This is a genomic window from Bradyrhizobium sp. CFUWI, assembly GCF_056429085.1.
This window is the reverse complement of sequence record NZ_JBWJZE010000010.1, coordinates 1-54076: the sequence shown is the minus strand read 5'-3', so window position 1 is coordinate 54076 and position 54076 is coordinate 1. Positions and strand designations below refer to the sequence as shown.

Here is a 54076-nt window from a genome sequence, read left to right as displayed (position 1 = left end):
AGGGTCGAGGAATGCTAACCGTTGTTGTCGTCCACAAGCTCGGCGACATGCAACCCGGACCAGGTTTTTTCGAACTAGCAAAATTACTCGGGAGAGATACTACGAACGTCGAGAAGTGCTGGGTGGCAGAACTCCATCGGGTCCATGCGGCATGGTCGCTGCCGAAGAAATGACACCCCAAGCCGGACGAAAACTTGCAAGCGATCAAAGAGCGACTTGCACCGTTCGGTGTGAGAAACGGCGACATTGAGATCACATACGTAGATGCGTGCACACCCCCAATCTGGGAATCGAGTAGCGTAGCCCGGATGAGCGCAGCGACATCCGGGGTTCTTTCTCGTCCCGCATATCGCTTCGCTCATGCGGGCTACGCTGCGAATGACTGACGTGCCAGCTCACCGCCTCCCCGACCAACTCCGCCCCAACCTCCGCCTCGTCTTCGTCGGCACCGCCGCCTCGACGCGCTCGGCGGAGCTCGGGCACTACTACGCCCATCCCGGCAACCGCTTCTGGCGCGCGATCCATGAGGCCGGGATCACGCCGCGGCGCTATCAGCCAAGCGAGTTCGCTAGCCTGATCGAACTCGGGATCGGCTTCACCGATCTCTGCAAGACCGGCGCGGGGATGGATCACCAGATCGCGGCGGAGACGATCGACGTGCCGGGCTTCAAGGCGAAGATGGAAGCATATCGGCCGCGGACGATTGCGTTCACGAGCAAGAAGGCGGCGAGCTTGTTTTACGGCCGGCCGTCAGCTGCGATTACGCTGGGGCGGCAGGCGCGCGATGAAAGCCTGCCGGAGATCTTCGTGCTGCCATCGCCGTCAGGTGCAGCCTCGGGGAGCTGGACGATCGAGCCGTGGCGCGAGCTGGCGGCGTGGATGCTGCGTAGGGTGGATTAGCCGCAGGCGTAATCCACCGCCTCCGGCACCGCGGACGCCGATTGGTGCGTTACGCCTTTCGCTGATCCGTCGCGCGCGACTGCACTCGTGAACGGCCAACTCACCCTACGCGTTGTCGCGCGATCAAGGTACCTTGATCTGCTTCTTCGATGTGGCGCCGATCACCTCAATGCCGACGGTGCCGCGCAGATGGGAAATGTCCAAGCTGACGTGATAAGGGGCTTGAGCCGGCAGTCCTATGCCGCTTTGACATCCAATGACCTCGATTCCCCAATATTCGGGTTTCCGGATATAGATCAGCGGCACCAACTCGACCTTCATTGTCAGCCATGGCTTCACACCGCTGACGACCAGGAAGAACGTATTGGACACGATGCCGGGGACCACTTCGGCGTTGTCAAAAGAAATGAGCCTGCAAGTGCTCGATTGAGGTAGCGCTTCCAGCTCCTTGAGATCACTCTCTTTCATGAAAAGCTCCTGCTGAAATTGATGACCGTGAATGTCATCGGTACACAGGCTAGTACAATCTTTGATTGTATACAAGAAGCAGCGCTCTCGCCCGTAGATGGGTCAGCGAGCGTAACCCACTGGCTATCTCCGCCGACATGCGGCGAGGTTTATTCACGCTTCAAGCCTTTATGCGCAGAAAGAGCTGGCTGTGAACGGCTCGCCCGGCCAACCGAAGAAATAAGATGTCGGGATGGATGATGGTCGTTCGTCCTACGAATGCAACGCGCGATCATCCGGAGTCTCCCAATGCCTACCATCACCGCCTTCGAAAACTCCCCCGACCGCGGCCGCGGGCAGGCCCGCGACATGCGCGTGCGCTGGGCGTTCGAGGAGGTCGGCCAGCCCTACGACGTTCGCCTCCTCTCCTTCGCCGCGCTGAAGCAGCCGGCGCATCTGGCGCTGCATCCGTTCGGGCAGATCCCGACCTATGAGGATGGTGATCTCGCCTTGTTCGAGTCCGGCGCGATCGTGTTGCACATCGCCGAACGCCACGACGGCCTGCTGCCGCAAGACGCCAATGCGCGCGTCCGCGCGATCGCGTGGATGTTCGCCGCGCTGAGCACGGTGGAGCCGCCGATCGTCGAGCTCACCATGGCGATGCTGTTCGAGCGCGACAAGAGCTGGTACGCGGAGCGCTTGCCCATGCTGCAGGATCGTGTCCGTGTCAGGCTAGGTGAACTGTCCCGCCGTCTCGGCGACGCCGACTGGCTCGACGGCGCCTTCAGCGCCGGCGACCTCATGATGGTGACGGTGCTGCGGCGGCTGAACAATTCGGGCTTGCTGGACGAGTATCCCAAGATCGCCGCCTATGTCGCGCGCGGCGAGGCGCGACCGGCGTTCCGGCGGGCGTTCGATGCGCAATTGGCGGTGTTCGTCGCGGCGTCGCGTTCGTAGCCCGGATGAGCGCATGCGATATCCGGGACTGAGAGTTGACCCGCATGTCGCTGTCGCTCATGCGGGCTACGATCTGGCGAGATGGTGGGCACGGCGCTTTGCGCCTTTGCCCACCCTACGGCAGCTCGCCCTACCGCATCGTGATCGCGAGCCCGCTGAGATCGGCGTTCGCCATCAGGCCGACCTGATGCCCGGTCAGCTCCAGCACCGCGCCCTTCTGGTTGGTCAGCACGATGGCGCGGGCGCCGGCGCCGAGGGCAAGGCCGGCACCGGCGGCACCGTAGACCCCGGCGACGTCGGAGGGGCGGTTGATGTTGCTGACGCGGCCGCGCAGCACGGTCTTGGAGCCGCCGAACACGAGGCCGTAGTCGAGCCCGCCGGTGGAGAGCCCATAATTGCGGCCGCGGAAGTTGAGGACGCCGCTCCCGCCGGAGCCGCCGATGATCCAGCCCGCCTTGTAGATCGTCAGCGTCACGAAACCGCTGTCGGCCTGCGCCGCGGTCGAGAGTCCGGCCAGGGCGGGGATGGCGACCAGCGCGGCGCGGAAGGTGGATGCGAGCTTCATGGATGTCTCCGGGGGCTGTCTCTTAGGGGGAATCGAATCAGACGAAGGGAATGTACAGGAGGGATCGGGGCGGCAACATGATGGAAAGGCGCACGCTCGGCCCTCATTCTCCGTCATTGCGAGGAGCCCTTGCGACGAAGCAATCCAGAGTGCCTCGGCGGAGAGATTCTGGATTGCTTCGCTGCGCTCGCAATGACGGGGAGGCAGATGCGGTCCCCTCGCCACACGCGGGCCAGACGCAGGAAGCCGCGCTGCCGCTGACGATGACAGGCATGAGGCCACCATGTTCCTGTTTCGCCCGAGCAAGCAACCAAGCATTTCGCCGATTCCGCACCCGGAATATCCAATGATTTCCATCTCATCCCTACTGTGCATGGGGTTGTTTTCGCATTTTTTGTTTTGAGAGGCCCCCGCCTGCCGCTACGCTTCTGGCGTCAACGACGTCCGAGGTGATCCCATGCCGATCCAGCATTTCGCGCCCCCGCCGCACGTCAAGGCGCCGCCGCTGTCCTTTGCGACGCGCGTCGGCGATCTCCTGTTCATCTCGGGCATTCCCGGCTTCGATGCCCATGGCGCGCTGCCGGACGGTTTCGAGGCGCAGTTCGCCAATGTCGTCGTCAACATCAAGCGCGTGCTGGACGAGGCCGGCGCCACCTTCCGCGACCTCGCCAAGGTCAACGTGCTCTTGACCCGCGGCTCCGACGTCGCCGCCATGAACGCGCTCTATGCCGGCGCCTTCGGCCCGCCGCCCTACCCGGCGCGCACCACCTGCGTGGTGCAGGCGCTGCCCGATCCAAAGATGCTGATCGAGATCGAGGCGGTGGCCTCGCTGGCGAAGGGCTAGTCCGAACGGCGGACGGCCGGCTGACATATCCGTGATCGACCGCCGCCCGGCTTGCCAGCCGCACTGTTTTGCCGCACCAGTTTTGCTCTCACCTTCCCCGTCAGGAGATATTTCATGCGCCGCGTTCTCGCCCTCTGTGCCGTCGCCGGCATCGCCACCTCCGTGTTCGCCGTGCCCGCCTCCGCCAAGGTGGGCTATTTCGTGATCCGCTGGGACAACACCGGCATCTGCCAGGTCTGGAACGAGGACCTGCAGGTCAAGCCGCTCCAATGGGGCGTGTCGACCTACAAGGTCGTCAGCAAGCCGCTCCCGACCTTCCAGCAGGCGTCCGACCTCCAGATCAAGTTGCGCGGCGAGCGCCGCTGCACGCTCTAGGCTCGCCCCCCACAGACGCGGATCTCAAGGGCGGATCGCGCGGGCGGTCCGCCCTTTATCTTTTGCGGGACCGCGCATTTCCGTCCCCTATCGGCCACCTCCCGCGCGCGTTCGTTGAACCTGATCGGCAGGCGGAACTACTCACATCTTGTCCGGGACGCATCCACCAAGAGCGTCCGGCACCCGCCCTCCCCGTCATTGCCGGGAGGCGCATCACATCATTCATTTGAGGAGCTGATCATGCGTCGTATTTCCGTGCTGTGCGCTGCCGCCGGCCTCGCCGTCACCGCCTTCGTCGCGGCGAGCCCCGCCGAGGCCAGCTATCACCTGATCCGCTGGCAGGACACCGGCTTCTGCCAGATCTGGGACGAGAGCATCCCGACCACGCCGTGGCCGGCCGGCTATCATCGCGCCAGTGCAAGCGTGCCGACCTTCATCGACGCGCTCGCGGTGAAGGACGCCGCGCTCAAGAGCGGCAGCTGCACCTGGTAAGAATTCGATCGGCGGACGAAGAGCCGGGCAAGGACGCGGGCATGCGTCCTTGCCCGGTATTTTGCTGTAGCCCGGATGAGCGAAGCGACATCCGGGACTCGGCCTATCCACCCGCTCTGCGCTAAGCGCGTTCACCGAACGCACCCCCACTCTCGCCGACCTCTCCGGCCCAATCCTCCGCCAGCATCCCGCTCCTGACATAGCGGTGAAAGGACGAATGTGGCCAATCACGAACGCGCCGAACGTAGCCATGTTTGACCGGATTGAAGTGCGCGTAATCGATATGACGAGCGAAGTCGGCCTCGTCACGAATCGTGTGTTCCCAGTAGCGTCGTTGCCACAGTGCCAGTTCTCCATTGGAATGGCGGGCAATCTCGACGCCCTCGCGAAGCAGAGCACTGCTGAAATGTCCCTTGATCCTCCGCCAACGTCCCGCAAAATCAGCATCGTCAGACGGGAGTGTCATAACGACGTGCAGATGATCCGGAAGGATCACGATCGCATCAATCTCGAACGGGCGTTGCCTCCGAGTGGCTCGAAAGGCGTTGCGCAAGGCATCGACGTTTTCGATAAGGAGATTCGATCGACGGTCGAAAAGGGTGACGGTGAAAAAGTAGGTGCCGCCGGGAAGAAAATTTCTACGGTACAGAACCATGGGCAAGACCTGTCCCGGATGTCGCTTCGCTCATCCGGGCTACAGGATAGCACATGAGGCCTCACGCGTCCTTGTGCGCGGCGGGATGGATCAGGAGATCGCGCGCGGCGGCGAGGTCGATGAAGGCTTGCGCGCTGCCGCCCTGGTCGGGATGCATGCCCTTGGCCGCGCGGCGATAGGCCTGGTTGATGTCCTCGCAGGTGAGCTGCACCGCGAGCGGCAGGCCGAGCACCTTGCGGGCGCGGTCCTCCCTGGACATCTGCTTCGGCATGGCGTTGCGGCGGCCGAAGCGCGGCGCGGTCAGATCATGGACGACCTCGAGCACCACGCCGAGACGGCGCTGCGCCGCCAGCGTGACGCCGTGATCGTCGTTGTCGACCGCCTGGCGCAGCACCGGAAGCGCCTGCTCCGCCGCCTGACGCAGCGTGGCGTCGACGCTCGACCGCGCGATCTCGGCCACGAGCCGGCCCGCCTCGGCGAAGTCGGCGGATGGCGCCGACCGCAGCCGTTCGAGGGCGAGTTTCCAGGAGTCGAGCCGTTCCATCATGCGCGCAACGTTTAGCAACCAAGATCAGTATGCCAAGGCTGCCGTTTCCGACCCCTTAATTTCGAGTTAGCGTTTCGTGAAACTTCGAAACGAAATCGGGAGGAAAATGCCATGGCATTGCTTGCAAACCACATCGCCGTCGTCACGGGCGCCGGTTCCGGCATCGGCCGCGCGATCGCCGCCGGCTATGCGCGCGAGGGCGCGCAGGTGGTGCTGCTCGACGTCAACGCCGAGACCGTCGCGGAGGCCGCGCAGGAGATCCGAAAATCGGGCGGCAAGGCCGAGAGCTTTGCACTCGACGTCACCAGGCGCGAGGATTGCTTCGCGCTGGCCAAGCAGGTCGAGGGCAAGGTCGGGCAGGTCTCGATCCTCGTCAACAATGCCGGCATCACCCGCCGCAACGCCTTCACCGCCGAGACCGAGACGGTGGCGAAGGACTGGAACGACATCATCGCGCTCAACCTCAACGGCGTCTTCAACATGACGCAGGCGTTCCTCGCCCCCTTGCGTGCCAGCAAGGGCCGCATCGTCAATATCGGCTCGATCCAGTCCTTCGTGCATCTGCGCACGCCGAGCTCGGCGGCCTACACCACCTCGAAGCACGGCGTGCTCGGCTTCACCAAGGCGCTCGCGGTCGAGCTCGGCAAGGAAGGCGTGCGCGTCAACGCGATCGGGCCGGGCTTCATCGAGACCAACATCAACGCCAAGGTGCGCGCCACCAATCCGGCGCTGGTGCAGGCCTTCGTCGACCACACCCCGCTGGCGCGCACCGGCAAGCCCGAGGATATCGTCGGACCCGCGCTCTTCCTCGCCTCGGACCTGTCGGCCTTTGTCACTGGAACGATCGTGATGGTGGACGGCGGTTACCGCACGGTGTGACGGAGAACGCTTTCACCACATACACGGTGTCATCACCCGCGAAGGCGGGTGATCCAGTATTCCAGAGACGCCAAACATCCCACGAGGGGCCGCGGCGTACTGGATCGTCCGCTTCCGCGGACGATGACACCGGACTTGTCGCGCGAGATAGGTCCGCATCGCGATGCATCCTGCGCCAATCGCGGCGGCTTCGCGGCATTCCTGGGGTCAATTGGTGGGCGCGCTCCCGATTAACCCTTCATTAACCAAACAGGACCACCGTGAAATTACGGCTTGGGGGTCGTTTGTTCTCGATCCGCTTTCAACGATGGAAGCGGGCGTTGATCGGGGAGTATGTCGATGACCACTGTTCACGTCGCTGCGTCCGGGCCGGGCGCCCAATTTCTTGCCCCAAACCAGATCGTTCCACTTCTGATCGGCGCCACCGTCGACGAGGTCGAGCGCGAGCTCGTGCTGCAGACGCTGGCACGCTGCGACGGCAACCGCACCCGCGCCTCGCGCGTGCTCGGCCTGTCGGTGCGCACGCTGCGCAACAAGATCAAGCTCTACGCCGCCTCCGGCATCGACGTGCCCGCGTATCAGGATTAGCGCGCGAGCACGCGCCGCTGGATCAGTCTGCCGGCGATCACCGCGAGCGCGATCGCCGCGACCGAGCCGGCGATCAATTCGATCGCACGGAGGAAGAAGGCGGTCATGACGGCCCATGACGGTTGCGGCTCGTCGGCGAATGCGACCGGCGCGATGTCGGGCACAAGCAGGTGAGCGAGGCCGATCGCTGCCACCAGGACGGCGGCGAACAGGCAAAAGACTTTCCACGCTGCGCGCATCGGTCGCTCCTCGCAATGGGTGTGGCCGCGTGCGATCGATGGCACGAGGCGTCGCGCCGCAGATTGATGTTGGTCAAGCTTGGCACGACGCGCAGGCGGAATTGCTGCTGTCGTCAAACGACGCTAAGTAGCTTGCTTCCGGTCAAGGGAGCAGCGGCGTGGCAGACGATCAGGGACGACGGCAGGGACCTCAAGGGCCGCGCGGACGACCGGGCGAGCCGGGACGGCCGGGACCGCAGGGTCACCCGGGCCGGCGCGGCCCCGACGGCGCGCGCGGCAAGCCGGGTCCGCAGGGCAAGCCGGGACCGATCGGAAAGGCGGGACCGCAGGGCAAGCCCGGTCCGCAAGGCAAACAGGGTGAAGCCGGGCCGCGCGGGGCGGTCGGCGCGCAAGGTCCCGTCGGACCGCAGGGGCCCGCGGGGTCCCAAGGCCCGCGCGGCGAGCCGGGACCAGCCGGTCAATTGCCTTCGATCGAGCAGGTGCTGCCATGGCTCGAACAGCTGTTCGACGCCTGGGACGAGCGCCGCCGCCAACGCGAGCGCGAAGCCGCCGAGCGCGAAGCGCTGGAGGCCGCCGTGCACGAGCCCGATGAGGCCATCGTCGACGACGAGAGCGACGATGGCGATGGCGATGGCGATGGGCACAAGAAAAAGAAGAAAAAGAAACACAAGAACTAGCCGAGCGCTCATGCCCCGGACGCCGCGCTGCGGAGCGGCACTTCGCACCGCGTCCGGGACACGAGCCAATCAGGACGCGCCGGACGCGTCGTCCTTGCCCGGCAGCAAGCCCATGCGCTCGAACTGCCAGCGCATGGCGCGATACCAGAGATAGCCGACCGCCGCGCCGCACAGGGCGAGGATGATCACGTTGGCGCTCGAGAACGAGCCGCCCCACCACATCATCCACGCTGTCCATAGCAGCGTGAAAACGATGGCACCTGCTTTCAGAGGAAGAAGGGGGCGGCTCATGATCGTGCTCCGGGCTGTCAAAACCCCGGCCGACATCATTGCAACGTCAGGCGCTCCATACCGTGAGCCAGATCACGGAACGCGCGGCCGGCGCCCCTCAAGCGCGATGAGATTTGGATGAATCGTCATCGCGCTTTAGGTTGTTGTTTCCGGAAGACCGCTGCGCACTTTCCCGGATCATGCCCTAACCGAAGCGCAGCCGCGAGCGCTCCCTGGCCCTCTCCGCCTCGACCTCGCGGTCGCGCGCCGGCGCATGGGTGTGCAGCGAGCTCAGCAGTTTCCGCGCGGCCTCCGAGACCTCCGCCACCGCACGATCGAACGCCGCCTCGTTGGCCTGCGACGGCTTGTTGAAGCCGGACAATTTTCGCACGAATTGCAGCGCGCTGGCGTGGATCTCGTCCTCCGTCGCCGGCGGCTCGAAGTTGAACAGCGTCTTGATGTTGCGGCACATGCAGGCCTCTCTCCGGATGTTTCCATGAAGACGATCGGCGGAGCCGAAATCCTACATCCTTCCCGGCATTTCTGCTAAGTTCCGTCGCAACGCGGCCGCTGATGACGAGCCGCAACGGGGAGAGAGACATGAAGGTGCTTTGCGCGGCGCTATCGATCGTCCTGTTGTCCTTTTCGATATCGGCGACGGCCGCCGACCATCCCGCCCCCAGGCAGGGCGACTGGATCGCCAAGGATTTCAAGTTCCACACCGGCGAAGTCATGCCTGAGCTGAAGCTGCATTACACCACCGTCGGCGAGCCCTCAGGCCAGCCGGTGCTGGTGCTGCATGGCACGGGCGGCTCGGGCACCGGCATGCTGGGACCTTCCTTTGGCGGTGAGCTGTTCGGCCCTGGGCAACCGCTCGACGCCGCCAAGTATTACATCATCCTTCCCGACTGCATCGGCCATGGCAAATCGTCGAAGCCGTCCGACGGCATGAAGACGAGCTTTCCGAAATACAATTACGACGACATGGTCGAGGCGCAGTACCGCCTGGTGACGGAGGGCCTCGGCGTCAAGCATTTGCGGCTCGTCATCGGCAATTCGATGGGCGGCATGCACACCTGGCTGTGGGGCGAAAAATATCCGAAGGCGATGGACGCGCTGATTCCGATGGCCTCGCAGCCGACCGAGATGGCCTCGCGCAACTGGATGATGCGGCGGATCATGCTCGACACCATCCGCAACGATCCCGACTACAATGGCGGCAACTACACCAGCCAGCCGCGCATGATGAAGTACGCCGTCACTGCCTACGGCATCGCCAGCATCGGCGGCACGCTGGCCTATCAAGCGCAGGCGCCGACTGCGGCCAAGGCGGACAAGATGGTCGACGACCGGCTGGCGACGCCGATCACGGCGGATGCCAACGACTTCGTCTACCAGTGGGAGTCCTCACGCGACTACAATGCCGGCGAGAAGCTGGAGGCGATCGAAGCGTCGCTGCTCTTGATCAATTCCGCCGACGACGAGCGCAATCCGCCCGAGACCGGCATCACCGACGCGGCCATGAAGCGGGTCAAGAACGGCAAGCTGTACCTGATCCCCGCCAGCACCGAGACACGCGGCCACGGCACCACCGGCAATGCCAAATTCTACGCCGAGCAGGTCAGGCAATTGCTGCAGACCGCGCCGCAGCGGACGATGTAATACGAACAGCAAGACGGCATGTCGAATTCTCGCTTTCGCAAGGCTGCACTCGCATTTCCCGGCGTCATCGAGGGCGCACATCACGGCCATGCCGACTTCCGTATCGGCAAGCGCGTGTTCGCGACGCTGGGTTATCCCGATGACACATGGGGCATGGTGAAGCTCACGCCGGACCAGCAGACCATGCTCGTCGACGCCGAACCGGAGCTGTTTCGTCCGGTCCCCGGCGCCTGGGGCAAGAGCGGCAGCACGAATGTAAAACTGGCAAAGATCGATCCGGTGACATTGCGGAGCGCGCTCGAGATGGCCTGGCGCAACGTTGCACCGAAATCTCTGCTCGCGTCGATCGAGACGCGATCGCGAAGCTGATACCGCATCGCATCATGTGCGGCGCCCAGGGGCCGCATATTATTTGAGCATGCAATGCGCTGACGGCTCGGGCTTAATCGCGTCAACGATACGAATCGGAACGCGACGGAGGATCGCATGCGCAGGCTCGCATTGTGCGTTTGGCTGGCCGCGATGACGGCGCTGACGAGCGCTGCGTTCGCGTTCGACAACGGGCAATACGACCACGTCCCGCCCGACATCCGTGCCTGGTTCAAGAGCGTGATCGCGCCGAACGGTGTGCCCTGCTGCGACATCTCCGACGGCCATCGCACCGACTACGATGTCCGTGGCGGCGCCTATTGGGTGCCGATCGAAGGGCAATGGATGGAGGTGCCCGGACGCGCGGTGATCCGCGATCAGGGCAATCCCGTCGGTCAGGCCGTTGTGTGGTACGTCCACCACCGCGGCGCCATCATCATCAGCTGCTTCGTGCCGGCGGATGCCGTGTAACGGTCTTGATCGATTCCATTGGCTGGCGGCGGCCCGATCGGATAAGTTGCCGCCAATCCGTGCGGAGGTACGCCATTGACCGATCTTTGCGCCGAAGACCTCGCCGCCATCTATGCCAAGCCGAGCCCGCGCGTGATCGCGAAAGCGCGTCCGGCGATCGACGCGCATGCGAAGAAGTTCATCGAGATGTCGCCGTTCTGCGTGCTCGCGACATCCGGAGCGGACGGCAGCGTCGATGCCTCGCCGCGCGGCGGCGGCGTCGGCTTCGTCCACGTCGCAGGTCCGAGCCAGCTGTTGATGCCCGACCGCTCCGGCAACAACCGGATCGACAGTTTCCGCAACGTCGTCGAAGGCTCGGGCTTCGTGCAGCTGCTGTTCTTCGTCCCCGGCATCGACGAGACGCTGCGCGTCGGCGGACGCGGCACGCTGTCGGCCGATCCGGATCTGCTCGCCTCGATGATCGAGTTCGGCAAGCCGCCGCGCGCGGTGCTGAACGTTGCCGTCAGCGAGGTCTATTTCCACTGCGGCAAGGCGCTGATGCGCTCGAAGCTATGGTCGTCGGACAAGGTGGAGCGCTCGGTGATGCCGAGCATCGTCACGGTCATTCACGACCAGACCGGCCTCGGCGAACCGGCGAGCCAGGAGACCGTGGAAGAACTCTACAAGACGCAGTTGTAGTTGGGCGTGGTTCCGCAAACGAACCGTCATGCCCGGGCTTGTCCCGGGCATCCACGTCTGCGTCGCGCGGCAACACGTGGATGGCCGGGTCAAGCCCGGCCATGACGAATGGATGGGCCGGAGCCAGGGCCTAATGCCCCTCGCCCTCGAGCCCGCCGACGTGCTTCTGGGTATAGAGTTCGAGGCCGATGCGGCCGATCAGGTCGAGCTGGGTTTCGAGGAAGTCGATGTGGTGCTCCTCGTCGCTCATCAGCTTCTCGAACAGGTCGCGCGTGACGTAGTCCTTGGCGCCGTGGCAGTAGGTCGCCGCTTCCTGGTAGAGCGCCCGGGCGCTCATCTCGGCGGCGAGGTCGCACTCGATGATCTCCTTGACGTTCTGGCCGATGCGCAGGGGATCGAGCACCTGCATGTTCGGGAACCCGTCGAGGAACAGAATGCGCGCGGTGAGCTTGTCGGCATGCTCCATCTCCTCGATGGACTCCTTGCGCCAGACCTTGGCCATGTCGAGGAGGCCCCAATTGTCGAGGAAGCGGTAGTGCAGCCAGTACTGGTTGATCGCAGTCAGTTCGTGACGCAGCGCCTTATTGAGATAGTCGATAACTTTTGCGTCGCCCTGCATGATTCACTCCAGCTCTTGCATTCCAAATCGGCCCCAAACCGAATTTAGAACGTTTCTAAGTCAGTTTGCGGATAAGGGCAACTGGCTACCGAGACGCAGCCGGGGAAAAGCTCTGCCGATCCGGCGGGAAGAGGTCAGCAGGCCGCGAGGGCGAACTGGGCGGGCTCGGCCGTCTCGTCATTGGCGGCCATCGTGTGGCTGTGCGGGCAGCCCGTACAACAGGACTGGGCGCAGGGGCCAAGGGCTTCGTCGATGATGGTCTTGATCGTCCGCGCACAGCGGCCGCATTCGGCGCTACAGCCGAGGCACCCATAGACCTGCTTGGCATGGCGCACGGCGTCGTCGGACTCGGCGACAGCGGCGCGGATGTCGTCATCGCTCAGCACGTTACAGGAACAAACGATCATGGAAGCGATAGGCCCTTCGGTGATGCGTCATCATCGATATTTAACGGGCCGGCCGGATGCAAAAGGAAAAACCGGTATTTCAAGCTATTCCAAACTGGCCCACGAACAGCCTAGATCGGCTTCAAAACCCGGCGTTGCGCTGAATCAAGATTAGAGCGGATCTAGTCGCCGCCGCCCCCACCACCGTCGCCACCACCTCCACAATCCCCGCCTCCGCCGCCGCTATCGCTGCTGGAACAAGTGCCGCTATCGGTCGAACTCCCCGAACTGTCGCCGGAAAACCAGCTTCCCAGCGCGAACCCGTCATTCGTCCCGCTGTAGGAGGTGTCGCTGCTGCTCCCGCCGTCGCCACCAGCCCCGGCGCGCGAGCGTCGGCGGCGGTTCTGGAGGTGGGTCAACCAGCCATAACCGATCGCAGAAACGATCCCGGCAACGATCAATGCATTTGCCATCGCGTTGCCCATCATCGCCTCCCTGGCAGAGCCCCGGTTCCTATGAATTGGTAGCGCCCGGCAAAGGGGCCGTTCATTGATCATTCGGACGAAGTATGGAACTCTGCCCAGAGCGGTTCCAGCGTGTTTGTACGAAAGGTCAATCCATGAAGAAATTCCTCGTGGCGGTCGCGGCCGTCGCCACCCTGGCCGTCGCGGCCGGAACTCCGGCCCAGGCCCAGCGCGGTGTCGCCGCAGGCGTAGCTGCGGGGATCATCGGTGGCGCCATCGTCGGCGGCGCGCTGGCCTCTCCGTATTACTACGGACCCGGCCCGGGCTATTACGAACCCGGCTATTACCCGCCGCGCTATTATGCGCCGGCTCCCGGCTATGTCGCCGACGGCTATTATGGCGGCGGCTGCGTCTGGCAGAAGCAGCGTTTCTGGGACGGCTATGGCTGGCGCGTTCGCCGCGTCAGGGTCTGTGGCTGAGCCGCCTCGAACCGGCTCACTGCGACGGCTTTCAGCTGCACCGGTTCACTACGGATGCGCCGTTCATCTCGGGGCCTGAAAAACACCGCTTTTTCTCGTCACAGCTCCGTGCGCGTTTACCGTGGATTGACCATTTGCGCGCTTCCTAGCCCGACGGCCAATTCCATCAGAGTGTGCGTGAACCTTTGAAACCCGGGCGCCTCTAACCAGAGGAACCCATCTCCCAGGAGAGCCCTGAGCATGAAGAAGACTCTAGTTGCCGCCCTCACGGTTGCGACGGTCGCCGGATCGCTGGTGACCGCCACCCCGCCCGCCAAGGCCGGTGACAACATTGGCGCCGGCATCGCGGCCGGCCTGATCGGCGGCGCGATCGTCGGCGGCGCCATCGCGTCGAGCCGCCCGGCCTATGGTGGTCCCGTTTACGTGGCCGAGCCCGGCCCGCCGCCCCCGCCCTGCTACTGGCAGCGCCAGCGCTATTGGGACGGCTATGGCTGGGTCGTTCGCCCGGTTCGCGTCTGCTACTGATCTGATCGCACGGCGCTCGCAAGCGCCGCGATCGAAGCCCGGCCGACACCATCGGCCGGGTTTTTTCTTTTGGTCCTGCGCTATCGCCCTGCCTGGATCGAGCGCAGCACCTCTTCGCTCGGCCAGCAATCAACCTTGAGGCCGGCCGACTTCTGATAGGCGCCCAGCGCCGCGCGCGTCTGCATTCCGGCCTTGCCGTCGATCTTGTCCTTGTAGAGCCCGATCCGCGTCAGCCCGCGCTGCATCGTCTCGACATCCTTGGTGCGCAATTGCTTGGAGGCCGACCAGGGCGTTGCGAACGGCTGCGGGTTCGTCATGCGATCGCTGAGATGGCCGACGAACAGCACATAGAGGTCGGAGAAATTGTATTCCTTGATGACGAAGTAGTTCTTCGTGGTCAGGAATGACGGGCCGTAGATGCCCTCGGGCTGCAGCAGCGAGGCCGGCTGTGCCTGCTCCGCCGCGCTCAGGCGCTGGCCACGCACCGGCACGAAGCCTTCGCGCAGCCACTGGCCGATCGGCTTCGTCACCTCGGGCACACCAGCGGTGCAATCGACCTTCGCGGGCGCCTGCACTTCGTAGGCCCAGCGCACGCCGCTCTGCCAGCCCTTGTTGACGAGCTGCTGGGCGGCCGAGGCCAGCGCATCCGGCACCGAGTGCCAGATGTCTTTGCGGCCGTCGCCGTCGAAATCGACGCCGTGCTTGTAATATTCGGACGGCAGGAACTGCGTCAGCCCGGTGGCACCCGCCCAGGACGAGCGCATGTCCTTGCGCGTCACCACGCCCTCGCCGAGGATCTTCAGCGCAAGGATGAACTCGGTGCGGTATTGATCCTTGCGCCGCCCGACATAGGCCTGCGTCGCCAGCACGCGGACCAGATCGTACGGCAGCGTGTAGCGGCCATAATCGGTCTCGCGGCCCCAGATCGCGAGCATGACGGTGGCGGGCACCCCGGAGCTTTTCTCGATCTCGGTCAGCGCGGGCCGATATTTTTGCAGCAGCCGCTGCCCCTCGCCGGCGAGCCGCGCGATCGACGCTTCCCTGACGTAGTCGGCCGGCACCTGCACGAACTCGGCCTGCGACGGCGCGCCGGTCGCAGGCCGGCCCGGCAGAAGCAGGTCGGGCAGCTTGTAATCAGGCTCGAGCCCGCGCGTCTCTCGCTCGAACGTCGCGCGCGAGACGCCTTCGGCCTGCGCCTCCGGCCAGAGCGAGGCGATGAACTGGGTGAAGGCGGCATCAGTGGCGCGGGCGGACGACCAGCCGCAGGTGACCGCGATCACCGCAGCGATGAGCGCCCGCCGCATCATGCCGCCATCACCGCGTCAGCTTCTTGTACTTCACGCGGTGCGGGATGATGCTGTCCTGGCCGAGCCGGCGCATCTTGTCCTTCTCGTAGTCCTGGAAGTTGCCTTCGAACCATTCGACATGGCTCTCGCCTTCGAAGGCCAGGATGTGGGTCGCGATGCGGTCGAGGAACCAGCGATCGTGGCTGATGATGACGGCGCAGCCGGCAAAATCCTCCAGCGCCTCCTCGAGCGCGCGCAGCGTGTCGACGTCGAGGTCGTTGGTCGGCTCGTCGAGCAGCAGCACGTTGGCGCCGGACTTCAGCATCTTGGCCAGATGCACGCGGTTGCGTTCACCGCCGGAGAGCGCACCGACCTTCTTCTGCTGGTCCGCACCCTTGAAGTTGAACGACGAGCAGTAGCCGCGCGAATTCACTTCCTTCTTGCCGAGCAGGATCAGCTCGTTGCCGCCGGAGATTTCCTCCCACACGGTCTTCTTGCCGTCGAGCGCATCGCGCGACTGATCGACATAGCCGAGATGCACGGTCTCGCCGACCGTGATCGTGCCTGCGTCCGGCTTCTCCTGGCCCGTGATCATCTTGAACAACGTGGTCTTGCCGGCACCGTTGGGGCCGATGACGCCGACGATGCCGCCGGGCGGCAGCTTGAAAGTGAGATTGTCGATCAGGAGGCGATCACCGAAGCCTTTGCTGAGCCCCTCGAAATCGACCACGTTGGCGCCGAGCCGCTCGGCAACGGGAATGATGATCTGCGCGGTCTGGGTCTGCTTCTCGCTTGCCTGCTTGAGCAGCTCCTCATAGCGCTGGTAGCGCGCCTTGGACTTGGCCTGGCGCGCTTTCGGCGAGGACGCGACCCATTCCTGCTCGCGGGCGAGCGTCTTCTGGTGCGCGGCGTCCTCGCGTCCCTCCTGCTCCAGACGCTTCTGCTTCTGCACCAGCCAGGACGAGTAATTGCCCTCATAGGGGATGCCGCGGCCGCGGTCGAGCTCGAGGATCCAGCCCGTGACGTTGTCGAGGAAGTAGCGGTCGTGGGTCACGATCAGGATCGCGCCGGGATAGTTGCGCAGGTGCCCTTCCAGCCACGACACCGACTCGGCGTCGAGATGGTTGGTGGGCTCGTCCAGCAACAGCAGTTCGGGCTGGTCGAGCAGCAGCCGGCACAGCGCGACGCGGCGGCGCTCACCGCCCGAGAGCTTGGTGACGTCGGCATCATCGGGCGGACAGCGCAGCGCGTCCATGGCCTGGTCGACTTTGCTGTCGAGATCCCAGAGGCCCTGGGCCTCGATCTCGTCCTGCAGCTTCGTCATCTCGTCGGCGGTCTCGTCGGAATAGTTGACCGCGAGCTCGTTGTAGCGATCGAGGATCGCCTTCTGCTTGGCGACGCCCCGCATGACGTTCTCGCGCACCGAGAGTGCAGGGTCGAGCTGCGGCTCCTGCTCGAGATAGCCGACGCGGGCGCCCTCGGCGACCCAGGCCTCGCCGGTGTATTCCTTGTCGAGCCCGGCCATGATCTTGAGCAGGGTCGACTTGCCCGAGCCGTTGACGCCGAGCACGCCGATCTTGGCGTCCGGGTAGAACGACAGATGGATGTTATCGAGCACCTTCCGGGTCGGGTAGCTCTTGGTCAGGCCCTGCATGAAATAGATGAACTGGCGCGCCATCGGTCCCGAAAACCTTCGATTTGAGGAAATTTGCTTCGCCAGCGATGTAGCGATCCCGTCCCGAAAGGGCAACGTTTTCCGTCCGTTCACCACGGATGAATACGGTCCGGACACCATCTCGCCCTGATCCGGACAATTGAAACTATCTTTTAATGAATTAGGCAAAAGCTCGGTTTCGCGCGGAAACAGCGCCACCCGCCAGAATGAACGGGAGCACAGCGAGGCCGCATCATGGCTCTGATCGAGACCCATTCTCTTCCTGTTCCGGCAGAAGCCGGCCACGTCTCCGACTTCGCCTCGGAGATCAAGGGATTCTGGAAGCGCTTCTTCGCCACCGCCTTCAATCCCTACCGGCCCGAACTGCACTACATGCGCGGCCCCGGCCCCGCCTGGCGCGCCAAGCACGGCATGGATGCGCCGTTCCGGCTGAAGCCCCGCGATCTCTAAAGCGCCCGCTCTGCTGTCGGATTTTTGAAGACGCAGGCGGCTTGCGCGCTGGTGCGATTGCGCGCAACCATGGCCCGGTTCCGACGACGGCGCTGGCCCGGCGCCCTCACCTCTCGCCATGGATGAACGCTGATGAGCCGGCTGCGCTGTGCAATTCTCGACGACTATTTCAACCTCGCGCTCGACGTTGCCGACTGGCAGAAACTGTCCGACCGCGTCGACGTCACCGTGTTCAGCCATCCCTTCGCTTCCGAACGGGCCGCGGCCAGCGCGCTGGCCGACTTCGAGATCATCTGCGCGATGCGCGAGCGCACGGCGTTTCCCAGGACCCTGTTCGAGAGCTTGCCGAAGCTGAAGCTGCTCTTGACGTCAGGCATGCGCAATGCCGCGATCGACCTGGAGACCGCCAAGGCGCGCGGCATCGTCATCGGCGGCACGCAATATTCCCGCGATCCCACCGCGCCGCTGACCATGGGCCTGATCCTGGAGCTGACCCGAGGCATCGGCCGCGAGAATGCGCGCATGCATGCCGGCGAGCCCTGGCAGACCTTTGCCGGCGTCGAGGTCGAGGGCATGACGCTCGGAATCGTCGGGCTCGGCAAGCTCGGCAGCAAGATGGCCGGGATCGCCAAGGCGTTCGGCATGAACGTGATCGCCTGGAGCCCGAACCTGACGCCGGAGAAATGCGCAGGCGCCGGCGTCGGCTACGCCACCAAGGAGGAGCTGTTCGCCAAGGCCGATATCGTCACCATCCATGTCGTGCTGAGCGAGCGCTCGCGTGGTCTCGTCAGCCGCGAGGACCTCGCCCGGATGAAGCCGACGGCGTTCCTCGTCAACACTGCCCGCGGGCCGATCGTGGACGAGCAGGCGCTGCTCGAGGCGTTGCAGCAGCGCAGGATCGCAGGCGCCGGTCTGGACGTGTTCTCGGTCGAGCCGCTGCCGGTCGAGCATCCCTTCCGCAAGCTCGACAACCTCGTGCTGACGCCGCATCTCGGCTACGCCACCAAGGACGGCCTGCGCATCCATTACGGCCAGATGGTCGAGGCGATCGATGCCTTCACTGAGGGCGGCGAGTTGCCGCGCAGGCTGGCCTGAAACGACAATGGGCGTGCCAAGGCACGCCCATTGCAGTTTGCACTCTATCTCGCAGCGCTTAGCGCACGGTCACCGGCGCGGGCAGCGGCGGGACCACCGTCGGCTGCGTGCCCGGGACAGGCCCGGCCTGGGCGGCCATCGGAGCCGGACCGGCAGCAGCACCGGACGCTGGCGCGGCGGACGCAGTCGCCGTCCCCGGCGGCGGGCCGCCCGGCATCACGACCACGCGGGTGCCGACCTTGACCCGATCGAACAGGTCGGAAACGTCCTCGTTCAGCATGCCGATACAGCCCGACGAGACGAACTTGCCGATGGTCGAGGGCTGGTTGGTGCCGTGGATGCGGTAGACGGTCGAGCCGAGATACATCGCGCGCGCCCCTAACGGATTGCCCGGGCCGCCCGCCATGAAGCGCGGCAGATAGGGCTGGCGTTCGATCATCTCGGTCGGCGGATGCCAATCCGGCCATTCGGCCTTGCGGGTGATCTTCTGCACGCCGGTCCAGGTGAAGCCGTCGCGGCCGACGCGCACCCCGTAGCGGATCGCGCGGCCATTGCCGAGCACATAGTAGAGATAGGTGTTCGGCGTATCGACCACGAGCGTGCCGGCCGGCTCCTTGGTCTGGAACGAGACCTCCTGGCGGCGCAGGTTCGGCGGCAGCTGCACCGGCGCAGCATCGGGCTGCTCCTCGGGCGGCAGCGCGGCCAACGTGATCGGCCTTCCGTCGGCGCCGACGGGCGGCTGCCCGGCCTGGACCGTTCCGGTGGCGGCGGGACCGCCGACAGCCTCCGGCGGACGCAGGCCATCATTGACAGGAGCCTGCTGGCCCGGGCGATCGGCGTAGATCACCTGCGGCGGACCGGCGGGGCGGCCGTAGCGGGGATCATCGGGCGACATCACGGGGCCCTGCGGCGGCGCAGCCGAATAGACCGGCGCGCCAGCGGGGCGGCCATAGCGCGGATCGTCCGGCGACATCACCGGGCCCTGGGGCGGGGCTGCCGAATAGACCGGGGGCGCGCCGAGCGGGCGGCCATAGCGCGGATCGTCGGCCGGGCCGGGCGGCGGCAACGATGCATGCGGCATCGCGTCGTCGTCATCGTCGAGCGCGTCGAAATTGGGCGTGCGGTCGCCGGGCCGATACTCGGCCGGGGCGCCGTAGCCCGGCACCTGCTGGACCGGATAGCTCTGAGCCTGCGCGAGCGAGGTTCCCGCCGCAGCGACTGTTGCGGCAGCGCATATCGTCAGAAAATGTTTGATCATCATCGCTCTTGTATAGTCCCCAAGCCCGACCGGCCCGTTAACGGCCAGATGACGGAAGATAGCGGCACATTCAAGACATATCAGGCTTATTTGAGCCGGATTTGCCGTTTTGTGATCCGCAAGACTACCGTTGCCCCGTTGCATCACGGGGCGAAAATCGCATCGCGCCCCGGCTTGCCTGACAGATCGGCTCCGAATTTAGCGGAACGGCTCGAAATCGTTGCGGTATGTTCGAATCAGCCTGATTCGCCGCCGATTTGAGCTCCTGCTCCCCGCGCGGCGAACACGGCAAACAGTACCGTCACCGCGTTCAGATGGCTCATGGGCCCTGGCACCCCACGCCGCCGGGGCGGAAATTCGCACCCCTTCGATGCTTCCCGGCTTTCGCTTCCTGTTTGCCGCGATCCTGCTGTCAACCTCCATCCTGGTGTTCGGCCTGGGCGCCGCCGCGCTGCTACGCGCGAGCCACGAGCAGTATGTCAGCAACCCGTCCTGGCGGAACGGCCCGCAGGAGCAGATGTTCGCGCAAGCTTCCGAGCCTGCCCAGCCGGTGCTCGCGGTCCTCCGCGCCGAGCCGGAGGTCACGGCCGAACCCGAGCCGTCGATCCGCGACCAGGTGCCGACCATTGGACTGCCCGCCACCGATCCGGAGCAGGTCGCCGCGCTGACCGAGGCTGACGTCCTGACGCAGGCCGCTGCGCCTCCGGCGGAAGCGGCGGCTGTCGAGCCGGCCAAGTCCGAGACCACGGCGGACGCCACTGCGCCAGCCCCGGCCGACACGCTCACCCCAGCCGACGCGACGGCCTCGATTCCCGACGCCAAGCCGGACGTTACGCCTGCCGCTGTCGCGACCGCCAGCGAGCCGGCACCGGTCGATCCCAGTGCCGCCCTCGCCTCCTCGGCGCCCGACGTCGCTTCAAGCAAGCTGGCCGCGCTGAACGATCCGGCGACGACGGCCGTGAAGGACGCGCCGGCGAAGGCCAAGGTCGATAGCAAGCCCGAGAGCAAGGCCGACGACAAGGCGACCAAGCGCAAGGCGAAGGCGAAGAAGCCGCACCGCGTGGTGCGGCGCCCGCCGCCTCAGCAATTGCAGCAGCAGCTCGATCCGTTCGGTCAGCAGCAACCGGCCTTCGCGACGACGACCGCGCGCACGCGCTGAGGCGCCTTCCTTGCGGCCCTGCAATCGTTTCGAACATCGTCATGCCCGGGCTTGTCCCGGGCATCCACGTTCTTTGTGCCGCGCCTCAAGACGTGGATGGCCGGGTCAAGCCCGGCCATGACGATGTGGAAATAGCGAGGCTACGCCGGACCGGTCGCGATGGCCGGGCCGCCCTCCTGGCCCCATTCCGACCAGGAGCCGTCATAGAGCGCGGTGTCGGTGATCCCCAGGCGGTAGAGCGCAAGCGTCAGCACGCCGGCGGAGACGCCGGAGCCGCAGCTCGTGACGATCGGCGCATCGAGCTTGACGCCGGCGCCCGTGAAGGCGGCGCGCAGCTCCTCGAGCGGCTTCATCGTGCCGGTCGCGGCGTCGAACAGCAGATTATACGGCACGTTGCGGGCGCCCGGGATGTGGCCGGAGCGGATGCCCGGACGCGGCTCGGGCGCGCGGCCCTCGAAACGGTCGGCGGCGCGCGCGTCGATCACCTGCTCGGCACGGCTTTCGACATTGGCGATGAGCTGCTGCATGCTGCGCACGCGCTTCGGGTCGAAGCTCGCCTTGAACGTCGCCGGCTTCGGCTTCACCTCGCCGCTCTCCACAGGGCGCCCCTCGGCGCGCCATTTCTTCAGGCCGCCATTGAGGATGCGCACGTTGTCGTGGCCGAACGCCAGGAACATCCACCACGCGCGCGGCGCGGCGACCCAGCCGCCGGCATCGTAGAGCACGACGGTGTCGCTATTGCCGATGCCGAGATTGCCGACGTCGCGGCCGAACTGCTCGGCGCTCGGATACATGTGCGGCAGCGGGTTGGAATGGTCCGACACCGCATCGACGTCGAAGAACACAGCGCCCGGCAGGTGCGCGGCGAGATAATCGTCCTTTGGCAGCGGCAGCACGCCGGGCAGCTTGAAGCTGGCGTCGAGGATCTTGACGTTGGCCTCGCCGATATGGGCGGCGAGCCATTCGGTGGAGACGAGGGGGTCGGTGGCGGTCATTCGCTATTTCCTTGTCATTCCGGGGCGTGCGCAGCACGAACCCGGAATCCATCGTGCGGCAGTGTCGGTCGATGAATGGATTCCGGGCTCGCCCTTCGGGCGCCCCGGAATGACGGTGAGAGAGAGGCCCTCACCCCTTCTTCTTCGGCTCCCACTTCTCCGTCGGGCCGCCGGCATCGCGCCAGGCGGCGTAGCCGCCGGCGATGTGGGCGACGGGCTTGAGGCCCATGTCCTGCGCGGTCTTGGCGGCGAGCGCGGAGCGCAGGCCGCCGGCGCAGTGGAAGACGAACTTCTTGTCCTCCTGGAAGATCGGCTTGGCGTAGGGGCTCTGCGGATCGATCCAGAATTCGAGCATGCCGCGGGTGCAGGCGAAGGCGCCGGGAATGCGGCCGTCGCGCTCGATCTCGCGGGGGTCGCGGATGTCGACGATGACGACGTCGCCGTTCTTCGATATCTCGATGGCGTCCTTGGCGGTGAGCGTCTCGATCTCGGCATTGGCCTCGTCGATCAGCGCCTTGATGCCGCGGGTGATGTTTTGGGGCATGTGGTTCTCCCTTCTCGTTGTCATTCCGGGGCGATGCGCAGCATCGAGCCCGGAATCCATTCATCTACACGGACTGTGGCCCGATGGATTCCGGGCTCGCGACTTCGTCGCGCCCCGGAATGACGACGGGAGACATCAGTGCGTCAATTCCTTCATCGCAGCTTCCAGCCCCTCGATCGTGATCGGATACATCCGGCCCGCGAAGATGCGCTTAATGATGGTAGTGGATTCCGAATAGTCCCAGTGCTTCTGCTGCACAGGGTTCAGCCACACCGCATGCGGATAGGTGCGGATGATTCGGTCGAGCCAGACCGAGCCGGGCTCCTCGTTGACGTGCTCGACCGAGCCGCCGGGCACCATGATCTCGTAAGGCGACATCGAGGCGTCGCCGACGAACACGATCTTGTAGTCGTGCGGGTATTTGTGCAGCACGTCCCAGGTCGGCGTGCGGTCGGTGAAGCGGCGCTTGTTCTGCTTCCACACGCCTTCATAGAGGCAATTGTGGAAGTAGAAATATTCCATGTGCTTGAACTCGCTCTTCGCCGCCGAGAACAGCTCCTCGACCTGCTCGATATGCATGTCCATGGAGCCGCCGATGTCGAAGAACACCAGGAGCTTCACCGCATTGCGCCGCTCGGGGCGCATGTGGACGTCGAGATAGCCGTGATTGGCGGTCTCGCGGATCGTGGTGTCGAGATCGAGCTCGTCCGGCGCGCCGGTGCGCGCGAATTTGCGCAGCCGGCGCAGCGCCACCTTGATGTTGCGGATGCCGAGCTCGACATTGCCGTCGAGGTCTTTGAACTCGCGCTTGTCCCACACCTTCACGGCGCGGTTGTTGCGGTTCTTCTCCTGGCCGATGCGCACGCCTTCGGGATTGTAGCCGTGGGCGCCGAACGGCGAGGTGCCGGCGGTGCCGATCCACTTCGAGCCGCCCTGGTGCCGGCCCTTCTGCTCCTCTAGCCGCTTCTTCAGGGTCTCCATGAGCTTGTCCCAGCCCATGGCCTCGATCTGCTTCTTCTCTTCTTCCGTCAGGTATTTCTCGGCGAGCTTCTTCAGCCATTCCTCGGGGATCTCCGCCTTCTCCATGGCATCCAGGAGATTCTCGAGCCCCTTGAACACCGTGCCGAAGACGCGGTCGAACTTGTCGAGATTGCGCTCGTCCTTCACCAGCGAGGCGCGCGACAGGTAATAGAAGTTCTCGACCGTGTAGTCCGCAAGGTCGGCGTCGAGCGCCTCCATCAGCGTGAGGTATTCGCGCAGCGTCACAGGGACCTGCGCGTCGCGCAGAGAGGTGAAGAATTGCAGGAACATGAGTGACAGATTGCCCGTCGGGGGGCGAACGTCAAGGGGCGCTCCACCTCTCCCCGCTGGGGAGAGGTGAGCCGCGCCGATGGATCGAGCGATTCAGCGTGGACCCGGATGCTTTTTGCTCTAGAATTGGCGTCCTCACGGGGTTGTTTTGGGGACGTATGCAATGGGAATTCTCGCAGCGCTCATTATCGGCGCGATCGCAGGCTGGCTCGCGGGCAAGATTGTCCACGGGGCGGGATTTGGGCTGGTCGGCAACATCGTCGTCGGCATCATCGGCGCGCTGGTTGCGAGCTGGGTGCTGCCCCAGCTCCACATCCAGCTCGCCTCCGGCACGGTCGGCGCCATCGTGGACGCCACCATCGGCGCGGTGATTGTGCTCGTCATCCTTTCGCTGATAAAACGGGTCTGAAAGCCTGACCGAACCAGGAACGGCCGCCATGTGCGGCCGTTCGCTTGTCGTGACCAAGGCAACGAATTGGCATTGCCTCACGACGACGACCAACAAGGACGCGCGATGAAATTTACCGGCACCAAGGACTATGTTGCGACCGACGATCTCAAGGTGGCCGTCAACGCCTCGATCGTGCTGGAGCGCCCGCTGCTCATCAAGGGCGAGCCCGGCACCGGCAAGACGGTGCTGGCGGAGGAAGTGGCGAAGGCGCTGAACGCGCCGCTGCTGACCTGGCACATCAAGTCCACCACCAAGGCGCAGCAGGGCCTCTACGAATACGACGCGGTGTCGCGCCTGCGCGACAGCCAGCTGGGCGATGCGCGCGTCTCCGACATCAGGAACTACATCAAGCGCGGCAAGCTGTGGGAGGCCTTCACCGCCGAGCAGCGCCCGGTGCTCCTGATCGACGAGATCGACAAGGCCGACATCGAATTCCCCAACGACCTCTTGCTCGAGCTCGACCGCATGGAATTCCATGTCTACGAGACCGGCGAGACGATCAAGGCCAAGCAGCGCCCGATCATGATGATCACCTCCAACAACGAGAAGGAACTGCCGGACGCCTTCCTGCGCCGCTGCTTCTTCCACTACATCAAGTTCCCCGACGCCGACACGATGGGCCGCATCGTCGACGTCCACTTCCCCGGCATCAAGAAGCGCCTCGTCGAGGAAGCGCTGCGCATCTTCTTCGAGGTACGCGAGGTGCCCGGCCTGAAGAAGAAGCCGTCGACCTCGGAGCTGCTGGACTGGCTCAAGCTGCTGCTCAACGAGGACATGAGCGTCGAGCAGCTGCGCGAGCGCGACCCGCGCAAGCTGATCCCGCCGCTGCACGGCGCGCTGCTCAAGAACGAGCAGGACGTGCATCTGTTCGAGCGGCTGGCGTTTTTGAGCCGACGGGAAGTGTAGGCGGGCGTTCGCGTTCCGCCGCTAGTCCCGTCATCCTGAGGTGCGAGCGGCGCGATGCAGAGCATCGCGCCGGGAGCCTCGAAGGATGAACGGCCAAGATGCCACAGGGGCCGTCGCCCTTCGAGGCTCGCCGAAGAGGCGAGCGCCTCAGGGTGACGGGGAGAGACAAGCGCTCGCGGCCTCCACACTCGCATCCTGGTCGCAGACACGCCTTCGCAGCCTCGCGGCGCATTTCGCCCGAGCTTTGCTCTCATTCCTCGCCCCAAAAGAAAGAGGGCGCAGGGAAGGCCGGGTGCTGACAACGCACCCGCGGTCTGCTGCGCAAGACGCACACGCAAGACAAACCGCACAGCAGCATACAGGTGGTGCCAATCACTCGGCCTTCCCTGCGCGATGGTCGGACGGCTTATGCCGTGCTCTCCCGGGAGCCGAACTTTCCTTCTGGCCTCCCTCGCCGCTCGAATTGACGATGCCGTCCACCCGGTTGGGCTCGCGCGCATCTTCGATACGGCTTGACCGTAGCAACGACGGCCAGGACCACACGGTTTTGCCGTACGCGCACAGCGCCGTTCGTCTGCACGCGGCCGCGGACTCACAGGGACTACCCGCCCTGCCCGCTACTATCTCGTGCCGACGCTGCCGCGTCCACCGCAACCCGGCCCGCGTTTCGAACGACTCGCGAACCGCCCCTCTTCCTCGGGCCGGGCTGTTTCGGGTTATGCCGCAATTCCGAATTTCGGTAAAGTGGAATATTTTCGCGCGGAGGGGTTGACTGCCGAGCGACACAGCAAGCTTGTAGGGTGGGCAAAGGCGCTTGCGCCGTGCCCACCACCTCTACAATATCGCAACAGCTCGTAGGATGGGCAGAGCGCAGCGAAACCCATCATCTTACCACGCTCGCCAAGGCGCGATGGGTTTCGCTGCGCTCTACCCATCCTACGGCTGCATCAATTGCGCTCTCCGAATTGGGCATCGTCGTCGCATTGCGACAGATCGCCAGCCCAATCTGGCGGGTAAATACCGAGCTCCACGTGGCGATGGAAGGATGACGGCGCCCAATCGCGGACGCGATTGACCAGTCCGTGCTTGACGGGATTGATGTGCACGTAATCGATATGCCGGGCGTAATCTTCCTCGTTGCGGATTGTGTGTTCCCAGTAGCGGCGCTGCCAGATGCCGCGCTCGCCTTTGGCGGCCCGGCTCGGCGATACTGGTTCGACGTCGTCGAGACTGCGAGAAAAGGCGGATTTGATCTGCCTCCATCGCATTGCGAAATCCGCATCGCCGTTCGGCATCGTCCAAACCGTGTGAAGGTGCTCGGGCAGCACCACGATCGCATCGATTGTGAAGGGGTGACGCCGGCGGGTTTGGCGAAAGGCGGCGCGCAGCAGATCGACATGCGCGGTCAGCAATGAGAGATTTCGATCCGCCAGGTTGACGGTGAAGAAGTAACTTCCGCCGGGGACGAAGTTGCGCCGATAGGAGGTCATGCCGCACCGTAGCACAACTCAAGATCGAGTTCATGCGGCTTGTAGGATGGGTAGAGCGCAGCGAAACCCATCATCGTTCAGCACTCGCCGAAGCACGATGGGTTTCGCTGCGCTCTACCCATCCTACGAGATGTCACGCCACCGCCGTGTCCGGAATCCTTGCGGCTTCCATCGGTGCCTTGCCGCGGATCAGATCCGAGGCGCGGTCGGCGATCATCATGGTCGATGCGTTTAAGTTCGCCGAGATCATGCGCGGCATCACAGAGGCATCAATGACGCGCAGGCCCTCGAGACCATGGACGCGGAGCTGGTCGTCGACCACCGCCCAGGTCGAGTCCGCCGGGCCCATGCGGCAGGTGCAGCCGGGGTGGAAGGTGGTGGTGCCGCGCTCGGTGGCGGCGTGCAGGAATTCGTCGTCGGTGTTGACGTTGGGGCCGGGGAAATCCTCGTAGGCGTAATAGGGGGAGAGCGGCGCGGATTTCAGCAGGCGCCGTGCCAGCTTCATGCCGCCGACGATGACGCGGCGGTCGAGCTCGGCGTCGAGATAGTTGGTCTGGATGATCGGCGGCGCGAACGGATCGTTCGAGCGGATGCGGACATAGCCGCGGCTCTCCGGACGCTGCTGCCAGGACGCCACGGTCATGCCGGGCTCGTCCTCGAGCTGGCCCTGCACGCCTTCCTTGTAGGACGCCGGCGTGAAGGTGAGCTGGAGATCGGAGCTCTCCGCGCTCTCGCCGGAGTGCCAGAAGCAATAGACCATGGTCGGCGACAGCGAGAGCAGGCCGCGGCGCGCGGTGGCCCATTTCAGCGCCTCGATCCACAGCGAGAAGCCGCGGCGAAGCTCGTTGATGGTCTTGATGTCTTTTACGCGCGCCACCGTGCGCGGCGCGTAGTGATCCTGAAGGCCTTCGCCGACGGGAAGCGCGTGACGCACGGCGATGCCGTGCTGCTGCAGCAGATCGGGCGAGCCGATGCCGGAGAGCTGCAGGAGCTGCGGCGAATTATAGGTGCCGCCGGACAGGATCACCTCCTTGTTGGCGCGCACCTCCACCGGTGTGCCGCCGCGGCCGCCCTTCATGTAGCGCACGCCGACGGCGCGCTTGCCTTCGAAGATGATCTCGGTTGCGTGCGCATGGGTGCGCACATGCACGTTCGGCCGCTTCATCGCCGGCTTCAGGAACGCGGTCGAGCCGGAGACGCGCAGGCCCCTCTCGATGGTGCGCTGGCAGTAGGAGACGCCTTCCTGGGTCTTGCCGTTGTAATCGGGGTTGCGGGGAATGCCGAGCGAGACCGCGCCTTCCATGAAGGCTTCGCAGAGCGGATCGCGCCAGTCCATGGTGGTGACGGTGAGGCTACCCTCGCGGCCACGATAGGTGTCCTCGCCTTCGCCGACGCGCTTCTCCAGCCGGCGGAAGTAAGGCAGCACGTCGGCATAGCCCCAGCCGCGATTGCCCATCTGCGCCCAGGTGTCGAAATCCATGCGCTGGCCGCGATTGTAGATGTGGCCGTTGATCGAGGACGAGCCGCCGAGCGTCTTGCCGCGCGGCGCATAGATGCTGCGCCCGCCGGTCCAGGGCCCCGGCTCCTGCTGGTAGGCCCAGTTGATGCTCTTCATGTGGAAAGTCTTGATGAACCCCGCCGGCAGATGGATGTAGGGATGCCAGTCGGAAGGCCCGGCCTCGAGCACGCAGACGCTGACGTTCGGGTCTTCGCTGAGCCGGCTGGTGAGCACGCAACCGGCGGAGCCCGCGCCGATGATCACATAATCAAATCTATCCATGGTGGCGTCCTTAGCGCGCGATGATTGCCGAATGGATGGTGCCGGCCACGAGCTCGCTCCAACCTCGCCCGCTTGCGGGGGAGGTCGGCGCGTAGCGCCGGGTGGGGGCTCTCTCCACGCGGAGAGTCCCACCGCGGAGGCACCCCCTCCCCAACCCTCCCCCGCAAGCGGGAGAGGGAGCGCAGTGCGACCGCGGATGCACCGAACCAATCACGCTCATGACTAGCGCGGCTTGTCGTTGAGTTGAAATTCCAGATGCGCCTGCACCGTCGGCCATTCGGCGGCGGTGATGCTGTAGACCACGGTATCGCGCAGCGTCCCGTTCGGCGCGATCTGGTGACTGCGCAAAATGCCGTCCTGCTTGGCGCCGAGACGCTCGATGGCGCGGCGGCTCTGATGGTTGAAGAAATGCGTACGGAACTCGACCGCGATGCAGCTCAGCGCCTCGAAGGCGTGCCGGAGCAAGAGCAGCTTGCACTGCGTGTTGAGCGGGCCGCGCTGTGCGCTCTTGCCATACCAGGTCGAGCCGATCTCGACGCGGCGGTTGGCGGCATCGATGTTCATGTACGTTGTCATGCCGACGATGTTGCCGGCGGCATCGAACACGGTGAAGGGCAGCATCGAGCCCGCGGACTGGAGCCCCAGGCGGCGGTCGATCTCCTTGCCCATGTTCTCCGGCAGCGGGATCGCGGTGTACCAGAGCTTCGAAAGCTCGCCGTCCTTGACGGCCTCGACCAGCCCCGCGCGATGATCATGCGACAGCGGCTCGAGACGGGCGTGCTGTCCGCGCAGGGTGACGGGATCGGGCCAGGGCATTTGTATAGGTCCTCATGGTTGTCATTCCGGGGCGGTCCGCAGGACCGAACCCGGAATCTCGAGATCCCGGGTTCGGCTCTTCGAGCCGCCCCGGGATGACGATGGCGTACTACGCCATCGTCACTTATTCAAAAAATTCAACGGCAATCCGCCGCGCGGCCAGTCCATGGCGACCAACTCGCCCTTGCCTGACAGCGTGATGTAGGCGGTCTTCAGCTCGGGGCCGCCGAAGGCGATGTTGGTGGTGACGCGGTCGCCGGTCGGGACCTGCTCCACCAGCGTGCCGTCGGGCGCGATCACCGAAATGCAGCCGGAAACGAGCGTGGCGACGCAGACATTGCCGCCAGCCTCCACCGCGAGCGAGTCGAACATCTGGTAGCCGCCGAGGCCGCAGATCGGCTTGCCCCGCTCGCCGCGATAGATCGGATCGCGCGGCTTCAGCGTGCCGGGCGCGGAGAGCTCGTAGGCCCAGAGCCGGCCGGTCGGCGTCTCCGCGATGTAGACGGTATTCTCATCCGGCGACAGACCGATGCCGTTCGCCGGCAGGATGCCGTGCACGATCTCGACGAGCTCGGTCATGCCGGGCTTGAGATAATACATGCCGCCGACGTCCATCTCGCGCGCGCGGCGCTTGCCGAGATCGGAGAACCACAGGCCGCCCTGCTTGTCGAACACCAGATCATTCGGCCCGCGCAGATCGTGCGCGCCGCATCTGGTCACCACGGTCTCGACCTTGCCGGATTGCAGATCGACGCGCTGGATCGAGCCGCCGAGATAATCGTCCGGCTGCGGGCCCGGCATGATCATGTTGCGGGTCGGGATCCAGGAGAAGCCGCCATTGTTGCAGATGTAGATCTTGCCGTCGGGGCCGAGCGCGGCGCCGTTCGGGCCGCCGGGAATCTTCGCGACGATCTCCTTGCGGCCGTCGGGATGGACGCGGGTCAGGCGCTGGCCGCGGATTTCCACCAGCACCACCGAGCCGTCCGGCATCACGACCGGCCCTTCGGGAAATTCGAGGTCGGTGGCGAGAACGCGGACGTCAGGCATTGTGAGACCCTCCCGGCTTGTTATGACTTGCACGGGATGTCCGGCACGGCTCCACACGCAAGCTTTGCCTGCGGTTATGGCAAAGTCGCCGCGGCTTGCCAAGCAAGCGGGACGGTATGCCAGCGTTGCGGAAGATCTACTCCCTCACCGGGAGCCAGATCTCGAAGCCGCCATTGCCGGTTATGGGATCGAAGGCCTCGCCGTAGCGCTCGAAGTTCGGCGCGTCCGCGGCCTCAAGACCCGATGCCGGCAGCCACTGATTCCAGATCGTGTTGACGGTGCGTCGGATGGAGGCGACGTGATCGGTATGGGTGAACACCGCATAACGCTGCTCGGGAATGCGGATGCGACCGAAGCGTCGCGGCAGGTCGGAGAAATCGGCGACCTCGACGCCGGCGATGTAGTCGAAATTGCCGGCATCGTCGCCATTGCAGCAGACGCCGTATGCGACTTGGTCTTTCCCTTGGCCGACACGTGCGGCAATGTCGGCGACCTCCTGATGGAAGCGCCGCCACAGGCCCGGGATCATGGCGCCGTTGTCGCAGGAGATGCGCTCGGCTGGACCGGCGACGAGGAAGGCTTTTGCGGTTTCGAAACGCGGCGGGGCGAGATGGTCGAGCATGGTGGAATCCATGAGGATCGGCTCCTGAAGCTTGAGGTGGCTGGCGCACGTTGCCGCCCTCACCGCTTCGGGTGTGGCACCGAACTGGTCGCGGAACGCGCGGGTGAATGCTTCGTGCGAGCCGTAATCCGCCTCCAGCGCCAGCGACAGGATGTCGGGCGCGCCGTTCGCGAGGCTGCGCGCGGCCTCCGTCAGCCGGCGGGCGCGCACGTAACGGATCACCGGAAGACCCGTGGCTGCGGCAAACGCCCGCACGATGTGGAACCGCGACACGCCCGAGACCGCGGCGATGTCATCCAGCGTCATCGGCTCGGCCAGATGACTCTCGATATACCAGAGCGCGCGCTGCGCTGGATTCATGGCGGCTCAACCCTCGTTCGAAGCGCGGCCATGATGCGCATGCCGTCGGCCGCTCCGCTTGATCGGCATTGCTGTCCCGGCATGAGGATAGACCGGGAATGGCCACTGGCAACGCCCGGCGGTTCACGGTTACATTTCCCAGGGAACCGCTCACCAGAAAGCACGGAGGAACCGCGTCATGGAAATCACCGATGTGCGGGCGCACCATATCCGCATCCCCTATGACGCCGGTGTCGCCAGCTTCCGCCAGGGCGCCTCCGCAATCACCGCCCTCGACATGGTGCTGGTCGAGGTCTTGACCGATGCGGGACTGACCGGCTGGGGCGACGCTTTCGCCTATGTCTGCCCGCGCACCACGCGCAGCGCGGTCGAGGAGATGATCGCACCGCAGGCCCGCGGGCTGAAGGTGCCGGATGCCGCCGGTATCCCCGCCGTCATGGAGCAGATCCAGCGCAACCTGCATCTGTTCGGCCGCTACGGCATCACCATGTTCGCGATCTCGGGGCTCGACATCGCGCTGTGGGACCTTGCCGCCAAGATCGAGGGCGTGCCGGTGCATCGCCTGCTCGGCGAGACCAGGCGCACGGCCATTCCGGCTTACGCGAGCCTGCTGCGGATCGGTACGCCCGACAACATCGCCGCCGAATGCCGGAAGGCGCTCGCACTCGGCTATGGTGCGATCAAGCTGCACGAGACCACGGCGCCGGCGGTGTTCGCCGCACGCGAGGCGATCGGACCAGGCATTCCGCTGATGGTCGACATGAACTGCCCGCTCACGGCCGCGCAGGCGATCGCGTTTGCGCAGACGTGCCGCGACGCGCGGCCGATGTTTCTGGAGGAGCCGGTCTGGCCGCCGGAGGACTTTGCCGCGCTGGCCGAGGTCCGCAGCAAAGGCGGGCTCGACATCGCCGCCGGCGAGAATGCCTGCACGGACTATCAATTCCGCCAGATGATGGAGGCGGGCGCGGTGAGCCACGCCCAGCCCTCGGTGACCAAGGTCGGCGGCATCACGGAATTTGTGAAGGTCGCGGCGCTGGCCGATCGGCGCGGCGTCAAGATCGTGCCGCACTCCCCGTATTTCGGGCCGGGTCTGCTCGCGACGCTGCATCTGCTGGCGACACGCGACGACGGGCTCGTGGAGATGTTTCATCTCAAGCGCGAGGCCTGCCTCTGGGGCGGCCGTGCGGATGCCGATGCTACCGGCCACGTCGCGGTGCCCTCGGGACCCGGGCTCGGCTACGAGCCCGACCCCGGCGTGATGGAGCGCTATCGCGTGACGTGATGGCCACGCTTATTTCGCGGCGTCCTTGGCCGGCGGCACGTCCTGCTTCTTCTTCAGATCCTCGGCCGTCTTCGCCTGGGCGGCCTGGAGATCGAGAAGCGTCTTCTGCAGGCCGGCGAGGTTCGTCTTCAGCGCGTCGATCTGACGGTTGGCGGCGTCCAGCTTCTGCTGATGATCGAGATTGAGCTTGGTGATCGTCTTCTGCAGGAAGTCGACATTGCTCTGCAGGCAGGAGGTGCGCCGCTCCATGGTCTTCTCGACCGTGCAGATCTCGATGCCGGGCACGTCCTGCGCGTGCACCGGCGCATGCGCTAGCGTTGCGAGCAGCAATATCGCGAAACAAATGCCGGCACCTCGAAGCAGCATGAAAAGTTCCTCGTCCGATCGATCACGGCAATGTGCGCTTTTTGCGCATAGCCGGCAAAGGCTACCACACTCGTACCGCATTCTCGCGTTGAGCTTGCGCCGTTCCCTCGGACGGGGAACGATGATCCGCACGCGGAAGAAGTGGGCGCTCTTTCCGCGGCTTTGTTTAGGGGAGATTTTCGGAATGGCAACGCGCGATAGACGACTGGCGGAATTCGACGGCGCCGGAGAACCGCCGCCGGGCCTGGCGCTCGAAGTGCTGTGCGAGGACCATAGCGGAACGTATCAATTGCCGTTCGCCTGTCGCTATGTCGAGGGACGCTGGCAGAACCACGAAGCCGGCATTGCGGTCGAGGCCACCGTCATCGGCTGGCGCCTGCCGCGCGTGAAGCAGCGCGGGGCCGCCTGAAACCTATATCTGTTCCAAAATGCAACGGCGCCGCGCTCCGCTTTAACGAACGGAACGCGGCCCGAACGAATCGCGTCCGAATCAGCCGGTTGGCCGTGTACGCAGCTGTTCACGGCTAGATGTCGATGCAGCTGTGCAGGTGCGTACAATATCTGTGCGGCGGGCGAACGGCCTCGGCCGCGCGGGAGCGCCAAAGGTTAATCCTGACAAGGGTATAGCCGGCTCAGGCCGACCCGTCCGGTACCGCCCCCGAAACAGGCAAGGCCGTGCATGCCTGCCTAATATTCGACCTCAAGCTCCTCGATCTCGGCGGGCTCCTCCCGCGCCGCTGCGATCCATTCCTGCATCTCGGGCATCGCCATGATGGTGTCGGCATAGGCCTTCAGCCGCGGCTCCAGCTTGACGTCGTAGGTGACGAAGCGCGTCACCACGGGCGCGTACATCGCATCCGCCATGGTGCGCTGCGCGCCGAACAGGAAGGGGCCGCCCGACCGCTCCAGGCAGTCGCGCCAGATCGACGAGACGCGGTCGATATCGGCCTGCGCACGCGACCAGATCTTGAAGCCGGGAAAACGTCCCTTCAGATTCACCGGCAGCGAGGCGCGCAGCGTGGTGAAGCCGGAATGGATTTCGCCGCAGATCGAGCGGCAATGGGCGCGCTGGATGCGGTCATCGGGCAACAGGCCGGCCGACGGCATCACCTCGTTGAGATATTCGGCGATCGCCAGCGTATCCCAGACCACGGCGCCCTCGTGCCGCAGGCACGGCACCAGGATCGACGAGGACAGCAACAGGATCTCCGCGCGCGCCGACGGATCGTCCGGCGCGGTGACGATCTCCTCGAAATCGAGCCCGGAGAATTTCGCCAGCAACCAGCCGCGCAGCGACCAGGACGAATAATTCTTGCTGCTGATGGTCAGTGTCGCCTTTGCCATATGGCCCCTTCCCTGATCCCGCCTCTCCGCCGGCTCGCGGACGTGCCCCGTGCCTGCCGTGAGGTGAACAGCAAGCGACGTGCCAATTTTGCGGGCGGTCCGGCCGCCGGTTTGGCGTCGTTATTGCATGGCACCGCGGGACGGGTGGGCGTTCAGTTATGATGTCGATGAATTATCAGGCCTTTCAGAACCATATGGACCTGACGGCGCCGTGGCGCGCGGGGGCCTCGTCCGCGCTCAGGTTTCTCAATCTGGTGCCGCAGGGCATGTCGGATCAGCTCGTTGGCCGGCTCTCGGCCGCGCTGGAGCTGATCTCGCGCTCGACCCTGACGTATCACCGGCCGGCCTACGGCATCGAGCGCGTGATGGTGGGAAATCGCGAAGTGGCCGTCGCCGAGGAGATCGCCTACGCGACGCCGTTCGGCTCGCTGCTGCACTTCAAGAAGGACGGCGTCGCCGAGCAGCCGCGCATGCTGCTGGTGGCGCCGATGTCCGGCCATTTCGCCACGCTCTTGCGCGGCACGGTGCAGACGCTGCTGCAGGACCACGACGTCTACATCACCGACTGGCACAATCCGCGCGACATTCCGCGCAGCGAAGGCCGCTTCGGGCTCGACGACTACACCGAGCATCTGATCGACTTCCTAGGCCAGCTCGGGCCGCGCCCGCACATGGTCGCGATCTGCCAGCCCTCGGTCTCGGCGCTCGCGGCCGCCGCGATCATGTGCGAGGACAACCATCCCTCGCGCCCGGCGACGCTGACGCTGATGGCCGGCCCGATCGACACGCGGATCCAGCCGACCCGGGTCAACGACTTCGCCAAGAGCAAGCCGATCGAATGGTTCGAGCGCAACCTGATCAACTACGTGCCGGTGCAATGCCGCGGCGCCCTGCGCAAGGTCTATCCCGGCTTCGTGCAGCTCACCGCCTTCGTCTCGATGAATCTGGAGCGCCACATCAAGCAGCATCTCGATCTCGCCAACCACATCGCCAAGGGCGAGAAGGACAAGGCCGCGACCATCAAGACGTTCTACGACGAATATTTCGCCGTGATGGATCTGCCGGCCGAGTTCTACATCGAGACCGTGCGCGACGTGTTCCAGGAGCACCTGTTGCCGCTGGGCAGGCTGATGCATCGCGGCCGTCCCGTGAACACCAGGGCGGTCAGCCGCATGGGGCTGATGACGGTCGAGGGCGAGAAGGACGACATCTGCTCGATCGGCCAGACGCTCGCCGCGCAAGACCTCTGCACCGGCGTGCGCGCCTATCGGCGCGTCCACCACATGCAGGCCGGCGTCGGCCATTACGGCGTGTTCTCGGGCCGGCGCTGGAACAACGAGATCTATCCGCTCTTGCGGGATTTCGTGCACGTCAATTCGTGAGCGTCATCCCCTGCCCCAAGACGCCCGGCCAGGGGAAGCGTCACGTGCCTCATCCGCCTGCGTGAGCAGCTCCCTGGCTTCAACCAACTCCGGAAGATTTCGCTCCGCCTCGAATTCAGTGAGCACGGGATCGAGCACCCGGGATATCGCATCCGCTCGGCCATTTGTCTTGTGCAGCCGTGCAAGTTCGAGCGCGCTGCGCAGCTCGAAAGTCCTGGCCTGCTGGTGTCGCGCGATTTCCAGCGCTCGCGCGAGGGCGTCTTCGGCACTGGGTTCGTCCGAAGGATCATGGCGCGACAAGAGTTTACCGCGGACACGATGCAGCTCGGCATCAAGCCAATGCTGGCCGGACTGGCCTGTCCCGGCGATCAATTCGTCCAGGATGTCCAGCCCGGTCTCGATTTCGCCCAGCTCCGCATTCGCGACAGCGACATGCATCCCCCAAAACGGTTCGCAGAGATAGCAATCGTTCTCGCGCAGCGAGGTCCAGCCGTGACGCATGTCCGCCAGTCCAGCCATTCGGTCGCCGGCACGCCACTTGGCCAGGCCATTCAGGTAGGTGCCCGCGGCCACATATAGCGGCATCGTGTGGTCGCGCGCGAGACCGAGCGCCAGGATCGTCTCTGTTTGCTGCAACATGCCCCCGCATACCCCGTCGAACACTGCGCGATGAACCAGCGCGTTGGCCTGGGACAGCGCTCGTTTTTCTGCCGGAGCACCCACCGCTTCCGCGGCGAGCTCGCGCGCACGAGCGGTGCTGCCCAGCGGCCAGAGCACCAGGGCAAGAAATCTCATGATCACGAACGGCAGATCCAGCGCCGAAGCCCTGAAGGTCGCGGGATCCGGCTCGGCACCATAGATCGCCAGCGCCCGCTCGAGATGCGTTCTCGCATTCAAGTAATCGCCGGCGAACCAGCAGGTGACGCCGCTCGCCCAATGAGCAACGACGGCGGCCACCGGCGAGTCCGGTCGTCGGTCAGCGGCGCTCCTGATGGCGTCCGCCAGCTCCCGCATCGGAGCGAGTTCGCCCTGCGTCAGGCAGGCATTGAAGAGTCCCGAATGCACCGGCGCCAGCTCAACGGGATCATCGATGTCGGCTGCGAACTGGCGCGCACGCGTCCATGCCGCGACCGTTTCGGGAGCACTATGACCGAGGCTGCCCCTGAGTGCACGACCATATGCGATTTGAAGATGCAGCCTGCTCATCATCCGGCGCGGCTCGTCAGGCAACTGATCGGCGATCGCAATGGCCTTGCCGAGATGCGCGATCGCCTCGGAATAGGCCGAGCGTTTCAGTGCCTGCTGGCCCGCCTTGCGCCACCATTCGAGGGCGGCCTCGCTCAGCCCCGCCTCAGTGAAGTGATGCGCCAGGACTTCCGGCTCGGTCTCGGCAACGGCTGGAAAGTTCTCGCGCAGGATCTCGCCAATTCGCGTGTGAAGCACCTGCCGTTTGCTCTTGAGCAGGCTCTCGTAGGCCGCTTCCTGAACGAGGGCGTGCTTGAAACTATAATTTGCCTCGGGCGGAGTCCCACGGCGCAAGAGCAATTCGGCCTCTTCAAGCTGTGCCAGCGCAGCGCTCAGGGTCAGATCATCGCGTCCTGCCACGGTCTTCAGCAGCGCGTACGAAAAGTCGCGGCCGATGGCCGCGCCTATCTGTGCCACCTCCTTGACCGGAGCGAGCCGGTCGAGCCGCGCCATCAGCGAATCCTGCAGCGTGGCGGGGATGGCAAGCGGCGGCAGCGGACTGTTCAGCCGGTAGCGTCCGGCATCCTCGACGAGCAAGCCGGACTCCAGCACCATCTTGGTCAATTCCTCGACGAACAGCGGGATGCCATCGGTCTTGTCGATGATCTGCTTCATCATCTCGCGTGGCAGCTGGCGGCCGACGACCACCTGCTCCACCAGCGCGCGCGTGTCCTGCCGGTCGAGCCGGTCGAGCCGCAACAGACTGACGTTGGCAAGGCCCGACCAGGAGGGCTCGAACTCCGGCCGGGATGTCATGAGCACAAGTATCGGCAGGGCCCTGATCCGATCGACCGCGAGATCGAACAGTTCGAGCGTCGTGGCATCGGCCCAATGCATGTCCTCGCAGATGAGCAGCAGAGGCTGGCCTCGCGCCAATCCCTCAAGCTGATCGAGAAGAGCGGCAAACGTCTGTCTCCGCTGCTGCGCCGGGCTCAAGCCGAGGGGCGGGTAATGGTCGCCAATGGGAATCGAAAGCAGAGCCGCGATCAGCGGGGTTGCTCGGGCGACCTGCTGGGTTCCCAGCGCCAGCATGGCCTCGAGCTTGCCGAGCTTCTGTTCCGGCGTGTCGTGCAAGCAAATTCCGGCGGCGCGCTCGAGCTGCGCGACAAAGGGATGAAGTGCGCTGTTGGTGTGATAAGGCGAACACTGATACCGCACCCGACGGTGTGTCCCCAGCGAGGGGCTTTCGGACAATGTTGCCACGATGCGCGACTTGCCGATGCCCGCTTCGCCGGAAATCAATACGATCTGGCCCAAGCCCTGCCATGCCTCCCGCTGGCGCGAGAGAATGAATTCGATCTCGTCCTTGCGGCCGACAAAGCCGATCGAGCGCGCGGCGCGGACCGCCTCGAAGCGGCTCTCCGATGCGCTCGCTCCTTCCACCGCCCAGACCGCGATGGGCTCGCTTATCCCCTTGACCTCGCGGCGGCCGAGATTGCGGAAGGTGAAGAGGTCGCCAAGCAGCCGGCGTGTCGATGAAGCAACGACGACCGCCCCCGGCTCCGCCAGACTCTGAAGCCGCGCAGCGAGGTTTGGCGCATCGCCGATGGTCGCGTGTTCCTCTGACGCATCTCCGCTGATGAGGTCGCCGACCACCACGAGCCCGGTCGCAATTGCGATCCGAAGTTCAACCCGTTCGCCCGCGCCTGTCTTGAGCTGGCAGATCGCAGCGATGATATCGAGGCCCGCTCGCACTGCGCGCTCCGCATCATCTTCGTGGGCGCGCGGATAACCGAAGTAGACGAGGATTCCGTCACCGACGAACCTGGCTATCCTGCCGTCATAAGCGGCGATGACGCGCGCGCATGCGACGCGGTAGGCACGGATCACTTCCCACAGATCCTCGGGATCGAGACGCGCTGAGAGTGCAGTGGATCCGACCAGATCGCAAAACATAACGGTGAGGTGGCGCCGCTCGGCGTCGTGAGGAGGAGACGGCGACGCGATCAACGCGGCTGGATCGAGCTCGGCAATGGCACGCAGCATCTTGCGGCGATGACCGAGCAGGACCCCGAGCTTGTCGAAGTCCTCGTCCATCAGTTCGGGGAGGATGCCCACGTCGATGCCATTCTGGGCAAAACGCTCCGCGTATTGCCCAAGCCCCAGCTTCTCGAGCCACTCCGCAATCTGCATGGCTCCCACCGATCTTATGACTGGCAGTTAGCAGAATTCTGGACCACGGCCGCGCGGGAGAATATCCCAACGCCGCAATGATGGCACGTCTTGTTTGTTGCGCGAAAATCTAGGTTACTCAGTACCGGTACGGTTTCGATCGGGATACTGCTCGATACGAACGGGCTGCGCTACCAAACATCGCTGGCGCGCAGCGTTGGACAGCAGAGGTTGCGATGAGTCGTCATTGCTCATTCCAGACCTGAGGCCGAACCAACACTGCGGCTTGTGCTGACGTACGATGTCAAGCGGACCCTTTTCCGTGAGCGCACGTCCTTCATTGCTCGTTGATGGGCGCTTCGTCGTTGCGAGCCATCGTGCCCGCCGCAACCTGAAGCGAAGAGCCAACCACCCAACAGCCGGCTACAAAGGCGATCAGGCCGTTGGGCAGATTTTGATCAAGGACAAGGATGCTGACGGACAGAGTCGCAGCGATCGCTGCGCCGAACGTTCCGGCTGCACTCATGATCTCCGCCGGCTCGGAACCGTTCCATTCTTCCGAGATGCTCGATCTCGACTTCCGTGCGACATTGCCGGCCAAGTCGATGCCGACATAATAACTGAGAGCTCCGTAGAGCATTGTTATCAGCACGATCCAGCCGCTTTCAAACAGTCCGCCTTTCTGACGCAACAGGGTCGCACCCACATAGAGGCCGCAAGAGGCTCCAACGGCTGCCAGTCCAATTCTTTCAAGGAGATGGGCCGACTTGATCAGACGGGAACGAGGGATCCGAAGACTGCCGACGTGCCTTGTGAGGGAAAATGCGTTGGAAAATGCGCTGCTTATCTTCATTGGGGGCTCCTTCTGAGTAAGTGGCAGCCTACCGGCCGACCCGAATGGAGGCTGCCAGGACGCGTTTCTCGATGCCCTTGATTCCAATTCCTGAAAAATCTGTGCTGAGTGATGGGGCTGGCTTGCTCGTGAGCGAGACGAGGAGCCAACCCAAAGCTGCGAGCACGCGGCTGCGCAGGCATTGCATATCACCCGTGTTCGTCAATCAGGTCCGGGTGGGGCAATTTCTTGCGGAAGTGATAGTTCAGAAAGAGAGTGATGGAGTATGAAGCGGTTCACATGCCGCTGTTCCCTGTCGCTCCATCCGCTCACGATTTCCGGAGGACATGTGGAGCTCGCGCCTCAGCCCGACCATTCCTCGCCCCAGACCTGGACGACGTGGCCGGGCGAGACTTCGCGATATTGCCGAACCGGCGGCTGGTAATCGGGCGCACGCACGGGACTTCTGATCTCGTCGTTCGACACGTCGCGCCGCGTGCCGCGACGCGACGGATCGGGCACCGGCACGGCGGCCATCAGCTTCTTGGTATAGGGATGCTGGGGATTGCCGAACACGGATGCGCGCGGGCCGATCTCGACGATCTCGCCGAGATACATCACCGCGACGCGGTGACTCATGCGCTCGACGACCGCGATGTCGTGGGAAATGAAGAGATAGGCAAGGCCCATGCTGGCCTGCAGGTCGAGCATCAGATTGACGACCTGCGCCTTGACCGAGACGTCGAGCGCGGAGACCGCCTCATCGGCGACGATCAGCTTCGGCCCGAGCGCGAGCGCACGCGCGATGCAGATGCGCTGGCGCTGGCCGCCTGAGAATTCGTGCGGAAAGCGCGCCGCCATGTCGGCGGTAAGACCCACACGCAGGAGGAGGTCGGCGACCTTGTCGCGCGCCTGCGACGCCGAAGCGAGGCCATTGGCGAGCAAGGGCGCAGCAATCGCCGTTCCCACCGACATGCGCGGATTGAGGCTCGCGAACGGATCCTGAAAGACGATCTGCATGTGCTTTCGAACGTCGCGCAAGGCGCGGCCATTCATGGCGAGGACGTCCTGGCCATCGATCAGCACGGTGCCGCTGTCCGGCTCCGTCAGCTTGAGGATCGAGCGTCCCGTGGTCGACTTGCCGCAACCGGATTCGCCGACCAGCGCCAGCGTCTCCCCGGCCCGCAAGGTGAAGGAGACGTTCTCGACCGCATGGACGCGACCCGAGACCTTGCCGAACAATCCGGAACGGATCGGAAAGCGCGTGGTGAGGCCAGCGACTTCGAGCAGCGGCCGCTCGGCCGTCGAGACGGTGTCGGGCGTCTCCGCCGGCTCGTCCGAGCTGCCCGTCACCTTGTCGACGATCGGAAACCGCATCGGCCGCGCGCGGCCGTCCATCGAGCCGAGCCGCGGCACCGCGGCGAGCAGCGCGCGGGTGTAGGGATGCGAGGGCGTTTCGAAGATGCGCGCGGTCGTATCCGTCTCCACCGCCTGGCCGCCATACATCACCACGGTGCGGTCCGCGATCTCGGCGACCACGCCCATGTCGTGGGTGATGAAGAGGATCGACATCCCCTCTTCCTGCTGGAGCTCTTTCAAGAGCTCGAGGATCTGGGCCTGGATCGTGACGTCGAGCGCGGTGGTCGGCTCGTCCGCGATCAGGAGCTTCGGCCTGCAGGCCAGCGCCATCGCGATCATCACGCGCTGGCGCATGCCGCCGGAGAAGCGATGCGGATGCTCGTGGAAGCGCGATTGCGCCGCCGGAATGCGGACACGATCGAGCAGGCGGATGGTCTCGGCCTCCGCCGCCGCGCGCGACAGGCCGCGATGCTGGATCAGCGCTTCCGCAATCTGGAAGCCGATGGTGAGCACCGGATTGAGGCTCGTCATCGGCTCTTGGAAGATCATGGCGACATCGTTGCCGCGGATATCCTTCATGCGCGCTTCCGGCAGCGTCAGCAGATCGCGGCCGGCCAGCGTGACACGTCCCTCGATGCGGCCGATCTCCTTTGGAATGAGCCGCATGATCGACAGCGCGGTCACGCTCTTGCCCGAACCGGACTCGCCGACGATCGCCACGGTTTCGCGCGGCGCCACGTCGAAGGAGACGTTGCGGACGACGGGAATCCATCGTCGCTCCAGCATGAAGGAGGTGGTGAGGCCGGCGACCGAGAGCACGGGGGCTTCGGCAATGACCTGCTCGTGTGCGCTCGCGCTGGTGTTCATGCGAAGACCCCAGCACGTGCGCCAGCGAAGGTACGCCCCCTCCCCCGCTTGCGGGGGAGGGTCGGGGAGAGGGTGTCTCGACAACGAAGGCTCCCCCAGAGGAGAGAACCCTCACCCGGCGCTTCGCGCCGACCTCTCCCGCATCCGCCTTCGCCAAGGCTTCGGCGGACAAGAGCGGTAGAGGTAAACTGCGCTCGTGGCTGCACCGACGTTCCCATCATCACCTCAATATCCACGCGTGCGGTCAACGAGCCCCGGCAGTTCCTCGCCGCGGCGGTGACGCTCGATGACGTCGAGCACGAAATCGACGGCGGTGTCGGGCGTCGTCATGCTGGCATTGTGCGGCGTCAGCAGAATGCGCGGGTGGCTCCAAAACGGATGGCCTGGCGGAAGCGGCTCGGGATCGGTGACGTCGAGCACCGCAGCTGACAAGGCGCCGCTGTCGAGCGCCGCAAGGAAATCAGCCTCGACGAGATGCGGACCGCGGCCGACATTGACGAGCCCCGCCCCGCGCGGCAAGCGCGCGAACAGATCCGCGTTCAGGATGCCGCGCGTCTCGTCGGTGAGAGGCAACAGGCAGATGAGAATGTCGGCTTGCGCAAGAAATTCGGGCAGCGCTTCTGCGCCCGCGTAGCAGGTGACGCCTTCGATCTCGCGCGGCGACCGGTTCCAGCCCGATAGCGGGAAGCCGAATGCCTTGAGGCGATCGAGCACGGCCTGCCCGAGCTGGCCGAGCCCCATCACGCCGACGCGCCGGCGCCTGGCCGGCGTGATCCGGATCTCGCGCCAGACCCGCTCCTTCTGCTGGCTGATGAAATGCAGGAGGTCGCGATGCAGGGCGAGCACGGCCATGGTGACATATTCGACCATGGTCTCGGCGATGCCGGGCTCCAGCATGCGAACCAGCGGAATGTGCGCCGGCACTTTCGTTGTATCGAACTGGTCGACGCCCGCGCCGACCGAGAAGACGAGCTCGAGGTTCGGAAAGGTCGCCGCGATATCGTCCGGCGGCACCCAGGCCACGAGATAGCGCACCGCGGCGGGATCGCCGATGTCGGGCCAGAGCCGGAACGGCAGACGCGGCGCGCGCTCCGCGAACAAGCGCGCCCATTCGGCACCGCGAACCATGTTGGCCTTGTAGAGAACCGTCATGCCGCGCTCAGAACGGGCTGACCGGCGCCAGCCGCCGGCCGTCGATCATGCGCTTGTGGCTGTAGGCGGCGGGATCGACCAGCGGCGTCGTGCCGGTGACGATGTCGGCGGCGAGCTTGCCGGCGGCGGGGCCGATGCCAAAGCCGTGGCCAGAGAAGCCGGTGGCGAGGAAGAAGCCGGGCAACGCATCGACCGCCGAGATCACGGGGATCGTGTCAGGCGTGCAGTCGATGGTGCCGCCCCAGGCCTCCGCGATCTCGATGTCCTTCAATTCCGGATTCGCCTTGATCAACGAGGCCAGCGCGGCATTGACCAGCGACATGTCGGGCTCGGGATCGCGCACGCGCTCGGTCTCGAACGGCGACGGCTTGTCGAAGCTCCAGCTGGTGCCGCGCACGATCTGCTCGAAGAAGGACTTGCCGAACGAGAGCTTCAGCCCGTTCTTGCGATGCAAATAAGTCGGCCAGAACGTGCGGGCGTAGCGGAACAGATCGGGCGACAGCTCGACCGTGCCGCGGTTGCGTAGCGCCAGCGTGAAACCGCCGTCGAGGCGGCGACGAATGCAATAGAAATCCGTGCCGAGCGCGCCGGAGGTGATCTCCGGTCCTGGCGTGGTCCGGCATGCGGTGGCGTTGACGAGACCGATCGGCAGCTCGATGCCGTGACGCCGGCAGAACAGCGACGACCACGCCCCACCGGAGAGCAGCACCGATTGGGTGCGGATGGTGCCCTTCTCGGTGACGACGGCGCTGACGCGCCCGCCGGTCGTCTCCAGCCCGCGCGCCGCGCAGCCCTGATGGATGGTGACGCCATGCTTGCGCGCGGCAGTGGCCAGCGCGGGCACCGCCATCGACGGCTCGGCGCGGCCGTCGCTCGGCGTGTGCAGGCCGCCGACCCATGTGTCGGTATTATCAGGCATGCGCTCGGCGACCTCGGCCGGCGTCAGGACGGTGGAGTGGACCTGCATCTCGCGCGCGACCGCGGCCCAGCGCTCCCAGCTTGCGAGCTCGTCCTTGCTCTTGGTCAGGAACAGCACGCCGGTGCGACGGAAACCGGCATCGACGCCGGCATCGTTCTGCATGTCCTCCCAGAGCCGGAGCGCCTCGCGCGCCAGCGGAATCTCCTCGCGCGCGCGACCCTGCTGCCGGCACCAGCCCCAATTGCGGCTCGACTGCTCGCCGCCGACATGGCCCTTCTCGACCAATGCGACCGAATGGCCCTTCTTCGCCAGATGATAGGCCGCAGACACACCGATCACGCCGCCGCCGATGACGACGACGTCCACCTGCGCCGGCAGGCGTTCGTCGCTATTGATGCGGTTGAGCGGCGGGGACATGGGGCACTCCTGGCGTCGGTTCGATCGAGGTCTGGTTCGTCATGGGATGTTCATGCGCGGGTCGAGCGCATCGCGCAGGCCGTCGCCGAGGAAGTTGAAGCTGGTCACGGCCAGCGTGATGGCGAGGCCCGGCGCGATCGCGAGCCACGGCGCGCTGGTGAGATAGATCTGGGCGTTGTTGAGCATGTTGCCCAGGCTCGCGGCCGGCGGCTGGACGCCGTAGCCGAGATAGCTGAGATAGGATTCCAGCAGAATCGCCTTGGCCACGTTCAAAGTCGCCGCCACCACGATCGGCGCGATCGCGTTGGGCACCAGCTCGCGGAACATGATGCGCAGGTTCGACGAGCCGAAGGCGAGTGCGGCGACCGCAAACTCACGTTCCCGCAGCGAGCGGACCTGGGCCTCGACGACGCGGGCAACCCACATCCAGGCGGTCGCCGCGATCAGCACGGTGGTGGTGACGAGACCGGGCTCGGTGAGTGCGGCCAGCGCGAGCAGCAGAAAGATGGTCGGGAAGCACAGCACCGCATCGACGAGCCGCATCAGGACAGCGCCGACCAGACCGCCATAGAAGCCGGCAAAGGCGCCGACGATGATGCCGACGACCATGGCGATCACCATCGCGACGATGCCGATCGTGAGCGAGACGCGTGCGCCCATCATCAGCCGCGCCAGCACGTCGCGGCCGAGCTCGTCGGTGCCGAGGACATGAGCCCCGGAGAGCGGCGGCGCGAACCGCTTCATAATGTCGATATAGGTGTCGTCGAACGGCAGCAGATAGGGGCCGAAGACCGAGCCGAGCACGAGCACGAGAATGATGACGGCACCGGCGAGCGCCAGACGATGCCGGCGGAAGCGCCGCCAGGCGGCCTGGCCGGGCGCGAGCTGGACGGTGGAGAGAGCCGCGGTCGTCATCGCCTAGCCCACCCTGATGCGCGGATCGACGACGGCATAGAGGATGTCGGCCAGCAGCGAGCCGATCAGCACCATCGTCGCGGAGAACATCAGGATGCCCATCACCACGGGATAGTCGCGGTAGCCGATGGAATCGAGGAACAGCCGCCCCATGCCGGGCCAGGTGAACACGGTCTCGGCCACCAGCGCGCCGCCGAGCAGCGTCGGAAATTGCAAGCCCGCCACCGTGATCATCGGCAGCAGCGCGTTGCGAAGCGCGTGCACGGTGAGAATGCGCCATTCCGGCATGCCCTTGGCGCGCGCGGTGCGGATGTAGTCCTGGTTGATCACTTCGAGCATGGAGGAGCGCATGAAGCGGCCCCACATCGCGGTCTCGACCAGCGCCAGCACCATCGCCGGCGCGATCAGATGATGCAGCAGATCGAGCAGCGAGCCGTCACCGATGGTGTGCCGGTTGCCGGCCGGCAGCCAGCCGAGCTTCACCGAGAACACGTAGATGGTGACGAGGCCGAACCAGAAGGTCGGGATCGACAGCGCGATCATGGCGCCGACGGTGGCGAGGGTGTCGAACAGCGAATAGCGGCGCAGCGCGCCGAGGATGCCGATCCAGCAGCCGAGCAGCACCGCGATGATGGTCGCCGTCGCCATCAGCTCCAGCGTGGCGCCGAGATGCGAGGAGACCACCGACAGCACCGCCTCGCCGTCGCGATAGGACTTGCCCCAATCGCCCCGCAGCATGCGGCCGAACCAGTCGAGATATTGAACCGGCAGCGGGCGATCGAGCCCGAGCTGCCTGGTGACGCGATCGAGATCCTCCTGCGTCATCTGCGCGGAGGCCGCGAATTGCGACAGCGGACCGCCGGGCGCCAGATGCAGGATGGCAAAGCCGATCGCCGAGACGATCACCAGCAGCATGATCGCCTGCGCCAGGCGGTTGACGACGTAACGGGCCATCTCAGGCTGCCCTGCGCACCTGATCCGTCAGGCCCAGTACCATTCGCGGATGTTCCAGCAATTGATGGAGGTGTTGATGTTGGGGCGGAAGCCTTGCAGCCCCTCCTTCACGCCTTCGGCGATGAAGCCCTGGAACATGGGCAGGATCGCAAAGTCGTTGCGGATCAGCTTTTGCAGCTCGCCATAGGTGGTCTTGCGCTGTGCGATCTCGAACTGCCTGGCGCCTTCCGCCAGCAGACGATCCGCCTCCGGGCTCTTGTACTGATAGGTGTTGTAGCCGCGGCCGCCCTGGGCCGGGATGGCGCCGGAGCCGAAGCGCGGCGTCACGTCGGGGTCGCTGCCGAGCATGAAGTTCACGGCGACCAGCACCGAATTGAATTTCGACTGCTGCCAGAAATCGCCCCAGATCACGGCCGCCGGCATGTTGTTGACGCGCATCGCAGCACCGATCGCGCGCCAGTCCTGGATCAGCAGCTGCTGGGTCTGCTCGCGCACCGCGTTGCCCGACGTCGTCGAGTTGGTGAATTCGAGCTTGACGCCGCCCTTCTCGCGCACGCCATTGGCACCGCGCACCCATCCGCTCGCATCGAGCAGCGCGTTGGCCTTGGCGGGATCGTATTTGTGCTGCGGCAGGCCCTGCTGGAACGACCAGGCCTGTTGCGGCACGAAGCTCTCGGTCTGCGTCGGCAGGCCGTAGTAGAGCGCATCGATGATCGCCTGCTTGTTGATGGCGAGGTAGAGCGCCTCGCGCACCGCGCGGTCGGCGAAGGGACCGAACTCCAGATTGGGTGCGATATGCTCCACCGAGGAGGTCGAGGAGACGACGATCTTGCGGCCCTTCAGCGTCTTCGCCTCCTGCACGAAGTTCGGCAAGATGCCTTGCAGGCCGGTGTAGTCGACCTGGCCGGTGCGGAACTGGGTGTAGAGGACGGTGAGATCCGGAATGTACTTGAAGACCACGCGTTCGACGTAAGGCCCCTTGCCGTGATAGCCGGTGTGGGCGTTGAGCAGGATGTGATCGCCGGGCACGCGTTCGCCCCAGCGGAACGGGCCGGTGCCAACGGGCGCATTGTGGAACGGCGAGGCGTTCGGATCGGACACCTTCTCCAGGATGTGCTTGGGCACGATGAAGGTCAGCGATCCCAGGATCGACATGTAGGGCGAATAAGGCGCTTCCATGCGCCAATGAATCTCGTCCGCCGCGACGACCTTGATGTCCTTGACCAGGCTGTGGCCGACGCGGCTGCGCGCGCGGAAATTGGAATCGTTGATCAGCTCGAGCGAGAACTTGACGTCGTCGGCCGTGAACGGCGTGCCGTCATGCCACTTCACGTCGCTGCGCAGCTTGATCTTCCAGGTTAGGCCGTCGGCCGACAGGCCGCCATTCTCGATGGTCGGGATTTCGCGGGCGAGGTCGGGAACGAATTTGCCGGCGGGGTCGATGTACCAGAGCAGCGAGAACACCTGCCACCAGACGCCCTGATCGACCTCGATGCCGGGCATCAAGGGATGAAAGACCGTCGGCTCCTGCGACAGCGCCGCGATTACCTGCCCGCGCGGCTTGTCCGGCGGATTGGTCGGGCGCTCGGTCTGCGCGAAGGCGTTACCTGAAAGCGTCCATCCCGCTGCGGCGCCCGCGCCGAGCTGAAAGAGCTGACGGCGGTTCGGACGACCGAAATGCAGTGCCTCAACGCCGAGCTTGTCGGTGTCACCTGCCATGACCCACTCTCCGTTTCCGCACGCGGCACCGTCTCCCGCGCCCCGAGACCCCGGCAAAGGGACAGGAGTGGGCTTTAGTGCTTCTAAATTTTTCAGTCAAAATTTCATCACGACTAATTACACCTGTCAATCGCATTGCTAGTATGCGCGACCTTTTCACTCCGGCTGATGCCTCGGACCGATACGGCCGGGGCTCATGATGATGCATGGGAGAGCGACATGGATGGTCGCGGCAACGCCAACAATGCGAAGGACGCCCCGGGAAACGAGGCGGACGATGCGGTCGACCAGCGCCTCGGCGAAACCGTGCGGCTGCTGCGTCAGCGCGCCGGCTTCTCGATCCAGGACGTCGCCAACAAGACGGGCCTGTCCACCGGCATGATCAGCCAGCTCGAACGCGCGCGCGCGATGCCGTCGATCCGGACGCTGCGCCTGCTCAGCATCGCGCTCGAGGTGCCCATCTCCTATTTCTTCGAGACCAGCGATCCCGCCGAGGTGCCGCGCTACATCGTGCGCAAGAACAGTCGCCGGCTGCTGCGGCTCACCGCCAGCGGCGTCGTCAAGGAAGCGCTCACTCCCGAAGGCAAGGGCCAGCTCGAGCTCTACGAGCTCACGCTCAATCCCGGTGCCTCCTCCGGCACCGACTTCCTGCAGCACACCGGCGAGAAGGCCGGCTACATCCTGTCCGGCAGCCTGCGGCTATGGCTCGACAACCAGGCCCACGTGCTGGAGGCCGGCGACAGTTTCCGCTTTCCGAGCACCGTGCCGCACATGTTCGACAATCCGACCCAGCAGGCGGCGCGCGTGATCTGGGTGACGACGCTGCGCGAAGATCGCGCGACGGTCTAGCCGATGATTCAGCTCAGCCGCCGCCGCAACGTGGCCGAGGGCGTCTCGCCGAATTTGTCGCGGTAGGCCCCGGCCATGCGGCCGAGATGGGTGAAGCCGAGATCGAACGCGATGTCGGTGACGGAGGCATCGGGCGATCCTTGCGCGAGCCGGGCGTGCAGAGCGGCAAGGCGCATGTCGAGCAGCATCTGCGAAATCGACTGGCCGAAATGACGGCGGAAGCCGAGCTGGAGCGCGCGGATGCCGATGCCGGAGGCGCAGGCGAGCTGCGCGAGATCGAGCGGCTCAGCGGCATTGTCCGCAAGATGGTCGCGCGCCGCGCGCAGCGCGCGCGGCAGCCGCTCGGCCCGGCCGGAGAATGTCGTGATCGCATCCGACAGGCCGTGCCGCTGGCCATTGAGCAGATGATCGAGCAGCAGCTCGCGCCAATCGGCTATGGCGAGCGCCGACAGCCTGCCGGACCGACCAAGACGCTCGGCGAGTGTCATCAGCTCGGCAAGACGGGTTTGCAGGACCCGCCCGGCCGGCGTCTCCAGGTCGATCACCGGATCGAACTCGACCGTGCCCGATGCCCTGCCCGACAGCGCCGCGGCGCGCTGCTCGACGATGCGACGGTCGAGCAGCAGGATCGCCTGCCCGCAGTCGCGCCACATCATCCGGGTCGGGATCGTCGGCGACAGCAGCGACGCCGTCCGCTCCGGCGCGGCCTCGAGCTCGGTGATTCCGGCGCGGATATGGGCTGTGCCCGTGAGCGGAATCTGCACCAGGAAGAAGCGCTCGAGGCAACCGGGATCGATGCAGACCGATCCGCCGTAGGCGACGTAATTGATCGAAAAGCCGTCGAAGGCGGCGCAATTGTGCCGGGCCGAGAAGCCGGCCGCGCGCGCCTGTGTCGGCTTGAGGTCGTGCGGGCAGAAGATGCGTCCGATCTGTTCGGCCGCTTCGTCGACATCATCGGTGGTGACGCGGGCGAAATCCGCAAGCCGTTCGGCTGCGGACGCCCTTGCGCCCATTTCCAGCACGGCTGCGGACATCGTCGACCACGCTTCGCGTCACGGAATTGCTTTAAGCCTATAATAATTCTGCGGACGCGAAAAGGCCGGCCTTGCCAAAATCGTCATGCTGCACGGCAACAGGCGCACCCGGATTCGTTTAGCGGATAGACAACCTCCCCGTGTCGACGGAAGCTCCATCCCCGCCGGAATCCAATGGGAGCGCGCCATGACTGCACTCGAAAAAGGCATTACCGCTAACGGCACAGGCTACGGCGGCAAGAGCTGGAACATTCTGGGCCAGGTCTATTTCCCCAAGGCCGTCACCGATTCCACCTTCGCGTTCGAGACCAACAGCGATCCCGGCCAGTTCGTGCCGGTGCACATCCATCCGACCCAGGACGAGTTCATCCTGGTGCAGGAGGGCACGCTCGACCTCAAGCTCGACGGACAATGGGTCAAGGCCCATGCCGGCGATCTGGTGCGGATGCCGCGCGGCATCCCGCATGGCTATTTCAACAAATCCGACAAGCCGTGCCGGGCGCTGTTCTGGGTCTCGCCGATGCAGAAGCTGGAGGCGCTGTTCAACCAGCTGCACAATCTGACCGACCCTGCCGAAGTCGTGCGCATCTCGGCGCTGCACGAGGTCGATTTCCTGCCGCCCGAGGCCAACGACTAGGTTCCTCGTCCACTTCATCTGCTTGCTGGCCCGCCAGCCGCGCCTTGCGGCCGAACGTGGCCGCTTGCCCGAAACACATTGCGAGCAAACCCCATGGTCAGTCCCAAGCATGTCTGCGTGATCGGCGCCGGCGTCTCCGGCCTTGCCGCCGCCAAGGCGTTCTCCAACCGCGGCCACCGCGTCGCCATCGTCGAGCGCAGCAGCGATCTTGGCGGCGTCTGGGAGCCGGCGCGCTCCTATCCCGAGGTGCAGACGCAGAGCCCGAAGGAGCTCTACCGCTACACCGACCGCGCCATGCCGGAGGATTATCCGGAATGGCCGACCGGGCCGCAGGTCCATGACTATCTCGCCGACTACGCCAGGAGCTTTGGCCTCGACCGCATGCTGCGCCTCGACACCGAGGTTGCCGGCATGGCGCGGCGCGCCGACGGCAAGCCCGGCTGGACGCTCGCGCTGAAGAGCAAGGACGGCGCGAGCACGCATGAGGACTTCGATTTCGTCGCCGTCTGCACCGGCCAGTTCAACGAGCCGCGCGAGCTGCATTGCCCGGGCGAGGATGCCTTCCTGGCACAGGGCGGCCAGATCCTGCACTCCTCGAAATATTGCGATCCCTCGCTGGCGAAGGACCGCCGCGTCGTCGTGCTCGGCGGCTCGAAATCGGCGACCGACATCGCGGTCAACGCGGTGAAGTCGGGCGCGCGCGAGGTCACCATCGTGATGCGCGAGCCGGTCTGGCGCATTCCCTATTTCATCGGCGGGCTCGTGAACTTCAAGCGCATCCTCTACATCCGCGCGCAGGAGGAGATGTTTCCTGGCTGGGGCATGAGCGCGATGGGGCGGCTCGCGCATCGCATCGCCGCGCCGCTGGTCTGGGCAAACTGGCGCGGGCTGGAAAGCCTGTTGAAGGCGCAGCTCAAGCTCGGCCGCTGCAACATGGTGCCGAAGGAGCGGATCGAGGACGGCGTCAACTGCTCGGTGCCGATCGCAACGCCGGGCTTCTATCCGATGGTCGCCGACGGCCGCATCAAGGCGGTGTTCGGTACGTTCGACCATTACGACGGCGACAACATCGTGATGAGCGGCGGCGAGCGGGTGGGCGCCGACGTCGCGGTGCTCGCGATCGGCTACAAGCTCGGCGTGCCGTTCCTGCCCGAGGCCTACAGGCAGAAGCTGGTCGATGCCGACGGGCAGTACCGGCTCTACCGCCTGATCGCCAACCCCGATCTGCCCGAGCTCGGCTTCGTCGGCTTCAACTCCTCGTTCTGCACCGTGCTCTGCGCCGACCTCGCCGCCAACTGGCTGGTGCGCTACGCCGACGGCCAGCTCGCCAAGCAGCCGACGGCGCAGCAGATGCGCGACAACATCGAGATGATGCTGCACTTCAAGCGCGTCGAGCGGCCGGCCGCGGGCGTCTATGGCGGCCTGTGCGTCGCGCCCTATCACTACCGCCATTTCGACGAGCTGATGGCCGACATCGGCGCGAAGAACCAGAAGCGCGGCGGGCTTGCCGGCCGCTTCCAGCCGCCGGATGCGGATGCCTATGCAAAATTCCTGGCGACGGCGCCGGACTATCGGGCGGCATAAGAATTCCGACTGAGCGGGATTTGCGTCTCGCCAGCGCGTGCCTCTGTTGCTTACGATCTCCCTGGCCAACGAATCGACAGGAACCGGCCATGGGATTCAGACGTCTCGCAATCTTTGCGGCTGTTGCCTTCTTCGTCGCGGGGCCTGCCCTCGCGCAGAAGGGTGCGCTCACGGCCCAGCAATCGGAGGCGGTCGCCGCCTATGACCGGGCGCTCGCCGGGTTCAAATCGATCCTGGCCGAGCGCCGGCGCCAGATCGACGCGAAGGAGCCGCTGCCGAACCTGCCGGGACAGGCGCTTTATCTGGCGCGCGTCGCGGTGATCAGCACTTATAAGGATCTCACCGACGCCATGCCGTCGCGGATCGGCCGGCCCAACAAGTTCGAGATTCCCCCGGCTTATTTCGATGCCGATATCGAACCTCTGATCGACGAATATTCAAGACTGTTCGACGTCATGGAGGCACCGCCCGCCAACGCGCAGAACTCGGCGACGCCGTTCAAGGACGTCGTCGATCTCGCCACGGTGATCGCGCGCGCCAAGGGGCTCGCGCCCGAGCACGCCGACGTTGCAGGACGCATCAGCCTCGGGCTGTTCTTTGCCGAGACCAACGGCAAGCAGAACGTTCGCAACGGACGCTCGAACACCTATATGGGCAGCTTCCAGACCGGCCCCTCCGAGGACCGCAACGGTCACAGGAAATGGCAGGCGATCAAAAGCGAGATCGCTGCGATCGATCCGGGCTTGAGCGCGCGCGACGACAAGGAGGAGGCGCGGGCGCGCGGCACCGACCACCGCTTCAACCACTGGACCAACGTGCGCGACGGCCTGATGAACGCACACGCGGACGTGTTCCGCGAGATCCCCGCCATCGTGAAGACGCTGCCCGACCCGATCGACCAGATGAAGCTGTTCGAGCTGATCCAGATCGTGCCGACCCCGACGCGGGCCGCGCTCAAATCCGGCGATCTCCTGAACTACAGGGTCTCCAGCCCCACGGTCATGAAGCACCTGCGCAACAACAGCATCTTTGCCTTCGGACAGGCCGACCGGGCGCGCAGCTCCGCCAGCTTCCGCGAGATTCTCGCCGCGATGTGGTTGTTCAACCGCAAGTTCGAGAAAGCGATGGCGAAGTATGCGGAGATCAGGGGGCGGTAGCCGGCGGTCGAGACTGCGATCAGACATCGCAAGCCGCCAGTGAGCGGGACTAGGCATCGCGGCGACAGCGAAGCAAGCGCCTCGTCCTTCGAGACGACCGCTTTGCGGTCTCCTCAGGATGAGGCTAAACGGCAGTAGTACTCGTTGAAATTGGCGCCGCGCACTCGGTCCTCATCCTGAGGGCCCGCCAACGGCGGGCGTCTCGAAGGATGTGCCGCGGAGCACACTACTCCGTCCGGATCGGCGCGTCCTTCAGGCCGTTGTCGTCGAAAGCTTTGCGCAAAGTGCCGTTCGTCACCGCCTCGGTCATGAATTTTGTGACGAAGGTCAGCGCCTGGCTGTGGCCGAGCGGCACGGCGACGGCGGTCACGGTCTTCTTGAACGTCTCGTCCAGCACGCGCGTGCCCGGAATCTTCTGCGCCATCTTGTTGAGCTGGTCGCGCGACAATGCGAAGGCGTCGATCTCGCCGCTTCCGAGCAGGCCGAAGATTGAGCTGGTCCCGCAAATCTGAACAGCGCGATAAGTGGAGTTTCTGCCTGACGGCGGGCAAGATTGACCCGCGAATCAGGAGAGACGATGAGCAGACGAGCACGGCGGAACCACACTCCGGCTTTCA

At 65.1% G+C, this 54076-nt stretch carries 60 protein-coding genes and 1 pseudogene (1 of these 61 cut by a window edge); 28 read left to right on the top strand and 33 right to left on the bottom strand.

What is annotated here, in order from left to right; translation table 11 throughout:
* Positions 1–173, top strand: partial view of a hypothetical protein gene (locus AC066S_RS22110; protein WP_478270606.1) — the 3' portion only. The gene continues 211 nt to the left of window position 1, outside the view; only the last 173 of its 384 coding nucleotides appear in the window; the start codon falls outside the window, past its left edge; it ends in the stop codon at positions 171–173.
* 205 nt (positions 174–378) lie between these two features.
* A complete protein-coding gene (locus AC066S_RS22105) occupies positions 379–900 on the top strand; it encodes a mismatch-specific DNA-glycosylase (protein WP_478270605.1) in 522 nt (173 codons plus the stop codon).
* Positions 901–1023: 123 nt separating this feature from the next.
* Here the strand turns inward: AC066S_RS22105 and AC066S_RS22100 are convergent, their stop codons facing one another.
* A complete protein-coding gene (locus AC066S_RS22100) occupies positions 1024–1368 on the bottom strand; it encodes a hypothetical protein (RefSeq protein WP_478270604.1) in 345 nt (114 codons plus the stop codon).
* Between the two features lie 288 nt (positions 1369–1656).
* Here AC066S_RS22100 and AC066S_RS22095 point away from each other — a divergent pair, with 288 nt between their 5' ends.
* The gene (locus tag AC066S_RS22095; protein WP_478270603.1) at positions 1657–2304 is read left to right on the top strand and encodes a glutathione S-transferase family protein; all 648 of its coding nucleotides are present in this window, start codon (positions 1657–1659) and stop codon (positions 2302–2304) included.
* A gap of 130 nt (positions 2305–2434) precedes the next feature.
* On the opposite strand, the gene AC066S_RS22090 is transcribed toward AC066S_RS22095, so the two are convergent.
* On the bottom strand, positions 2435–2869 hold the full coding sequence (locus tag AC066S_RS22090) for a hypothetical protein (RefSeq protein WP_478270602.1): 435 nt from the start codon (positions 2867–2869) through the stop codon (positions 2435–2437).
* Between the two features lie 457 nt (positions 2870–3326).
* On the opposite strand from AC066S_RS22090, the gene AC066S_RS22085 reads away from it, so the two are divergent.
* The 3 genes from AC066S_RS22085 (at position 3327) to AC066S_RS22075 (ending at position 4580) form a co-directional block, all read left to right on the top strand.
* A complete protein-coding gene (locus AC066S_RS22085) occupies positions 3327–3713 on the top strand; it encodes a RidA family protein (RefSeq protein ID WP_126255215.1) in 387 nt (128 codons plus the stop codon).
* A gap of 114 nt (positions 3714–3827) precedes the next feature.
* Positions 3828–4088 carry a hypothetical protein gene (locus AC066S_RS22080; protein ID WP_478270601.1) on the top strand — a complete coding sequence of 87 codons (261 nt, stop codon included), beginning with the start codon at positions 3828–3830 and terminating at the stop codon, positions 4086–4088.
* A 240-nt stretch (positions 4089–4328) separates the two neighbouring features.
* Positions 4329–4580 carry a hypothetical protein gene (locus tag AC066S_RS22075; RefSeq protein WP_135168627.1) on the top strand — a complete coding sequence of 84 codons (252 nt, stop codon included), beginning with the start codon at positions 4329–4331 and terminating at the stop codon, positions 4578–4580.
* Between the two features lie 121 nt (positions 4581–4701).
* On the opposite strand, the gene AC066S_RS22070 is transcribed toward AC066S_RS22075, so the two are convergent.
* A complete protein-coding gene (locus tag AC066S_RS22070; RefSeq protein ID WP_126255213.1) occupies positions 4702–5235 on the bottom strand; it encodes an REP-associated tyrosine transposase in 534 nt (177 codons plus the stop codon).
* Between the two features lie 61 nt (positions 5236–5296).
* Positions 5297–5782 (bottom strand): J domain-containing protein, encoded by a 486-nt coding sequence (locus AC066S_RS22065; protein WP_478270600.1) that lies wholly within the window; start codon positions 5780–5782, stop codon positions 5297–5299.
* A 111-nt stretch (positions 5783–5893) separates the two neighbouring features.
* Here AC066S_RS22065 and AC066S_RS22060 point away from each other — a divergent pair, with 111 nt between their 5' ends.
* Both AC066S_RS22060 and AC066S_RS22055 read left to right on the top strand, forming a co-directional pair.
* A complete protein-coding gene (locus AC066S_RS22060) occupies positions 5894–6661 on the top strand; it encodes an SDR family NAD(P)-dependent oxidoreductase (protein WP_135168629.1) in 768 nt (255 codons plus the stop codon).
* Between the two features lie 339 nt (positions 6662–7000).
* Positions 7001–7249 (top strand): helix-turn-helix domain-containing protein, encoded by a 249-nt coding sequence (locus AC066S_RS22055; RefSeq protein WP_135168630.1) that lies wholly within the window; start codon positions 7001–7003, stop codon positions 7247–7249.
* Here AC066S_RS22055 and AC066S_RS22050 read toward each other — a convergent pair.
* Positions 7246–7488 carry a hypothetical protein gene (locus AC066S_RS22050; protein WP_478270599.1) on the bottom strand — a complete coding sequence of 81 codons (243 nt, stop codon included), beginning with the start codon at positions 7486–7488 and terminating at the stop codon, positions 7246–7248. The two genes, AC066S_RS22055 and AC066S_RS22050, sit on opposite strands and share 4 nt — an antisense overlap.
* A 158-nt stretch (positions 7489–7646) precedes the next feature.
* Here AC066S_RS22050 and AC066S_RS22045 point away from each other — a divergent pair, with 158 nt between their 5' ends.
* Entirely contained in the window at positions 7647–8165 is a 519-nt protein-coding gene (locus AC066S_RS22045; RefSeq protein WP_478270598.1) for a collagen-like protein, read from the top strand.
* Between the two features lie 69 nt (positions 8166–8234).
* Here AC066S_RS22045 and AC066S_RS22040 read toward each other — a convergent pair whose 3' ends face one another.
* Together AC066S_RS22040 and AC066S_RS22035 are read right to left on the bottom strand one after the other, a co-directional pair.
* The gene (locus AC066S_RS22040; protein ID WP_126255207.1) at positions 8235–8456 is read right to left on the bottom strand and encodes a hypothetical protein; all 222 of its coding nucleotides are present in this window, start codon (positions 8454–8456) and stop codon (positions 8235–8237) included.
* 184 nt (positions 8457–8640) lie between these two features.
* Positions 8641–8907, bottom strand: coding sequence for a DUF2277 domain-containing protein (locus tag AC066S_RS22035; protein ID WP_126255206.1), 267 nt, complete (start codon positions 8905–8907; stop codon positions 8641–8643).
* Positions 8908–9035: 128 nt separating this feature from the next.
* Between AC066S_RS22035 and AC066S_RS22030 the strand changes: the two genes are divergently transcribed.
* From AC066S_RS22030 to AC066S_RS22015, 4 genes are all read left to right on the top strand, one after another.
* The gene (locus AC066S_RS22030; protein ID WP_478270597.1) at positions 9036–10097 is read left to right on the top strand and encodes an alpha/beta fold hydrolase; all 1062 of its coding nucleotides are present in this window, start codon (positions 9036–9038) and stop codon (positions 10095–10097) included.
* An 18-nt stretch (positions 10098–10115) separates the two neighbouring features.
* Positions 10116–10466 carry an MmcQ/YjbR family DNA-binding protein gene (locus AC066S_RS22025; RefSeq protein WP_478270596.1) on the top strand — a complete coding sequence of 117 codons (351 nt, stop codon included), beginning with the start codon at positions 10116–10118 and terminating at the stop codon, positions 10464–10466.
* 117 nt (positions 10467–10583) lie between these two features.
* Positions 10584–10937 carry a hypothetical protein gene (locus AC066S_RS22020; protein ID WP_126255204.1) on the top strand — a complete coding sequence of 118 codons (354 nt, stop codon included), beginning with the start codon at positions 10584–10586 and terminating at the stop codon, positions 10935–10937.
* Positions 10938–11012: 75 nt separating this feature from the next.
* Positions 11013–11615, top strand: a complete 603-nt coding sequence (locus tag AC066S_RS22015) for an MSMEG_1061 family FMN-dependent PPOX-type flavoprotein (protein ID WP_126255203.1) — start codon at positions 11013–11015, stop codon at positions 11613–11615.
* A 130-nt stretch (positions 11616–11745) separates the two neighbouring features.
* On the opposite strand, the gene bfr is transcribed toward AC066S_RS22015, so the two are convergent.
* Together bfr and AC066S_RS22005 are read right to left on the bottom strand one after the other, a co-directional pair.
* On the bottom strand, positions 11746–12234 hold the full coding sequence (gene bfr / locus AC066S_RS22010; protein ID WP_024339472.1) for a bacterioferritin: 489 nt from the start codon (positions 12232–12234) through the stop codon (positions 11746–11748).
* A 134-nt stretch (positions 12235–12368) separates the two neighbouring features.
* On the bottom strand, positions 12369–12641 hold the full coding sequence (locus AC066S_RS22005; RefSeq protein ID WP_126255201.1) for a (2Fe-2S)-binding protein: 273 nt from the start codon (positions 12639–12641) through the stop codon (positions 12369–12371).
* Between AC066S_RS22005 and AC066S_RS22000 the strand changes: the two genes are divergently transcribed.
* Positions 12640–12795, top strand: a complete 156-nt coding sequence (locus AC066S_RS22000; protein WP_478270595.1) for a hypothetical protein — start codon at positions 12640–12642, stop codon at positions 12793–12795. The genes AC066S_RS22005 and AC066S_RS22000 overlap by 2 nt on opposite strands.
* A 7-nt stretch (positions 12796–12802) precedes the next feature.
* Here AC066S_RS22000 and AC066S_RS21995 read toward each other — a convergent pair whose 3' ends face one another.
* Entirely contained in the window at positions 12803–13108 is a 306-nt protein-coding gene (locus tag AC066S_RS21995; RefSeq protein ID WP_126255200.1) for a hypothetical protein, read from the bottom strand.
* A gap of 131 nt (positions 13109–13239) precedes the next feature.
* On the opposite strand from AC066S_RS21995, the gene AC066S_RS21990 reads away from it, so the two are divergent.
* Together AC066S_RS21990 and AC066S_RS21985 are read left to right on the top strand one after the other, a co-directional pair.
* The gene (locus tag AC066S_RS21990) at positions 13240–13563 is read left to right on the top strand and encodes a hypothetical protein (protein WP_164718317.1); all 324 of its coding nucleotides are present in this window, start codon (positions 13240–13242) and stop codon (positions 13561–13563) included.
* A gap of 240 nt (positions 13564–13803) precedes the next feature.
* Complete coding sequence (locus AC066S_RS21985; protein ID WP_028179902.1) at positions 13804–14088, top strand: hypothetical protein; 285 nt, start codon at positions 13804–13806, stop codon at positions 14086–14088.
* Positions 14089–14168: 80 nt separating this feature from the next.
* Here the strand turns inward: AC066S_RS21985 and AC066S_RS21980 are convergent, their stop codons facing one another.
* Positions 14169–15395 (bottom strand): lytic murein transglycosylase, encoded by a 1227-nt coding sequence (locus AC066S_RS21980; RefSeq protein WP_126255198.1) that lies wholly within the window; start codon positions 15393–15395, stop codon positions 14169–14171.
* Between the two features lie 7 nt (positions 15396–15402).
* Complete coding sequence (ettA, locus tag AC066S_RS21975; protein ID WP_126255197.1) at positions 15403–17052, bottom strand: energy-dependent translational throttle protein EttA; 1650 nt, start codon at positions 17050–17052, stop codon at positions 15403–15405.
* Between the two features lie 231 nt (positions 17053–17283).
* Between ettA and AC066S_RS21970 the strand changes: the two genes are divergently transcribed.
* The gene (locus AC066S_RS21970; RefSeq protein WP_063201904.1) at positions 17284–17499 is read left to right on the top strand and encodes a hypothetical protein; all 216 of its coding nucleotides are present in this window, start codon (positions 17284–17286) and stop codon (positions 17497–17499) included.
* Between the two features lie 132 nt (positions 17500–17631).
* Positions 17632–18594: a D-2-hydroxyacid dehydrogenase family protein gene (locus AC066S_RS21965; protein WP_478270594.1), complete on the top strand. Its 963-nt coding sequence runs from the start codon at positions 17632–17634 to the stop codon at positions 18592–18594.
* A 58-nt stretch (positions 18595–18652) separates the two neighbouring features.
* On the opposite strand, the gene AC066S_RS21960 is transcribed toward AC066S_RS21965, so the two are convergent.
* Positions 18653–19852, bottom strand: coding sequence for a L,D-transpeptidase family protein (locus AC066S_RS21960; protein ID WP_167767397.1), 1200 nt, complete (start codon positions 19850–19852; stop codon positions 18653–18655).
* 370 nt (positions 19853–20222) lie between these two features.
* On the opposite strand from AC066S_RS21960, the gene AC066S_RS21955 reads away from it, so the two are divergent.
* Positions 20223–21011 carry a hypothetical protein gene (locus tag AC066S_RS21955; protein ID WP_126255194.1) on the top strand — a complete coding sequence of 263 codons (789 nt, stop codon included), beginning with the start codon at positions 20223–20225 and terminating at the stop codon, positions 21009–21011.
* Positions 21012–21151: 140 nt separating this feature from the next.
* On the opposite strand, the gene sseA is transcribed toward AC066S_RS21955, so the two are convergent.
* The 3 genes from sseA to AC066S_RS21940 form a co-directional block, all read right to left on the bottom strand.
* Positions 21152–22006 (bottom strand): 3-mercaptopyruvate sulfurtransferase, encoded by an 855-nt coding sequence (sseA, locus tag AC066S_RS21950; RefSeq protein WP_126255193.1) that lies wholly within the window; start codon positions 22004–22006, stop codon positions 21152–21154.
* Between the two features lie 130 nt (positions 22007–22136).
* Positions 22137–22550: a rhodanese-like domain-containing protein gene (locus tag AC066S_RS21945; protein ID WP_135162775.1), complete on the bottom strand. Its 414-nt coding sequence runs from the start codon at positions 22548–22550 to the stop codon at positions 22137–22139.
* Positions 22551–22685: 135 nt separating this feature from the next.
* Positions 22686–23861 carry a vWA domain-containing protein gene (locus tag AC066S_RS21940; RefSeq protein ID WP_126255192.1) on the bottom strand — a complete coding sequence of 392 codons (1176 nt, stop codon included), beginning with the start codon at positions 23859–23861 and terminating at the stop codon, positions 22686–22688.
* 163 nt (positions 23862–24024) lie between these two features.
* Here AC066S_RS21940 and AC066S_RS21935 point away from each other — a divergent pair, with 163 nt between their 5' ends.
* On the top strand, positions 24025–24270 hold the full coding sequence (locus AC066S_RS21935) for a GlsB/YeaQ/YmgE family stress response membrane protein (protein WP_126255191.1): 246 nt from the start codon (positions 24025–24027) through the stop codon (positions 24268–24270).
* A gap of 105 nt (positions 24271–24375) precedes the next feature.
* Positions 24376–25218 (top strand): AAA family ATPase, encoded by an 843-nt coding sequence (locus AC066S_RS21930; RefSeq protein ID WP_028152332.1) that lies wholly within the window; start codon positions 24376–24378, stop codon positions 25216–25218.
* A 947-nt stretch (positions 25219–26165) separates the two neighbouring features.
* On the opposite strand, the gene AC066S_RS21925 is transcribed toward AC066S_RS21930, so the two are convergent.
* From AC066S_RS21925 to AC066S_RS21905, 5 genes are all read right to left on the bottom strand, one after another.
* On the bottom strand, positions 26166–26708 hold the full coding sequence (locus AC066S_RS21925) for an REP-associated tyrosine transposase (protein WP_478270593.1): 543 nt from the start codon (positions 26706–26708) through the stop codon (positions 26166–26168).
* Positions 26709–26841: 133 nt separating this feature from the next.
* Positions 26842–28488 (bottom strand): GMC family oxidoreductase, encoded by a 1647-nt coding sequence (locus AC066S_RS21920; protein WP_478270592.1) that lies wholly within the window; start codon positions 28486–28488, stop codon positions 26842–26844.
* A 222-nt stretch (positions 28489–28710) separates the two neighbouring features.
* Positions 28711–29304, bottom strand: coding sequence for a GNAT family N-acetyltransferase (locus AC066S_RS21915; RefSeq protein ID WP_126255186.1), 594 nt, complete (start codon positions 29302–29304; stop codon positions 28711–28713).
* 120 nt (positions 29305–29424) lie between these two features.
* Positions 29425–30351: an SMP-30/gluconolactonase/LRE family protein gene (locus AC066S_RS21910; protein ID WP_478270591.1), complete on the bottom strand. Its 927-nt coding sequence runs from the start codon at positions 30349–30351 to the stop codon at positions 29425–29427.
* A gap of 136 nt (positions 30352–30487) precedes the next feature.
* Positions 30488–31333: an AraC family transcriptional regulator gene (locus AC066S_RS21905; protein ID WP_126255184.1), complete on the bottom strand. Its 846-nt coding sequence runs from the start codon at positions 31331–31333 to the stop codon at positions 30488–30490.
* Positions 31334–31511: 178 nt separating this feature from the next.
* On the opposite strand from AC066S_RS21905, the gene AC066S_RS21900 reads away from it, so the two are divergent.
* On the top strand, positions 31512–32615 hold the full coding sequence (locus tag AC066S_RS21900) for a mandelate racemase/muconate lactonizing enzyme family protein (protein WP_478270590.1): 1104 nt from the start codon (positions 31512–31514) through the stop codon (positions 32613–32615).
* 9 nt (positions 32616–32624) lie between these two features.
* Here the strand turns inward: AC066S_RS21900 and AC066S_RS21895 are convergent, their stop codons facing one another.
* A complete protein-coding gene (locus AC066S_RS21895; protein ID WP_135168642.1) occupies positions 32625–32981 on the bottom strand; it encodes a coiled-coil domain-containing protein in 357 nt (118 codons plus the stop codon).
* Between the two features lie 184 nt (positions 32982–33165).
* On the opposite strand from AC066S_RS21895, the gene AC066S_RS21890 reads away from it, so the two are divergent.
* A complete protein-coding gene (locus tag AC066S_RS21890) occupies positions 33166–33390 on the top strand; it encodes a hypothetical protein (protein WP_028138161.1) in 225 nt (74 codons plus the stop codon).
* A 278-nt stretch (positions 33391–33668) separates the two neighbouring features.
* On the opposite strand, the gene AC066S_RS21885 is transcribed toward AC066S_RS21890, so the two are convergent.
* Positions 33669–34325: a glutathione S-transferase family protein gene (locus AC066S_RS21885; RefSeq protein WP_478270589.1), complete on the bottom strand. Its 657-nt coding sequence runs from the start codon at positions 34323–34325 to the stop codon at positions 33669–33671.
* A gap of 158 nt (positions 34326–34483) precedes the next feature.
* Between AC066S_RS21885 and AC066S_RS21880 the strand changes: the two genes are divergently transcribed.
* Positions 34484–35707: a polyhydroxyalkanoate depolymerase gene (locus tag AC066S_RS21880; protein WP_478270588.1), complete on the top strand. Its 1224-nt coding sequence runs from the start codon at positions 34484–34486 to the stop codon at positions 35705–35707.
* A 3-nt stretch (positions 35708–35710) separates the two neighbouring features.
* Here the strand turns inward: AC066S_RS21880 and AC066S_RS21875 are convergent, their stop codons facing one another.
* The 8 genes from AC066S_RS21875 to AC066S_RS21840 form a co-directional block, all read right to left on the bottom strand.
* On the bottom strand, positions 35711–39085 hold the full coding sequence (locus tag AC066S_RS21875; protein WP_478270587.1) for an adenylate/guanylate cyclase domain-containing protein: 3375 nt from the start codon (positions 39083–39085) through the stop codon (positions 35711–35713).
* 316 nt (positions 39086–39401) lie between these two features.
* A complete protein-coding gene (locus tag AC066S_RS21870; protein WP_126255178.1) occupies positions 39402–39917 on the bottom strand; it encodes a hypothetical protein in 516 nt (171 codons plus the stop codon).
* Positions 39918–40259: 342 nt separating this feature from the next.
* Positions 40260–42122, bottom strand: coding sequence for an ABC transporter ATP-binding protein (locus AC066S_RS21865; protein ID WP_478270586.1), 1863 nt, complete (start codon positions 42120–42122; stop codon positions 40260–40262).
* 225 nt (positions 42123–42347) lie between these two features.
* Positions 42348–43274 carry a 2-hydroxyacid dehydrogenase gene (locus AC066S_RS21860; RefSeq protein WP_126255176.1) on the bottom strand — a complete coding sequence of 309 codons (927 nt, stop codon included), beginning with the start codon at positions 43272–43274 and terminating at the stop codon, positions 42348–42350.
* Between the two features lie 7 nt (positions 43275–43281).
* A complete protein-coding gene (locus tag AC066S_RS21855) occupies positions 43282–44610 on the bottom strand; it encodes an NAD(P)/FAD-dependent oxidoreductase (protein WP_478270585.1) in 1329 nt (442 codons plus the stop codon).
* A gap of 39 nt (positions 44611–44649) precedes the next feature.
* Entirely contained in the window at positions 44650–45525 is an 876-nt protein-coding gene (locus AC066S_RS21850; protein WP_478270584.1) for an ABC transporter permease, read from the bottom strand.
* 3 nt (positions 45526–45528) lie between these two features.
* Entirely contained in the window at positions 45529–46479 is a 951-nt protein-coding gene (locus tag AC066S_RS21845) for an ABC transporter permease (RefSeq protein WP_126255173.1), read from the bottom strand.
* Between the two features lie 27 nt (positions 46480–46506).
* Complete coding sequence (locus tag AC066S_RS21840) at positions 46507–48198, bottom strand: peptide ABC transporter substrate-binding protein (RefSeq protein WP_135168648.1); 1692 nt, start codon at positions 48196–48198, stop codon at positions 46507–46509.
* A 219-nt stretch (positions 48199–48417) separates the two neighbouring features.
* On the opposite strand from AC066S_RS21840, the gene AC066S_RS21835 reads away from it, so the two are divergent.
* A complete protein-coding gene (locus AC066S_RS21835) occupies positions 48418–49047 on the top strand; it encodes a cupin domain-containing protein (RefSeq protein ID WP_126255171.1) in 630 nt (209 codons plus the stop codon).
* Between the two features lie 8 nt (positions 49048–49055).
* Here AC066S_RS21835 and AC066S_RS21830 read toward each other — a convergent pair whose 3' ends face one another.
* Complete coding sequence (locus AC066S_RS21830) at positions 49056–50081, bottom strand: AraC family transcriptional regulator (RefSeq protein WP_478270583.1); 1026 nt, start codon at positions 50079–50081, stop codon at positions 49056–49058.
* 187 nt (positions 50082–50268) lie between these two features.
* Between AC066S_RS21830 and AC066S_RS21825 the strand changes: the two genes are divergently transcribed.
* From AC066S_RS21825 to AC066S_RS21815, 3 genes are all read left to right on the top strand, one after another.
* A complete protein-coding gene (locus AC066S_RS21825) occupies positions 50269–50718 on the top strand; it encodes a cupin domain-containing protein (protein WP_024339447.1) in 450 nt (149 codons plus the stop codon).
* A gap of 93 nt (positions 50719–50811) precedes the next feature.
* Positions 50812–52302: a flavin-containing monooxygenase gene (locus tag AC066S_RS21820; RefSeq protein ID WP_478270582.1), complete on the top strand. Its 1491-nt coding sequence runs from the start codon at positions 50812–50814 to the stop codon at positions 52300–52302.
* A gap of 89 nt (positions 52303–52391) precedes the next feature.
* A complete protein-coding gene (locus AC066S_RS21815; RefSeq protein WP_478270581.1) occupies positions 52392–53459 on the top strand; it encodes a hypothetical protein in 1068 nt (355 codons plus the stop codon).
* 226 nt (positions 53460–53685) lie between these two features.
* On the opposite strand, the pseudogene AC066S_RS21810 reads toward AC066S_RS21815, so the two are convergent.
* A pseudogene (locus tag AC066S_RS21810) lies at positions 53686–53949 on the bottom strand (amino acid ABC transporter substrate-binding protein); the annotation flags it as partial.
* Positions 53950–54076: the final 127 nt, after the last annotated feature.

Excerpts from the sequence above, each read along its gene's own strand:
- AC066S_RS22105 (WP_478270605.1), top strand. The coding sequence starts at position 379 with ATGACTGACGTGCCAGCTCACCGCCTCCCCGACCAACTCCGCCCCAAC.
- AC066S_RS22100 (WP_478270604.1), bottom strand. The coding sequence starts at position 1,368 with ATGAAAGAGAGTGATCTCAAGGAGCTGGAAGCGCTACCTCAATCGAGC.
- AC066S_RS22095 (WP_478270603.1), top strand. The coding sequence starts at position 1,657 with ATGCCTACCATCACCGCCTTCGAAAACTCCCCCGACCGCGGCCGCGGG.
- AC066S_RS22090 (WP_478270602.1), bottom strand. The coding sequence starts at position 2,869 with ATGAAGCTCGCATCCACCTTCCGCGCCGCGCTGGTCGCCATCCCCGCC.
- AC066S_RS22085 (WP_126255215.1), top strand. The coding sequence starts at position 3,327 with ATGCCGATCCAGCATTTCGCGCCCCCGCCGCACGTCAAGGCGCCGCCG.
- AC066S_RS22080 (WP_478270601.1), top strand. The coding sequence starts at position 3,828 with ATGCGCCGCGTTCTCGCCCTCTGTGCCGTCGCCGGCATCGCCACCTCC.
- AC066S_RS22075 (WP_135168627.1), top strand. The coding sequence starts at position 4,329 with ATGCGTCGTATTTCCGTGCTGTGCGCTGCCGCCGGCCTCGCCGTCACC.
- AC066S_RS22070 (WP_126255213.1), bottom strand. The coding sequence starts at position 5,235 with ATGGTTCTGTACCGTAGAAATTTTCTTCCCGGCGGCACCTACTTTTTC.
- AC066S_RS22065 (WP_478270600.1), bottom strand. The coding sequence starts at position 5,782 with ATGATGGAACGGCTCGACTCCTGGAAACTCGCCCTCGAACGGCTGCGG.
- AC066S_RS22060 (WP_135168629.1), top strand. The coding sequence starts at position 5,894 with ATGGCATTGCTTGCAAACCACATCGCCGTCGTCACGGGCGCCGGTTCC.
- AC066S_RS22055 (WP_135168630.1), top strand. The coding sequence starts at position 7,001 with ATGACCACTGTTCACGTCGCTGCGTCCGGGCCGGGCGCCCAATTTCTT.
- AC066S_RS22050 (WP_478270599.1), bottom strand. The coding sequence starts at position 7,488 with ATGCGCGCAGCGTGGAAAGTCTTTTGCCTGTTCGCCGCCGTCCTGGTG.
- AC066S_RS22040 (WP_126255207.1), bottom strand. The coding sequence starts at position 8,456 with ATGAGCCGCCCCCTTCTTCCTCTGAAAGCAGGTGCCATCGTTTTCACG.
- AC066S_RS22035 (WP_126255206.1), bottom strand. The coding sequence starts at position 8,907 with ATGTGCCGCAACATCAAGACGCTGTTCAACTTCGAGCCGCCGGCGACG.
- AC066S_RS22030 (WP_478270597.1), top strand. The coding sequence starts at position 9,036 with ATGAAGGTGCTTTGCGCGGCGCTATCGATCGTCCTGTTGTCCTTTTCG.
- AC066S_RS22025 (WP_478270596.1), top strand. The coding sequence starts at position 10,116 with ATGTCGAATTCTCGCTTTCGCAAGGCTGCACTCGCATTTCCCGGCGTC.
- AC066S_RS22020 (WP_126255204.1), top strand. The coding sequence starts at position 10,584 with ATGCGCAGGCTCGCATTGTGCGTTTGGCTGGCCGCGATGACGGCGCTG.
- bfr (WP_024339472.1), bottom strand. The coding sequence starts at position 12,234 with ATGCAGGGCGACGCAAAAGTTATCGACTATCTCAATAAGGCGCTGCGT.
- AC066S_RS22000 (WP_478270595.1), top strand. The coding sequence starts at position 12,640 with ATGGAAGCGATAGGCCCTTCGGTGATGCGTCATCATCGATATTTAACG.
- AC066S_RS22005 (WP_126255201.1), bottom strand. The coding sequence starts at position 12,641 with ATGATCGTTTGTTCCTGTAACGTGCTGAGCGATGACGACATCCGCGCC.
- AC066S_RS21995 (WP_126255200.1), bottom strand. The coding sequence starts at position 13,108 with ATGATGGGCAACGCGATGGCAAATGCATTGATCGTTGCCGGGATCGTT.
- AC066S_RS21990 (WP_164718317.1), top strand. The coding sequence starts at position 13,240 with ATGAAGAAATTCCTCGTGGCGGTCGCGGCCGTCGCCACCCTGGCCGTC.
- AC066S_RS21985 (WP_028179902.1), top strand. The coding sequence starts at position 13,804 with ATGAAGAAGACTCTAGTTGCCGCCCTCACGGTTGCGACGGTCGCCGGA.
- AC066S_RS21980 (WP_126255198.1), bottom strand. The coding sequence starts at position 15,395 with ATGATGCGGCGGGCGCTCATCGCTGCGGTGATCGCGGTCACCTGCGGC.
- ettA (WP_126255197.1), bottom strand. The coding sequence starts at position 17,052 with ATGGCGCGCCAGTTCATCTATTTCATGCAGGGCCTGACCAAGAGCTAC.
- AC066S_RS21970 (WP_063201904.1), top strand. The coding sequence starts at position 17,284 with ATGGCTCTGATCGAGACCCATTCTCTTCCTGTTCCGGCAGAAGCCGGC.
- AC066S_RS21965 (WP_478270594.1), top strand. The coding sequence starts at position 17,632 with ATGAGCCGGCTGCGCTGTGCAATTCTCGACGACTATTTCAACCTCGCG.
- AC066S_RS21960 (WP_167767397.1), bottom strand. The coding sequence starts at position 19,852 with ATGATCAAACATTTTCTGACGATATGCGCTGCCGCAACAGTCGCTGCG.
- AC066S_RS21955 (WP_126255194.1), top strand. The coding sequence starts at position 20,223 with ATGCTTCCCGGCTTTCGCTTCCTGTTTGCCGCGATCCTGCTGTCAACC.
- sseA (WP_126255193.1), bottom strand. The coding sequence starts at position 22,006 with ATGACCGCCACCGACCCCCTCGTCTCCACCGAATGGCTCGCCGCCCAT.
- AC066S_RS21945 (WP_135162775.1), bottom strand. The coding sequence starts at position 22,550 with ATGCCCCAAAACATCACCCGCGGCATCAAGGCGCTGATCGACGAGGCC.
- AC066S_RS21940 (WP_126255192.1), bottom strand. The coding sequence starts at position 23,861 with ATGTTCCTGCAATTCTTCACCTCTCTGCGCGACGCGCAGGTCCCTGTG.
- AC066S_RS21935 (WP_126255191.1), top strand. The coding sequence starts at position 24,025 with ATGGGAATTCTCGCAGCGCTCATTATCGGCGCGATCGCAGGCTGGCTC.
- AC066S_RS21930 (WP_028152332.1), top strand. The coding sequence starts at position 24,376 with ATGAAATTTACCGGCACCAAGGACTATGTTGCGACCGACGATCTCAAG.
- AC066S_RS21925 (WP_478270593.1), bottom strand. The coding sequence starts at position 26,708 with ATGACCTCCTATCGGCGCAACTTCGTCCCCGGCGGAAGTTACTTCTTC.
- AC066S_RS21920 (WP_478270592.1), bottom strand. The coding sequence starts at position 28,488 with ATGGATAGATTTGATTATGTGATCATCGGCGCGGGCTCCGCCGGTTGC.
- AC066S_RS21915 (WP_126255186.1), bottom strand. The coding sequence starts at position 29,304 with ATGCCCTGGCCCGATCCCGTCACCCTGCGCGGACAGCACGCCCGTCTC.
- AC066S_RS21910 (WP_478270591.1), bottom strand. The coding sequence starts at position 30,351 with ATGCCTGACGTCCGCGTTCTCGCCACCGACCTCGAATTTCCCGAAGGG.
- AC066S_RS21905 (WP_126255184.1), bottom strand. The coding sequence starts at position 31,333 with ATGAATCCAGCGCAGCGCGCGCTCTGGTATATCGAGAGTCATCTGGCC.
- AC066S_RS21900 (WP_478270590.1), top strand. The coding sequence starts at position 31,512 with ATGGAAATCACCGATGTGCGGGCGCACCATATCCGCATCCCCTATGAC.
- AC066S_RS21895 (WP_135168642.1), bottom strand. The coding sequence starts at position 32,981 with ATGCTGCTTCGAGGTGCCGGCATTTGTTTCGCGATATTGCTGCTCGCA.
- AC066S_RS21890 (WP_028138161.1), top strand. The coding sequence starts at position 33,166 with ATGGCAACGCGCGATAGACGACTGGCGGAATTCGACGGCGCCGGAGAA.
- AC066S_RS21885 (WP_478270589.1), bottom strand. The coding sequence starts at position 34,325 with ATGGCAAAGGCGACACTGACCATCAGCAGCAAGAATTATTCGTCCTGG.
- AC066S_RS21880 (WP_478270588.1), top strand. The coding sequence starts at position 34,484 with ATGATGTCGATGAATTATCAGGCCTTTCAGAACCATATGGACCTGACG.
- AC066S_RS21875 (WP_478270587.1), bottom strand. The coding sequence starts at position 39,085 with ATGCAGATTGCGGAGTGGCTCGAGAAGCTGGGGCTTGGGCAATACGCG.
- AC066S_RS21870 (WP_126255178.1), bottom strand. The coding sequence starts at position 39,917 with ATGAAGATAAGCAGCGCATTTTCCAACGCATTTTCCCTCACAAGGCAC.
- AC066S_RS21865 (WP_478270586.1), bottom strand. The coding sequence starts at position 42,122 with ATGAACACCAGCGCGAGCGCACACGAGCAGGTCATTGCCGAAGCCCCC.
- AC066S_RS21860 (WP_126255176.1), bottom strand. The coding sequence starts at position 43,274 with ATGACGGTTCTCTACAAGGCCAACATGGTTCGCGGTGCCGAATGGGCG.
- AC066S_RS21855 (WP_478270585.1), bottom strand. The coding sequence starts at position 44,610 with ATGTCCCCGCCGCTCAACCGCATCAATAGCGACGAACGCCTGCCGGCG.
- AC066S_RS21850 (WP_478270584.1), bottom strand. The coding sequence starts at position 45,525 with ATGACGACCGCGGCTCTCTCCACCGTCCAGCTCGCGCCCGGCCAGGCC.
- AC066S_RS21845 (WP_126255173.1), bottom strand. The coding sequence starts at position 46,479 with ATGGCCCGTTACGTCGTCAACCGCCTGGCGCAGGCGATCATGCTGCTG.
- AC066S_RS21840 (WP_135168648.1), bottom strand. The coding sequence starts at position 48,198 with ATGGCAGGTGACACCGACAAGCTCGGCGTTGAGGCACTGCATTTCGGT.
- AC066S_RS21835 (WP_126255171.1), top strand. The coding sequence starts at position 48,418 with ATGGATGGTCGCGGCAACGCCAACAATGCGAAGGACGCCCCGGGAAAC.
- AC066S_RS21830 (WP_478270583.1), bottom strand. The coding sequence starts at position 50,081 with ATGTCCGCAGCCGTGCTGGAAATGGGCGCAAGGGCGTCCGCAGCCGAA.
- AC066S_RS21825 (WP_024339447.1), top strand. The coding sequence starts at position 50,269 with ATGACTGCACTCGAAAAAGGCATTACCGCTAACGGCACAGGCTACGGC.
- AC066S_RS21820 (WP_478270582.1), top strand. The coding sequence starts at position 50,812 with ATGGTCAGTCCCAAGCATGTCTGCGTGATCGGCGCCGGCGTCTCCGGC.
- AC066S_RS21815 (WP_478270581.1), top strand. The coding sequence starts at position 52,392 with ATGGGATTCAGACGTCTCGCAATCTTTGCGGCTGTTGCCTTCTTCGTC.